This window comes from Plantactinospora sp. CA-294935, assembly GCF_050936445.1.
Lineage (GTDB): Bacteria > Actinomycetota > Actinomycetes > Mycobacteriales > Micromonosporaceae > Plantactinospora.
On record NZ_JBNJMU010000001.1, the window covers coordinates 3,125,068 to 3,182,738 of the forward strand.

42 protein-coding genes, 1 pseudogene and 1 riboswitch (2 of these 44 only partly in view) are annotated in these 57,671 nt (G+C 72.8%); of the genes and pseudogenes, 25 read left to right on the forward strand and 18 right to left on the reverse strand.

Features of this window, described 5'->3' with window-relative positions:
- Positions 1 to 616: the 5' portion of a hypothetical protein gene (locus ACQEVC_RS14045; protein WP_432877027.1), read on the reverse strand. The gene continues 155 nt to the left of window position 1, outside the view; 616 of the gene's 771 nt are visible here — the first part of the coding sequence; it begins with the start codon at positions 614 to 616; the stop codon falls past the left edge of the window.
- Between the two features lie 2,218 nt (positions 617 to 2,834).
- On the opposite strand from ACQEVC_RS14045, the gene ACQEVC_RS14050 reads away from it, so the two are divergent.
- The 5 genes from ACQEVC_RS14050 to ACQEVC_RS14070 all read left to right on the forward strand — a co-directional run bounded on the left by ACQEVC_RS14050 (position 2,835) and on the right by ACQEVC_RS14070 (position 8,719).
- The gene (locus ACQEVC_RS14050) at positions 2,835 to 3,440 is read left to right on the forward strand and encodes a class I SAM-dependent methyltransferase (RefSeq protein ID WP_432877029.1); all 606 of its coding nucleotides are present in this window, start codon (positions 2,835 to 2,837) and stop codon (positions 3,438 to 3,440) included.
- Positions 3,441 to 3,684: 244 nt separating this feature from the next.
- The gene (locus tag ACQEVC_RS14055; RefSeq protein ID WP_432877031.1) at positions 3,685 to 5,364 is read left to right on the forward strand and encodes an ABC-F family ATP-binding cassette domain-containing protein; all 1,680 of its coding nucleotides are present in this window, start codon (positions 3,685 to 3,687) and stop codon (positions 5,362 to 5,364) included.
- Positions 5,365 to 5,591: 227 nt separating this feature from the next.
- Positions 5,592 to 6,656, forward strand: coding sequence for a lysylphosphatidylglycerol synthase domain-containing protein (locus tag ACQEVC_RS14060; RefSeq protein ID WP_432891367.1), 1,065 nt, complete (start codon positions 5,592 to 5,594; stop codon positions 6,654 to 6,656).
- Positions 6,657 to 6,701: 45 nt separating this feature from the next.
- Positions 6,702 to 7,949, forward strand: coding sequence for a glycosyltransferase (locus tag ACQEVC_RS14065; RefSeq protein WP_432877034.1), 1,248 nt, complete (start codon positions 6,702 to 6,704; stop codon positions 7,947 to 7,949).
- The gene (locus ACQEVC_RS14070; protein WP_432877036.1) at positions 7,946 to 8,719 is read left to right on the forward strand and encodes a class I SAM-dependent methyltransferase; all 774 of its coding nucleotides are present in this window, start codon (positions 7,946 to 7,948) and stop codon (positions 8,717 to 8,719) included. The genes ACQEVC_RS14065 and ACQEVC_RS14070 overlap by 4 nt, the downstream gene beginning before the upstream one ends.
- Positions 8,720 to 8,938: 219 nt before the next feature.
- Here ACQEVC_RS14070 and ACQEVC_RS14075 read toward each other — a convergent pair whose 3' ends face one another.
- Complete coding sequence (locus tag ACQEVC_RS14075; protein WP_432877038.1) at positions 8,939 to 10,909, reverse strand: ArnT family glycosyltransferase; 1,971 nt, start codon at positions 10,907 to 10,909, stop codon at positions 8,939 to 8,941.
- The gene (locus tag ACQEVC_RS14080; RefSeq protein WP_432877040.1) at positions 10,906 to 11,853 is read right to left on the reverse strand and encodes a glycosyltransferase family 2 protein; all 948 of its coding nucleotides are present in this window, start codon (positions 11,851 to 11,853) and stop codon (positions 10,906 to 10,908) included. The genes ACQEVC_RS14075 and ACQEVC_RS14080 overlap by 4 nt, the downstream gene beginning before the upstream one ends.
- Positions 11,854 to 12,145: 292 nt before the next feature.
- Between ACQEVC_RS14080 and ACQEVC_RS14085 the strand changes: the two genes are divergently transcribed.
- Positions 12,146 to 13,093: an aldo/keto reductase gene (locus ACQEVC_RS14085; RefSeq protein ID WP_432891370.1), complete on the forward strand. Its 948-nt coding sequence runs from the start codon at positions 12,146 to 12,148 to the stop codon at positions 13,091 to 13,093.
- Positions 13,094 to 13,183: 90 nt separating this feature from the next.
- On the opposite strand, the gene ACQEVC_RS14090 is transcribed toward ACQEVC_RS14085, so the two are convergent.
- The 3 genes from ACQEVC_RS14090 to ACQEVC_RS14100 all read right to left on the reverse strand — a co-directional run bounded on the left by ACQEVC_RS14090 (position 13,184) and on the right by ACQEVC_RS14100 (position 21,237).
- Positions 13,184 to 14,191, reverse strand: a complete 1,008-nt coding sequence (locus ACQEVC_RS14090; protein WP_432877043.1) for a DUF559 domain-containing protein — start codon at positions 14,189 to 14,191, stop codon at positions 13,184 to 13,186.
- 308 nt (positions 14,192 to 14,499) lie between these two features.
- The gene (locus ACQEVC_RS14095) at positions 14,500 to 15,021 is read right to left on the reverse strand and encodes a hypothetical protein (protein ID WP_432877045.1); all 522 of its coding nucleotides are present in this window, start codon (positions 15,019 to 15,021) and stop codon (positions 14,500 to 14,502) included.
- A 339-nt stretch (positions 15,022 to 15,360) separates the two neighbouring features.
- On the reverse strand, positions 15,361 to 21,237 hold the full coding sequence (locus ACQEVC_RS14100; RefSeq protein ID WP_432877047.1) for a ThuA domain-containing protein: 5,877 nt from the start codon (positions 21,235 to 21,237) through the stop codon (positions 15,361 to 15,363).
- Positions 21,238 to 21,669: 432 nt separating this feature from the next.
- Positions 21,670 to 21,780, forward strand: a riboswitch (TPP riboswitch).
- A 3-nt stretch (positions 21,781 to 21,783) separates the two neighbouring features.
- On the opposite strand from ACQEVC_RS14100, the pseudogene thiE reads away from it, so the two are divergent.
- The 7 genes and pseudogenes from thiE to thiC all read left to right on the forward strand — a co-directional run.
- A pseudogene (gene thiE / locus ACQEVC_RS14105) lies at positions 21,784 to 22,392 on the forward strand (thiamine phosphate synthase); the annotation flags it as partial.
- 218 nt (positions 22,393 to 22,610) lie between these two features.
- Positions 22,611 to 23,732: a glycine oxidase ThiO gene (thiO, locus tag ACQEVC_RS14110; RefSeq protein WP_432891373.1), complete on the forward strand. Its 1,122-nt coding sequence runs from the start codon at positions 22,611 to 22,613 to the stop codon at positions 23,730 to 23,732.
- 10 nt (positions 23,733 to 23,742) lie between these two features.
- Entirely contained in the window at positions 23,743 to 23,943 is a 201-nt protein-coding gene (gene thiS, locus ACQEVC_RS14115; RefSeq protein ID WP_318395929.1) for a sulfur carrier protein ThiS, read from the forward strand.
- A gap of 5 nt (positions 23,944 to 23,948) precedes the next feature.
- Positions 23,949 to 24,746, forward strand: a complete 798-nt coding sequence (locus ACQEVC_RS14120) for a thiazole synthase (protein WP_432877051.1) — start codon at positions 23,949 to 23,951, stop codon at positions 24,744 to 24,746.
- Entirely contained in the window at positions 24,743 to 25,480 is a 738-nt protein-coding gene (locus ACQEVC_RS14125; RefSeq protein WP_432877054.1) for a thiamine phosphate synthase, read from the forward strand. The genes ACQEVC_RS14120 and ACQEVC_RS14125 overlap by 4 nt, the downstream gene beginning before the upstream one ends.
- Positions 25,477 to 26,358, forward strand: coding sequence for a bifunctional hydroxymethylpyrimidine kinase/phosphomethylpyrimidine kinase (thiD, locus tag ACQEVC_RS14130; protein ID WP_432877058.1), 882 nt, complete (start codon positions 25,477 to 25,479; stop codon positions 26,356 to 26,358). The genes ACQEVC_RS14125 and thiD overlap by 4 nt, the downstream gene beginning before the upstream one ends.
- Before the next feature lie 2 nt (positions 26,359 to 26,360).
- Complete coding sequence (thiC, locus tag ACQEVC_RS14135; protein ID WP_432877061.1) at positions 26,361 to 27,953, forward strand: phosphomethylpyrimidine synthase ThiC; 1,593 nt, start codon at positions 26,361 to 26,363, stop codon at positions 27,951 to 27,953.
- 300 nt (positions 27,954 to 28,253) lie between these two features.
- Here thiC and ACQEVC_RS14140 read toward each other — a convergent pair whose 3' ends face one another.
- The 3 genes from ACQEVC_RS14140 to ACQEVC_RS14150 form a co-directional block, all read right to left on the reverse strand.
- Complete coding sequence (locus ACQEVC_RS14140) at positions 28,254 to 30,917, reverse strand: hypothetical protein (protein ID WP_432877064.1); 2,664 nt, start codon at positions 30,915 to 30,917, stop codon at positions 28,254 to 28,256.
- Between the two features lie 101 nt (positions 30,918 to 31,018).
- The gene (locus tag ACQEVC_RS14145) at positions 31,019 to 31,828 is read right to left on the reverse strand and encodes an ABC transporter ATP-binding protein (RefSeq protein WP_318395923.1); all 810 of its coding nucleotides are present in this window, start codon (positions 31,826 to 31,828) and stop codon (positions 31,019 to 31,021) included.
- A gap of 107 nt (positions 31,829 to 31,935) precedes the next feature.
- Entirely contained in the window at positions 31,936 to 33,132 is a 1,197-nt protein-coding gene (locus ACQEVC_RS14150; RefSeq protein WP_432877068.1) for an ABC transporter substrate-binding protein, read from the reverse strand.
- 455 nt (positions 33,133 to 33,587) lie between these two features.
- Between ACQEVC_RS14150 and ACQEVC_RS14155 the strand changes: the two genes are divergently transcribed.
- The 5 genes from ACQEVC_RS14155 to ACQEVC_RS14175 all read left to right on the forward strand — a co-directional run bounded on the left by ACQEVC_RS14155 (position 33,588) and on the right by ACQEVC_RS14175 (position 38,970).
- Positions 33,588 to 36,710, forward strand: coding sequence for a nitrate- and nitrite sensing domain-containing protein (locus ACQEVC_RS14155; protein WP_432877071.1), 3,123 nt, complete (start codon positions 33,588 to 33,590; stop codon positions 36,708 to 36,710).
- Positions 36,707 to 37,117 (forward strand): roadblock/LC7 domain-containing protein, encoded by a 411-nt coding sequence (locus tag ACQEVC_RS14160; protein ID WP_101368105.1) that lies wholly within the window; start codon positions 36,707 to 36,709, stop codon positions 37,115 to 37,117. Before ACQEVC_RS14155 ends, ACQEVC_RS14160 begins: the two co-directional genes overlap by 4 nt.
- A 64-nt stretch (positions 37,118 to 37,181) precedes the next feature.
- Positions 37,182 to 37,550 carry a DUF742 domain-containing protein gene (locus ACQEVC_RS14165; protein ID WP_203868082.1) on the forward strand — a complete coding sequence of 123 codons (369 nt, stop codon included), beginning with the start codon at positions 37,182 to 37,184 and terminating at the stop codon, positions 37,548 to 37,550.
- Positions 37,531 to 38,175, forward strand: a complete 645-nt coding sequence (locus tag ACQEVC_RS14170) for a GTP-binding protein (RefSeq protein ID WP_432877075.1) — start codon at positions 37,531 to 37,533, stop codon at positions 38,173 to 38,175. Before ACQEVC_RS14165 ends, ACQEVC_RS14170 begins: the two co-directional genes overlap by 20 nt.
- Before the next feature lie 75 nt (positions 38,176 to 38,250).
- A complete protein-coding gene (locus ACQEVC_RS14175; protein ID WP_432877077.1) occupies positions 38,251 to 38,970 on the forward strand; it encodes an SDR family NAD(P)-dependent oxidoreductase in 720 nt (239 codons plus the stop codon).
- A 75-nt stretch (positions 38,971 to 39,045) separates the two neighbouring features.
- Here the strand turns inward: ACQEVC_RS14175 and ACQEVC_RS14180 are convergent, their stop codons facing one another.
- The 7 genes from ACQEVC_RS14180 to ACQEVC_RS14210 form a co-directional block, all read right to left on the reverse strand.
- Positions 39,046 to 39,822 carry an ABC transporter permease gene (locus tag ACQEVC_RS14180; RefSeq protein WP_432877080.1) on the reverse strand — a complete coding sequence of 259 codons (777 nt, stop codon included), beginning with the start codon at positions 39,820 to 39,822 and terminating at the stop codon, positions 39,046 to 39,048.
- A 178-nt stretch (positions 39,823 to 40,000) separates the two neighbouring features.
- The gene (locus ACQEVC_RS14185) at positions 40,001 to 41,020 is read right to left on the reverse strand and encodes an ABC transporter substrate-binding protein (protein ID WP_432877083.1); all 1,020 of its coding nucleotides are present in this window, start codon (positions 41,018 to 41,020) and stop codon (positions 40,001 to 40,003) included.
- A 521-nt stretch (positions 41,021 to 41,541) separates the two neighbouring features.
- Positions 41,542 to 42,630 (reverse strand): uroporphyrinogen-III synthase, encoded by a 1,089-nt coding sequence (locus ACQEVC_RS14190; protein ID WP_346258278.1) that lies wholly within the window; start codon positions 42,628 to 42,630, stop codon positions 41,542 to 41,544.
- Positions 42,630 to 42,974, reverse strand: coding sequence for a nitrite reductase small subunit NirD (gene nirD, locus ACQEVC_RS14195; protein ID WP_432891376.1), 345 nt, complete (start codon positions 42,972 to 42,974; stop codon positions 42,630 to 42,632). Before nirD ends, ACQEVC_RS14190 begins: the two co-directional genes overlap by 1 nt.
- 77 nt (positions 42,975 to 43,051) lie before the next feature.
- Positions 43,052 to 45,631, reverse strand: a complete 2,580-nt coding sequence (nirB, locus tag ACQEVC_RS14200; RefSeq protein WP_432877088.1) for a nitrite reductase large subunit NirB — start codon at positions 45,629 to 45,631, stop codon at positions 43,052 to 43,054.
- Positions 45,628 to 47,112: an FAD-dependent oxidoreductase gene (locus tag ACQEVC_RS14205; protein ID WP_432877091.1), complete on the reverse strand. Its 1,485-nt coding sequence runs from the start codon at positions 47,110 to 47,112 to the stop codon at positions 45,628 to 45,630. The genes nirB and ACQEVC_RS14205 overlap by 4 nt, the downstream gene beginning before the upstream one ends.
- On the reverse strand, positions 47,109 to 49,364 hold the full coding sequence (locus ACQEVC_RS14210) for a molybdopterin oxidoreductase family protein (protein WP_432877094.1): 2,256 nt from the start codon (positions 49,362 to 49,364) through the stop codon (positions 47,109 to 47,111). The genes ACQEVC_RS14205 and ACQEVC_RS14210 overlap by 4 nt, the downstream gene beginning before the upstream one ends.
- 271 nt (positions 49,365 to 49,635) lie before the next feature.
- Here ACQEVC_RS14210 and ACQEVC_RS14215 point away from each other — a divergent pair, with 271 nt between their 5' ends.
- The 7 genes from ACQEVC_RS14215 to glmM all read left to right on the forward strand — a co-directional run bounded on the left by ACQEVC_RS14215 (position 49,636) and on the right by glmM (position 55,361).
- A complete protein-coding gene (locus ACQEVC_RS14215; RefSeq protein WP_318395915.1) occupies positions 49,636 to 50,337 on the forward strand; it encodes a class I SAM-dependent methyltransferase in 702 nt (233 codons plus the stop codon).
- Between the two features lie 152 nt (positions 50,338 to 50,489).
- Complete coding sequence (locus ACQEVC_RS14220) at positions 50,490 to 50,795, forward strand: DUF6364 family protein (RefSeq protein ID WP_432877096.1); 306 nt, start codon at positions 50,490 to 50,492, stop codon at positions 50,793 to 50,795.
- A gap of 31 nt (positions 50,796 to 50,826) precedes the next feature.
- Positions 50,827 to 51,120, forward strand: coding sequence for a type II toxin-antitoxin system PemK/MazF family toxin (locus tag ACQEVC_RS14225; RefSeq protein WP_432877099.1), 294 nt, complete (start codon positions 50,827 to 50,829; stop codon positions 51,118 to 51,120).
- 135 nt (positions 51,121 to 51,255) lie between these two features.
- The gene (locus ACQEVC_RS14230; protein ID WP_432877102.1) at positions 51,256 to 52,713 is read left to right on the forward strand and encodes an MFS transporter; all 1,458 of its coding nucleotides are present in this window, start codon (positions 51,256 to 51,258) and stop codon (positions 52,711 to 52,713) included.
- Between the two features lie 258 nt (positions 52,714 to 52,971).
- Positions 52,972 to 53,415: a 50S ribosomal protein L13 gene (gene rplM / locus ACQEVC_RS14235; protein WP_318395911.1), complete on the forward strand. Its 444-nt coding sequence runs from the start codon at positions 52,972 to 52,974 to the stop codon at positions 53,413 to 53,415.
- A 20-nt stretch (positions 53,416 to 53,435) separates the two neighbouring features.
- A complete protein-coding gene (gene rpsI, locus ACQEVC_RS14240) occupies positions 53,436 to 53,888 on the forward strand; it encodes a 30S ribosomal protein S9 (RefSeq protein WP_318395910.1) in 453 nt (150 codons plus the stop codon).
- Positions 53,889 to 54,002: 114 nt separating this feature from the next.
- Positions 54,003 to 55,361, forward strand: coding sequence for a phosphoglucosamine mutase (gene glmM / locus ACQEVC_RS14245; RefSeq protein WP_432877106.1), 1,359 nt, complete (start codon positions 54,003 to 54,005; stop codon positions 55,359 to 55,361).
- 98 nt (positions 55,362 to 55,459) lie between these two features.
- Here the strand turns inward: glmM and ACQEVC_RS14250 are convergent, their stop codons facing one another.
- A complete protein-coding gene (locus tag ACQEVC_RS14250) occupies positions 55,460 to 56,089 on the reverse strand; it encodes an ABC transporter ATP-binding protein (RefSeq protein ID WP_432891379.1) in 630 nt (209 codons plus the stop codon).
- Between the two features lie 116 nt (positions 56,090 to 56,205).
- Positions 56,206 to 57,671, reverse strand: partial view of an FtsX-like permease family protein gene (locus ACQEVC_RS14255; RefSeq protein ID WP_432877109.1) — the 3' portion only. Its footprint extends 1,354 nt past the window's final position; only the last 1,466 of its 2,820 coding nucleotides appear in the window; its start codon lies off the right edge, out of view; its stop codon occupies positions 56,206 to 56,208.

A 57,671-nucleotide genomic window follows, 5' to 3' on the forward strand; every position in this document is an offset into this window, starting at 1 on the left:
CGCAATAGATCAGGAAGTGGCCCCGGACGTGCCAGCCGGCCTGGGCCGAGGCGGCCGTGACGGCCTCGGTGCCGCGTCCGGCGGCGAGGCCCAGGAAGCGCCCCTTCCGGCCGTCCACGATCGGCTTTATCTTCTCGCGCGCCGAGGTCGCCCCCGCCTCGTCCGCCAGGTTGACGATGCCGGCGGTCGCGACGTACAGGCCGGTGGGGGAGAGTACCGTGCCGCGAACGAACTGGCTGCATCCGGCCTCGGCCAGCACGGTGGCGATCTGGCCGTCGGCGGCAAGGTCGCAGTCCTCCGCCGCCTGGGTCTTCAGCAGCTCGTACGGCGACTGCTCGGGGTCGACCAGCACCTCCTTGCCGCCCGGGAAGACCTCCTTGACGGTCAGCGGGGCCGGATCGGCGGCGCGGGAGCTGATGTCCCGGGGCGCGGCGCCGGCACCGGTGCCGTCAGCCGCCCGGGAGTCCCGGCCGACGGGGTCGTCGACCATGAAGAAGTAGGAGCTGAGCCCGCAGATACCGAGCAGGAGCAGCACGCCGAGCGAGCCAATGATCAACTGCCAGGTCCGCTTGGAACTGCGCAGTGGTGCGCCCGCGTTGCCGGAGGTCGACGGCACGGTGGCGAGGGCCGAGCCGGCGGCGGGTTTGCCCGAGGTGGTTGCCGGGGCGGGCGCGGGCGGCGCGGTAACGGCCGACTTGGGCGCCCTCTCGGGGCCCGGCGCGCGGGCCGGGGAGGCAGTACCGGCCGGCCCGGTACGCGCACCCTGTGCCGGCGGCCCCGACCGCGGGCCGGCGGGTGGCCCGGACCGCGGGCCGGCGGGTGTGCCCGGGGCCCGATCGTGCGGCGGACCGGTGCGCGGCCCGGCGGGTGATCGTGGTACGCCGTCCGGTGCGGCGCCGGGGCGTGCGCCTGGGCCACGGTCCAGCGGTGCGGCGCCGGATGGCCGGCCGCGTGGTCCGGCGGGTGATCGCGGTACGCCGTCCGGTGCGGAGCGTGGCCCGGCGGGTGAGCCGGGGCCACGGTCCAGCGGCGCCGCCCCCGGTGACCCCGAGCGGGGACCCGCGGGTGAGCCCGGAGCCCGGTCGTACGGCGGGCCGGTGCGCGGCCCGGCGGGTGAGCCCGGGGTCCGGTCGTGCGGCGGGCCGGTGCGCGGCCCGGCGGGTGAGCTCGGCGGGTTTCCGGCGGGTGAGCCCGGCGGGTTTCCGGCGGTCCGGGACCGGCGCGGGGGCGGTGGACCGGCCGGCGCCGGCCTACCCGGTTCGGGGCCGGGCCGGATGACACCATCCGCCCCAGGATCTCCCGGTCGGGGTCGTGGTGCCCCCGTCGGCGCAGCACCGGACGCCGGACCGGAGCGGGCGGAGCCGCGGGTGCCGGCCCGGCCTGCGGGGGGAGGTTCGGCGGGAGCCGGCCCGCCCGGCCGTCGTACGCCCGGGTTCTCCGGGCCTGGCCGGGGCGGCATGGCGCGGTCCAGCGGAGGTCGGACCGGCCCGCCGCGGTGCTCGGCCGGGCCGTCGGCGGACCTGCGGCGACCGGCGGGCGGCCCGACAGGGTCCGAAAGGCCGGGCCGGAGCGGCTCCTGGTCGGCCGAGGGAGGGCGTCGCTGTCGTGGCACCGGAGCAGGCCGTGGCGCGGCGGCCGGACCCTCCCCGGGGCCCGGTCGGTACGGGTCGTCCACCCCGGAGGCACGCTCGGGCTGGGCCCGACGTCGACCGCCGGTGGCACGCTCCCGCGAATCGGCGCTCCCGGGCGCGGCCGGGCCGGAGGCGGTGCGGGGCGGCCCGAACGACTCGACGCCGGACGAAGCCGGCCCGACGGGAACGCCGCGGCCCGCCCGCGGCGATCGGCCGCCCGGACCCGGCCCGCCCTCGTCGGCGGGCAGCTCGTCGGCGGGCATCCGGGCGCCGGGAACCGGCCGGACGCCGGGGGCCATCCGGTCACGAGGGCCGGGGCGGTCACCGGTGACCGACCGACCGCCGGGGACCGGCCGGCCGCCACCGGGAGGTCCGTCCTCGGGGCCGGTCAGATGGCGTCCGCCACCCGCGCTGCGGATCGGGCTGCCGGGGGGCAGACGATCCTGGCCGGGACGATTCGAGGGCAACCGGTCGCGGGTCTGGCCGCCGGGGGGTCCGAGTGGGTCGGGGACCGGCTTGCCCGGCGGCGGATAGCCGGCACCCGGCCCTGGGCCGTCGGGCTCGGGAGCGCCGTGCCGGGCACGACGAGACCGACCGGGGGACTCCACGGAGCGCCCCGGGCCGTCCGGCGCACGGCCGGGCGACGCCTCCGGGTACCGGCCGGCCGGCCCGTCGGCGTATCGGCCGGTTGGTCCGTCCACGTGCCGGTTAATTGGTCCGTCCGCGTGCCGGCCCGGCCCCTCAGGGAATCGGCCGGAGGAATCGATGGAGCGGCCCGGAGCCGTCACCGGCCGACCTGGACGGTCTGCCGGTCGACCTGGCCCGTCTTCCGGCCAGCCGTGGGAGGAGCCCGGTGCAGGGGGCTCCGGAGTGGACGGACCGAAGCGGGCCGCCGCTGGTAACCCGTCGGACCGCTCGGCTCCGGACCGGCGCCGGGCGGCTCGGCCCGGCGGCGGACCGGCCGCCGGATCCGCATCGTCCGAAGGCTGATCGGCGGGATCTCGTCGAGACCGTGGCGGTCCACCACCCGGTCGAGGTCCACGCCCATAAACCATGTCGCACAGGGTAACGGAAATGCGGATCGGCGCGCCGCCGTGGATGAGTCTCAGTTGGTGAGAGAGTGGGCATTTGCCCGGAAGCCGGGCAGGGCCCGGAGTACGGCCACTGGCGAGAGCGCCCGCGCGGTAGGCGAGAATGCGTGGCGTGACCGGCGACCACTATTTCAGCACCGAGCCCGCGACCAGCGCCGACCGGCGTACGGTGGCGTTCTCCGTCGAGGGGTACGACTACTCGCTGACCTCCTCGGCCGGGGTCTTCTCCGCCGACCGGCTGGATCCCGGCACCGCCGTACTGCTGCGCAAGGCCGAGTTGCCCGGGCCGGAGACCGGCGGAGCACTGCTCGACCTGGGCTGCGGTTACGGGCCGATCACCTGCGTACTCGCCACCCGGGCGAGCGCGGCCACCGTCTGGGCGGTCGACGTCAACGGCCGGGCCCGCGAACTCACCGGCGAGAACGCCGAGCGGCTCGGCCTGGCCGACCGGGTACGCGTCGCCGCACCGGACGAGGTGCCGGAGGACCTCTCCTTCGCGCAACTGTGGTCGAACCCGCCGATCCGGATCGGCAAGGAGGAACTGCACGGCATGCTGCGGCGCTGGCTGCCCAGGTTGGCGCCGGACGGCGTGGCATGGCTGGTGGTGGCCCGGCATCTCGGCGGTGACTCCCTCCAGCGCTGGCTCGTCGAGGCCGGCTGGCGGGTCGAGCGTCACGCCAGCCAGAAGGGTTACCGGGTGCTCCGCGTCACCCGCTGACCGCCCCGCGCCGGTCGTCGCGGCCCGAGCCGAAACCGGTTCGCTGACGCTGGCCGGCGTCGCTGCTCTTGTTTTCGAGTGGCCGCCGGAACCGGCCTTCAATCCTCTTTCAGGTTGGTCCCGGAACCCGGTCTCCCGTCCTCTTCCAGACTCGCCCCCGGAACCCGGCATTCCGCCCGGGACCCGGCGTCACGCCGCTGAAACCCGGTGTCGTCGGGAGGGGCGATTGGGGCAGGATGCCGACGTGGGTTACGTGGACGTCGCCGGAGTCGGTCACATCCTGCCGGATGGCCGGCAGTTGTTCGCCGATGTCTCGTTCCGGGTCGGCGAGGGCGCCAAGGTCGCCCTGGTCGGGCCGAACGGCGCCGGCAAGACCACCCTGCTGAAGATGGTGGCCGGCGACCTGCCCACCCGGACCGGAGCCATCGCCCGCTCCGGCGGACTGGGCGTGATGCGCCAGTTCATCGGCATGATCGGCGATGAGTCGACGCTGCACGACCTCGTACTCTCGCTCTCGCCGGCAGGGCTGCGCGTGGCGGGGGAGCGGCTGGCGGCGGCCGAGGTGGCGCTGCACGACGCCGAGGTGCGCGGCAAGTTCAGCAGTGCCGCCGGCAAGGCCCAACTGGCGTACGCGGAAGCGCTGACCGCCTGGGGCGAGGCCGGGGGCTACGACGCCGAGGTGCTCTTCGACACCGTCTCCACCATCGTGCTGGAGCTGCCCTGGGAGAAGACGCGCAGCCGACCGGTACGCACCCTTTCCGGCGGGCAGCAGAAGCGGTTCGCCCTGGAGTTGCTGCTGCGCGGCATCGACGAGGTGCTGCTGCTCGACGAGCCGGACAACTTCCTCGACGTGCCGGGCAAGCGCTGGCTGGAGGGGCGGCTGCGGGAGTCGGCGAAGTCGGTGCTCTACGTGTCGCACGACCGGGAACTGCTGGCCCGCACCGCCGACCGGGTGGTCGCGGTGGAGGGCGGCAGCGCCTGGGTGCACCCGGGCGGCTTCGGTAGCTGGCACGAGGCCCGGCTCGCCCGGCACGACCGGCTGGAGGAGCAGCGTCGCCGCTGGGACGAGGAACACCAGAAGCTGCGCGAGCTGATGCTGATGTACAAGCAGAAGGCGGCGTACAACGACGGGATGGCCTCCCGCTACCAGGCGGCGCAGACCCGGCTGCGCAAGTTCGAGGAGGCGGGGCCACCACCCGTACCGCCGAAGGACCAGGACATCCGGATGCGGCTGACCGGCGGGCGTACCGGCAAGCGGGCGATCGTCTGCGAGCAGGTCGAGCTGGACGACCTCACCTTCCCGTTCGACCTGGAGATCTGGTACGGCGACCGGGTGGCGGTGCTCGGCGCCAACGGTACGGGGAAGTCGCACTTCCTCCGCTTGCTCGCCCGGGGCGGCACCGACCCGGAGCCGGCCAACGGCCCGGTCGACGGCGGCCTGGCGCTGGCCCCGGTCCGGCACGGCGGGGTGGCCAGGTTGGGTGCCCGGGTCCGGCCCGGCCACTTCTCCCAGACCCACGACCGGCCGGAGCTGCTCGACAAGACCCTGGTCGAGGTGCTGTGGCGGGGCGACGACCACCGGGCCGGGATGGACCGGCACACCGCGATGAAGGCGCTGAACAGGTACGAGCTGGCCGGTCAGGGCGACCAGCGGTTCGGCACGCTCTCCGGTGGACAGCAGGCCCGGTTCCTGGTGCTGCTGCTGGAACTCTCCGGCGCGACCCTGCTGCTGCTGGACGAGCCGACCGACAACCTGGATCTGGCCTCGGCCGAGGCCCTGGAGGCCGGTTTGCGGGCGTTCGAGGGGACGGTGCTGGCGGTCACCCACGACCGCTGGTTCACCCGGTCGTTCGACCGGTTCCTGCTCTTCCGGGGCGACGGTGAGGTGGTCGAGACCCCGGAACCGGTCTGGAACGTGGGCTGAGCCGAGCCGGCCACGCCCGCCGGCCATGCCCCGCCCGCGTCCATCGGTGGCGCGCGGCGGAGGTGGTGACGAGTCCGGGCCGGTGGCGGAGGTGGTGACGAGTCCGGGCCGGCGGCGGAGGCGGTGACGAATCCGGGCCGGCGGCGGAGGCGGTGGGCGGGCCAGGTTGCGGCAACCGCGTGGCTCTCCGGGTTGGCGGTGTAACGCGGAGTATCGTCCGTGTCGTGATGCCGCGCGCAACCGGCCGGTGGCGCCTGGTGCGGAGGATCGCCCAGGTCGCGGTGACCGCGGCATTCCTCGGCCTCGTCGGCTGGTCCGTCGCGAGCCGGTGGGACGAGGTGCCGGCCGTGCTAGACGAACTCTCCGTGCCGGGCCTGCTGCTGGCCGGACTGGCCGCCGTCGCCGGGGCGCTCTGCGGCTGCCTGGCCTGGCGAGCCATCCTGGCGGACTTCGGCGCCGAACTTCCGCTGGGCGGCGCGGCGCGGATCTTCTTCGTGGGGCAGTTGGCGAAGTACCTCCCCGGCAAGGTCTGGCCGATCCTGGTGCAGGCCCGGCTCGGACAGGCGTACGGGGTGCCGGGGCGGGCGTCGGCGGCAGCGGCGTTACTGGCGATGCTCGTCACGCTCGGCACCGGCCTACTGCTCACCGTCGTCGCCCTGCCGGTGCTGGACGATCGGGCCGTGACGGACTACTGGTGGGTCCTGCTGGCCGTCCCGCCCGCGTTGCTGGTGCTCTGGCCGCCGCTGGTCAACCGGATCCTCGCCGCGCTGCTCCGGCTGGCCCGCCGCGAGCCGATGCCCCGGCCGCTGTCCCTGCGCGGCATCCGCGGGGCCGTCGGGTGGTCGCTGGCGACCTGGCTCGGCTACGGTACGCACCTCTGGCTGCTCCTGGCCGACGTCGGTGCGGGCGGTCCGGACCTGCTGCTCCGCTCGATGGGCGCCTTTGCCGGTTCCTGGTCGGTCGGGTTTCTGCTGGCCGTGGCGCCGGCCGGGGTCGGCCCCCGGGAGGTGGCGCTGCCCCTGCTGCTCGGTCCGACCGTCGCCGGGCCGACCGCGCTGGTCGCCACCGTGCTGTCCCGGCTGCTGCTGACCCTGGTGGACCTGCTCCTGCCCGCCGTCGCGATCTCGGTCCAGTGGTCGGGGCGTCGACTCTCCGCCCGGGTACCCGGGCAGTCACCACCCTCCGAACCCTCCTCGCCCGATCCGCCGCCGCCCGGGGCGCCTCTGCCGGGGGCACGCTCGCCCGAACTGCCGTCGGCCAGGTCGACGGATTCCGCGACGCGCCAGTGGTGACGACGGAACGTGCCGGCGGGCGTACGGGGCGTTACGCTGATGCTCGTGCGCTGGCTGGTGTTCGGCAGCTACGACGTACGGCGACATCCCCGGGTCGGCGTACTCGTCGAAGGGCTCCGGGCAGCCGGTGACGAGGTGACCGAGCTGAACGAGCCGCTGACCCTGGACACGGCCGGCCGGATAGCCGTGCTCCGGCAGCCGTGGCGGCTGCCGCTGCTCGCCGGCAAGCTGGTCCGGTGCTGGGCCCTACTGGCACTGCGGACCCTGCGGCAGCGGCGTGCCAGCGCCACCGGCCCGGTCGACGCCGTACTGGTCGGCTATCTCGGGCACTTCGACGTGCACCTGGCCCGGCTGCTGTTCCGGGGTACGCCGATCGTGCTCGACCATCTCGTCTCCGCCGCCGGCACGGCCCGGGACCGGGGACTCGCCGCCGCCGGGGGTGTGCGGGGGCGGCTGATGCGGGCGATCGACGACGCCGCGCTGCGCCGGGCCGACGTCGTACTGGTGGACACCGCCGAGCACCTCGACGCGCTGCCGGCAGCGGCCCGGGACCGGGGGATCGTGGTACCCGTCGGAGCCGGCGCGGAATGGTTCGCGGCCGGCGCCCGTACCGCCCGGCGTCGCTGGCCCGGCGACCCGGCCGGCGGCGGTCGGTGGCGGCTGCGGGTGGTCTTCGTCGGGCTGTTCACCCCGTTGCACGGCACCCGGACCCTGGGCGCCGCGCTGGCCGCGCTGGCCGCCGACGACTCGATCGAGGTGAGCGTGGTCGGCACCGGGCAGGACCATCCGGCCTGCCGCCGGGCAGCCGCCGGCAACCCGCGAGTGACCTGGCACGACTGGATACCGACGGGTGAGCTGCCCGCGTTCGTCGCCGGGCACCACGTGTCGCTGGGCATCTTCGGCGAGACGGCGAAGGCCGGCCGGGTGGTGCCGACGAAGGTGTTCCAGGGCGCCGCCGCCGGCTGCGCCATCGTCACCTCCGACACCGTGCCGCAACGCCGTGCGCTCGGCGACGCGGCCGTCTTCGTGCCGACCGGCGATGCGTCCGCGCTGGCCACCGCGCTCCGCGGACTGGCCGGGGATCCGGGCCGGCTCGCCCGGCTGCGGCGGGCCGCAAGGCGACGGGCAGTCGAACACTTCTGGCCGGCGACCGTCGTGACAGCGGTCCGGCACCGGATCGACCCCACCGTCCACCGGGACGATTCCACGCCGCTGTCATCGGCGGGTACGTCCGGTGCGCCGACGGCGGCGGGCGGCAACCTGACCGCCGCTCCGGTCTGGTGGGTCGGATGACCGCGCTGGCGGCCGACCCGCCGCTGCCACCCCGGGCGGCCCTGCGCTGGAACGTCGTACGCCGGATCGTGGCGGAGTGCGGGCCGCGGAGCATCCTGGAACTCGGCTGCGGGCAGGGCTCCGTCGGTACCCGGCTGGCCCGGCTGGCCAGTTACACCGCGGCCGAACCCGATCCGCGCAGCTTCGCGACCGCGTACGCCCGGATCGCGCCGCTGGGCGGGACGGTACTGAACGGGGATCACCGGCAGGTACCGTCGGCCGGCGGCTACGACCTGGTCTGCGCGTTCGAGGTGCTGGAACACATCGCCGACGACCTGCCGGTGCTGACGGAGTGGCTGACCCTGGTCAGGCCCGGCGGCCACCTGCTGCTGTCGGTACCCGCCGATCCGGAGCGGTTCGGCGCCTGGGACACCCTGGTCGGACACTACCGGCGGTACTCCGCCGGGCAACTCCGGCAGCGGCTGCTCGACGCCGGTGCCACCGACGTACGGGTGGTGCACTACGGCTGGCCGCTCGGCTATCTGCTCGACTCCGTACGGGACCGCTGGGCGGGCCGCCACGCCGAGCGCGCCACCGGAGCCGGCGACCCCGATGTGGGGTTGGCGGGTGGGACGGCGGAGGAGCGCACCTCGACCTCGGGGCGGATCCTGCAACCGCACGGGGTGCTGGCCGGCGAGGCGATCCGGCTGGCCGTCTCGCCGTTCGTCGTCCTCCAGCGGATGCGCCCGGACCGCGGGCCCGGCCTCGTCGCGCTGGCGACCCGACCGTAGCCCTCTTGCCCGGACCACCTCTCAGTTCAGTCCGGGACTCGTTACGCTGCCAACCCAACTCTCCCGCCCGGGACCACCTTCCCGGACCAGGACCAGAAATCGGCCCGGGATCGGGAACTGGTGGCGTGGGATCGGGAACCGGGTGGCGTGGGGTTGGGAGCCGGGTGGCGTGCGATCGGGAACCGGGTGGCGTGGGGTTGGGAACCGGGTGGCGCGGGATCAGGAATCAGCGGCGCTGATGAGCACAGCGACCGGAAAGAGCGCGTACGGCCCGTCCCGCGCCACGGCCCGCGCCTCGACCGACTCGGGCAACCAGTCCGGGCGTTTGTGCAGGTTGACCAGGACCAGGTCCTCGGGGCGGGTCGGCTCGGTGTGCAGCGTCGTGGCGGTGAGCAGCCGGGGCTTCAGCCGCCAGTAGTAGGCGAGCCACCGTGCACTGGTCGCGCCCGTGCCGGCGACCCAGGCGTACCGCTGACCGGCCGGTGGCGGATGCCCAGCCACGAGCCGGCCGGCCTGGGCCGGTTCGTCCAGCAGCCGCTGCCGGTCCGGCCCGAGGACCAGCACCCCGAGGTACGCCCCGAGCGCCGTCCCGACCAGCGCTGCCGCGGTTACCCGGACCCGCCGACCCGCCAGCCACCTCCTGGTCCGGACGAACCGACGCACCGCGGCCGGCATCCCGGCGATCCGCTCACCCATCGGCCGGAGGTCGCCACCGTCCTCCGGGTGACCTCCGAACTCGCCCTTCCGGGTGTACACGTCGAGTCCGTCCCCCCGGCCGGAGACGTCAAGTCCACCCGCCCGGGAGACGTCAAGTCCACCCGCTCGGGAGACGTCAAGTCCACCCGCTCGGGAGACGTCAAGTCCACCCGCTCGGGAGACGTCAAGTGCGTCCCCTCGGGAGACGTCGCGCCCGTCCCCTCGGGAGACGTCGCGTGCGTCCCCTCGGGCGTACGCGCCGAACCCGTTCCCCCGGCCGGAGACGTCGAGCCCGTCGAGCCTGTCGCCGGTCCGGCCGGTGAGCCGGGCCGCGAGCCGGTCCAGCAGCACGCCCATCCCGACGAGCCCGACCACCAGCATCGGATAGGACCAGTACGAGTGCACGAAGGCACCGTTGCTCAGCCCGAGGATCCAGGCACCGGTGAACGCGACCGCCATCGCCAGGTAGACCCGGGTACGCCGGTCCAGCAGCCCGACGACCGCACCGATCGGCAGCGCGCCGATGTACCAGAGCGGCAGCAGGTCGTACGCGTACTGCCACTGCCGGCGGAGGAACTGCCGCACGGTGTAGCCGCCACCGGTACTGCGCAGCTCGGCCTGCCCGCCGAGCACGTTCATCCCGGTCACCCCGACCACGAAGGCGAGGCTGATCGCCACCCCGGCCAGCATGCTCGCGCCGACCAGGACCGTCACCCGGTCGACCCGGCGGGCCGCCAGCAGCCACAGCCCGAGTACGGCGGCGAACCCGACACCGGGCCAGGAGACCAGGGTGGTGAGCAGTGCGGCGACGCAGGCCCCGGCGACGAGCCGGCGGGACGGATCGGGTCGGGCGCGCAGCCGTACCACCAGGGCGGAGAGGGCGAGGATCGGCCCCAGATCGAACATCAGCGGGCTGTAGACCCAGTAGAAGGGGGTGGCGACCATCAGGCCGAGCGCCAGCAGGGTTGCCGACCAGCGCAGGCCGAGCCCGCGCAGCAGCGCGGCGCCGGCCGGGATGATCAGCAGGGCCAGCAGGTACGCCGGAAGCCACACCTGGTGCTCGCCGTCGCTCGGCAGCAGGCCGGTCAGCGCGGTGAGCAGGTTGAACAGCGGCGGGTGGTGCGCGTACGGCGTCGAGGCGTACGGGAGCCAGTCGGCACCGAAGTGCGAGCCGAGGATGCCCTGTTCCTGGAGGTTCCGTAGCTGCAGCGCGTACCGGCCGATGATCCGGCCCAGGTGGTTGTCGCCGAACGGCATGCCGAGCAGCGGGATCCAGGTCAGCGCGACGATGCCGGTGATCGCGGCGACGCCGGCCCAGCCCCGGCGCTCGACCCGGCGCAGGTCCGCCCCGGACGGGTCGTCGGCCGGCACCTCCGGCTCCCCGACCGGCGCCGCCGGCCTGCTCTCGCGTACCCGGGCGACCGTGTCCCGGACCCGGAGGCCGATGCCCCGGACCCGGAGCAGCCCTTCGGCGGCCCCCACCGCCTCGTTCACGAGCGGTTTCCGGGCGGCCAGTCGATTCTGGACCGCACGATGAGGTCGGCGAGCAGCGCCACCGCGCCGACGATCAGGCCGGCACAGAGCAGCAGTACGGTGTTGGTCGCGATCCGCACCGGATGCGCGACCAGGTCGTAGACGACCTTCCCGGAGCCGACGGCGAGCAGCAGCAGCGACGGCGGCATCAGCACCTTGAGCGGGTTGAAGTACATCACCATCCGGAGCACCTGGAGGAAGTAGCGGTAGGCGTCCCGGACGAAGTGGAACTTCGACGAGCCCGACCGGCGGGCGTAGGAGATCGGCACGTAGTGCACGTCGTGCTGGTTGTGCAGGAAGGCCATCGTGATGGTGGTGACGCAGGAGAAGCCGGGCGGGAGCAGCCGGAGGTAGGGCAGCGACACGTCCCGACGGAACGCCCGCAGCCCGGAGTTGAGGTCGGGGATGCGGGTGCCGGCCAGTCGTTCGGCGATCTTGCGGATGAGCCACTTCGCCGGTACCCGGAGGAACTTGTGGCTGCCCTGCTCACTCGTGCGGGCGCCGACGACCTGGTCGACATGCGGATCCCGGAGCAGCAGCCGGACGAACTCCGGGATCCGTTCGTTGGGATAGGTCATGTCCGCGTCGGTCCACACCACGATGGCGCCGCGGGCCTGTTCCGTGCCGATCCGGCGCGCGGTGCCGGAACCGCCGTTGCGGTGGAACGCCAGCAGCCGGAGCCGGGGGAATCGGCCGGTCGCCTCGCGCAGGATCTCCAACGTGTTGTCGGTGGAGGCGTCGTCGATCGCCAGCAATTCGTAATGTAGACCGCTGGCGTCCATTGCCGCGCAGATGCGCTCGATCTCCGCCAGTACGTGCGCCTGCTCGTTGTAGCAGGGCAGCACGACAGTCACCTCGATCGGCGCGTTGCTCTCCCTGCTGACCTGGGAGGGAACGACGGACATCTCCGTGCCGGGCCGGTCGAATCGGCCGTTCACCGCCATGTGAACCCGCCTTTCGACGCCTCGCGCGGCGACCGTGAACGGCATGGGGTTATCGCAGAGGTCGCCGTATCCGTGCCCACGATATAGCAGTTTCCGGCGTACGCGCGCGACGCGCCAGTAAGCCAGTCGATTTCACAGATGTGAATCGACGTCGAATCATTTTCTGAAATGGTCGTCCGCTGCCCGGGTGAGCGGAGTCCGGTGCGGATTCTCGGGCCGGCGCCGGCGGCATAGGGTTGATCTCGTGACTGAGATGACCTACCGCCGGTTGGGCGACTCCGGGCTCGTGGTGTCCGTCGTCGGGATCGGGTGCAACAACTTCGGCCGCAAGCTCGACGCCGCCGGCACCCGTTCCGTGGTCGACGCGGCCCTCGACGCCGGCATCAACTTCTTCGACACCGCCGACATCTACGGCGAGCCGCACGGCGGGTCGGAGGAGCAACTCGGTGCCGCGCTGCGCGGCCGGCGGGACGACATCGTACTGGCGTCCAAGTTCGGCATGAGCATGTCGGGGATGAACGGTCCTGACCACGGCGCCCGGGGCGCCCGGCGCTACGTCGCACGGGCGGTCGAGGCGTCCCTGCGCCGGCTGGGCACCGACTACATAGACCTCTACCAGATGCACGAGCCGGACCCGGGTACGCCGATCGACGAAACGTTGAACGCGCTCGACGACCTGGTCCGAGCCGGCAAGGTGCGCTACCTCGGCAACTCCAACTTCGCCGGCTGGCAGATCGCCGACGCGGCCTGGACGGCGCGTACCGGGGGCCGCACGCCCTTCATCAGCGCGCAGAACGAGTACAGCCTGCTGAACCGGGCCGTGGAGACCGAGGTCGTGCCGGCCGCCCAGCGCTTCGGGCTCGGCCTGCTGCCGTTCTTCCCGCTCGCCGACGGGCTGCTCACCGGCAAGTACAAGCGGGGGGCGCAGCCGCCGTCGGACAGCAGGCTCGCCGGCCCGAACCCGAGGTACGCCGCCCGGCTCGCCTCCGCACCGTGGGACACCATCGAGGCGCTGGAGAAGTACGCGGCCGAGCGCGGCCGTTCCCTCCTGGACGTGGCGATCGGCGGCCTGGCCGCCCAGCCGGCGGTGACCTCGGTGATCGCCGGTGCCACCACCCCCGAGCAGGTACGCGCCAACGCCAACGCCGGCCGCTGGCAGCCCACCCCCGACGACCTCACCGCCCTCCGCGCCCTGCTCTGACCCGGCCCCGGCCCCCGCCCCCGGCCCCCGGCCCCGGTCTGCCGGAGTTCACGCTGCCGACCTGGACATCAGAGGCGTTACCCGAAGCGGTTAACGCCTCTGACGTCCAGGTGAGTGGATGTCAGGACCGGCGGAGCGTTCTGGACCGGCGGAGCGTTCTGGACCGGCGGAGCGTTCTGGACCGGCGGAGCGTTCTGGACCGGCGGAGCGTTCCCGGACGGCTTGGGCCACCTGGGCGACGAGTCGGGCCGGGTGGCGCAGGACATCGTCGGCGGTGAAGCGGAGCACGGCCCAGCCGGCGGCGCGGAGGTCGTTCAACCGGGCGACGTCCTGGCGGAAGTGCGCCCGCTCGCGGTGGTGGTCGCCCTCGTACTCCAGGGCGATCCGCAGCCGTGGATACGCCAGGTCCACCCGGCCGACGAACCGGCCCCGGGCGTCGTACACGTCGTGCTGCGCCGCCGGCACCGGCAGGCCGGCGTCGATGAGCAGGAGCCGGAGCCGGGTCTCCATCGGCGACTCGCTGAGTGGTTCCGCCAGGCCGAGTACCTCACGCAGCAGCGGTACGCCGGGCCAGCCCGGACGTGCGGCGAGATAGTCGGTGAGCGCGGCGGTCTTCACCAGCCGGCGGTTCAGCAGTGCGTCCACCGCCACCACCGCCTCGGTACGCGGCGGCTTCCGCCCCAGGTCGAACGTGGTACGCAGCGGCGTGGTGACCGGCAGTCCACCGAACCGGGTCACGTCGTCGGGCGAGAGTTTCGCGAGCGTGTAGCGAACCTGTGGCTGTCGGCGGGGCCGGACGACGCCCGGCACCAGCACGGTGACCGGGGCGCCTCGGGGGAGCAGGTGGACGCCCCACAGGTGTGCGGCGCTCAGCCCGCCGATGGCGCCGCCCGGCGGCAGGGTGAGCGCGACCGCGTCGCACCACATCCGGTGGTCGTCCTCCCGATAACCGTCGCGGTGCACGTAGACGTCGGGGAGTAGCCGGTGCCATGCCGGTCCACGCAGCATGCTGCGGGTGACCAGCCCCTCCGCCACGGCCGCCCGGGCGGAGAACGGCAGGAAAGCCAACCGCGCCGGTACCCGGGGACGACGAGGCATCGCACCAGCCTGCCGCAACCCCCGCCGCTCCGCTGCCCCGTCCACCACCAACGCCACCCTCACGCCGCTCCGCTGCCGAACGCCGCTGCGGAACCCCGTTGCCGAGCGGCGTTGCCGAACCCCGTTGCCGAGCGGCGGTGCCGAGCGGCGGTGCCGAGTGGCGGTGCCGAGCGGCGGTGCCGAGCGGCGGTGCCGAGTGGCGGTGCTGTGCCGTCCACCTGGACATCAGAGGCGTTACCCGAAGCGGTTAGCGCCTCTGATGTCCAGGTCAGTGATGCGGCGATTAGGTGCGGTCGACGCGCGAGGGGTTAGGCGCGGCGGCGGGTGCGTACCAGGAGGGCGCCGACGGTGGCGGTGGCGCCGAGCGCCACTGCGGCCCCGGCCACCCACCACAGCCAGGTGGTGGTACCGGCCGGATCCGGTGCGCCGGCCGCACCCGGCGTGGGCGCGGGTGGGGCGCCCTGGGCGGCACGGGCCTGCACGACCACGCGTACCTCGGCCGGGTTCGGCTTCGGCGCGGTGACCGTCACCTGCCAGGGGCCGGGGGTGAGGACCGGCCCGGTGCTGTAGAAGCCCTCGCCCTCGCCGGCCGGGTTGAGCTGGAGCGGGCCGACCGTCCGGCCGCCCTCGGCAGTGGCGGTCAACACCAGCCGTACCCCGTTGTCCACCGGATGGCCGTCCTGGTAGCTGGCCTGCACGGTCACCCCGGTCGCGCCGTCGCCGGCGACGGCAAGCTTGATCTTGCCGCCGTGCGCGGCGGCCGGTGCCGCCGGGACCAGCCCGACGGCGAGGAAGAGGGCGCAGAGCAGTGGTACGAGTTGCCGGGCCACCGGTTGTCGCGTCGATGAGCGCCGCGCCGCTGGTTGCCGCGCCGCTGGTTGTCGCGTCGCTGGTTGTCGCGCCGCTGGTTGTCGCGTCGCTGGTTGTCGCGTCGATGGGCGCCGGGCCGCTGGTTGTCGGGCGGCTGGGCGCCGGGCGGCTGGTTGTCGGGCCGCTGGGCGCCGGGCGAACCGTGCCGGCGTCGGCGCGGCCGGCCACCGGGGCGTTGTCGGGGGTCGACGTCGCATTCGGGGTACTCCTTCCCGGCGGATCGTCCGCCGGACGGGTACGGGGGCGGCCGCCGAATGGTGACCGCCCCCGCGCTTACCTGACGTGCCGAACTTCCCGGGTCAGAGCTTTCCGCCCCGCTTCACCCGGGTCGGGTCCTCGACCAGCCGGCCGGTGCCCTGCACCGACTTGCCGTCGTTGGCCCTGACTCCGGAGGCGCTCGGGCTGCCGCCCAACCGGACGATCATCGCGTCGGCGTCCCGGATCAGCACGTCCCGGATCTCCGCCTCGGTGACCAGCCCGGTGTCCGCGGCGAGCGCCTTGAACTGACCGAGCTGCTTGATCGCCCTGTCGTCGTTGCCGTTCGCCTCGGCCTGGCGGACCGTGTCGAGCTTGCCCGACAACTGCTTGTGCGCCTTGGTCGACAGCCGACTCGTCGCCTTGAACCGGTCCAGCAGCATCTGCATGTCCCGGAACGAGGTGGTGACGAAGAACCGTACGGTCGAGGTCGTCACGTTCCCGGCCTTGTCCGTCGCGGTCACGGTCAGCTCGTGCAGGCCGAGCGGCAGCTCGTACATCGCCTGCAGGGTGTTCGGCTGGTACGGGCGGCCGTCCAGTGTGCCGACCGTCGCCTTGATGCCGGAGGTCGGGTCGACCGCCGACCAGTTCACCCGGACGTCCTGGCTGTCGCCGTAGAGCTGTCCGTCGGCCAGCCCGGAGACCAGCACGGTCGGCTTCGCACCGTCGATCTTCAGGATCGCCGACTTGAGCGTCTCGGCGTTCCCGGCACCGTCGGTGGCCCGGTAGAGCAGCTCGTGCTGCCCGTCCCCGGTCACGTTCACCGGCTCGGTGTACGCCGTCCAGGCGCCGCCGTCGAGCGACCACTCCAGCTTGGCCACTCCAGCACCGGCGTCGGTCGAGGCCAGCGTCACCGGGATGGTGCCGTTGTGCCAGCCGTCGTCGGTCGGCGGGGCGAACGCGGCGGTGCTGACCGGCGCGGTGGCGTCGATCTTCACCTCGACCGACTTCGCCTCCTCGACGTTGCCCGCCTCGTCCACCGAACGGAACCGCACGGTGTGCTGCCCGTCCCCGGCGACCAGCACCGGCTCCGAGTACGCGCTCCAGGTCGTCGCGGTGTCGAGCTGGTATTCGGTGCGGGCCACCCCGCTGCCCCCGGCGTTGTCGGTGGCGGCGAGGGTCACCGTGACCGGGCCGGTGTACCAGCCACCGGTCGGGGTCCCCGACACGGTGGCGGTGGTCACCGGGGCCGCCTCGTCGACGGCTTCCGTGCTGAGCCGGAAGTAGTCGAACGAGACTGTCTTCGACGCGGTTTGCGCCGCACCGAGGCTGAACAGACCGATCCGCGGCGTGGCACCCACCGCGGCGTTGGTCAGCGGTGCCAGCTCCGTCCAGGTCGTCCCGTCCGCCGAGTACGCCGCCGTGTAGGCGTTACCCGACTTCGCCAGTCGCAGGTGCCACACCGACTCGGTGAGGTCGGTGACCTGCGGCTGCGGGTCCTGCACGGCTGCGCCGATCTCGCTGCGGAACTCGATCCGCCGCGCCACCGGCTGGCCCACCTGGTTGTCGGCGATGAAGTCGAACTTCAGGTAGTTGTCGTCGTCGCCGTAGACGATCAGGCCGGCCTGCTGGTACTGCTCGTTCAGCCTGCCGCCGTCGACCTTCGTCTGGATCGTCCAGTCACCCTCGGGGGCGGTCTGGAGCACGAAGTTCGTCGGCCCGGTGTTGTTGCCGGTGTAGATGTCGCCGTTCGGCACGTCGATGTGCAGCGCGCCGTCGGCGACCCGGTACGCCGCCGGGTCCTCCCGGACGATCCCGTCCCACCGGCACTTGTCCAGCGCGGTCCCGGTGAACTCGTCGTTCGGGGTCATCTCGCCGGCCGGCTCGTCCGGGGTGATCTGGAACCAGTCGAAGCTGGCGTCCACCACCGGTGCGGTGCTGCCACCGTTCAGCGCGAACAGCCCGACCTTCGGGTTGTCGATGCCGGCCAGCGCCGCCGACCGGCCGACCGGGGTGAAGGTCTGTCCGTCGGCCGAGTACGCCGCGGTCAGGTTCACGCCGTCGCCGGTCAGCCGCAGGTAGATCGAGTCACCGGCCGGTGCGGCCGCCGAGTCGCCGCTCTCGTTGCGCGGGGTGCCGGCGGTCTCCCGGATGAACTCGACCCGCCGGCTGCCGCCGTACAGCAGGTCCAGCTTGGCGTAGTTGTCGTCGTCGCCGTAGACGATCAGGCCGGCCTGCTGGTAGTCGGCGACCGCCGCCAGGCTCAGCTTGGTGGTGGCCTGCCAGCTACCGCTCGGCGCCGGTTGCAGCACGACGTTGGTGGCGTCGTTGCGAGCGCCGTAGAGGTCGCCGACCGAGGTGGGCAGGACGAGGGAGCCGCCCCGTACACCGTAGAGCTGGTTTTCCCGGACCACCGTCGACCAGCGGGCCTTGTCCAGCTCGCCGCCGGTGAAGTCGTCCGAGCGGGCCCCGAAGCACGAGGTGTTCGGCGCCTCCACCTTGACGGTGACCGTGGCGTACGCGGCTGCGCCGCGCGCGTCGGTAACGGTCAGGGTCGCGGTGAACGTCCCCGGGGCGGTGTACGTGTGCGTGGCGTCCAGGGTGGTCGCCGTGCCCCCGTCCCCGAAGTCCCAGGCGTACGTCAGCGGGTCGTCGCCCTCGGCGTCGCTGGCGGTGCCGTCGAAGCTCACCGCGACCGGCGCGGTGCCGGTGGTCGGGGTGGCGGTGGCGGTCACCGTCGGCGGCGCGTTGTCGGTGACGCCGCGACCGAGGAAGTCGACCCAGTTGACGTTGAGGATCGCACCCGTGCCGGTGGCCCCGACCGGGTTGCGCGCCACGAAGAACAGGGGACCACTTGACGTGCTCGGGGTCGCCAGCTCGGCCGTGGCGTTGGTGAACGTCTGCCAGCCGCCGGTGTCCGGCACGGTGGCGGTGGCCAGCACCGGTCCGTCGGCCGCACCGGACCGTACCTCGATCCGGGCGCCGCCGCCGGCCGAGGAGGCCCGGAACCGGAACCCGGTGATACCGGTCAGGTTTGTCGGGTCGAAGGTCCAGTAGTCGCCGTCCTCGATCCAGCCGATGTTCTCGAAGCCGCCCTCGACGTCGGTGGTGGCCTGGGTCTGCACGCCCGGGTCGCCGCCGCCGACCGCGCCCGGCGCCCGGCCGGTCGCCGAGTAGTACTCGGCCTGCTTCCGTTTCGGCTGCAACTGCTCGATCGCCCGGCCGGTCAGCGGGTTGGAGTCGCCGGCCCCGCCGCCGTCGGTGTAGGTGGCCTCGAAGACCGCGAACACGTTGGCGTCGGCGCCGTGGCTGGCGGCGAGCGCGGTCTGCACCGACCCCTCGCAGCCGAACTGCTCGCCCATCGGGTGGGCGTGCTCGTCGTGGCCGAGGAACGACTGGAGCTTCACCTTGGTGCAGTCGATCTTCCCGTCCTCCGGGTCGGTCACCTTGACCGTGTACTTCACCTGGTCGCCCCAGTCGAAGAACCCGCCGTCCGGCGGGAACTCGATGGTCACCGTCGGGGCGGTGTTGCCGACCGTCACCGGTACGTTCGCCACCGCCGTCCGGCCGGTGTCGTTGGTGACGGTGAGCTGGGCGGTGTAGTTGCCGGCCGCCGGGTAGGTGTGCGTCGGGTTCGGCTCGGTCGAGGTGCCGCCGTCGCCGAACGTCCAGGCGTAGCTGATCGGACCGCCGTCCGGGTCCCGGGAGCCCTCGCTGGAGAAGTCCACGGTCAGCGGGGCGGGCCCGGAGGTGGGATTGGCGGTCGCGACCGCGATCGGCGCCCGGTCACCCGCGATGTACTCGATCCGGTACACCCCGGAGTTGTCGTTGTTGCCGCCGAAGCCGCTGCCCCACTCGATCAGGTACAGCGCGCCGTCCGGGCCGAACTCGAAGTCCATCGGCCGGATGAAGGTCATTCCGGTGAGCAACTGGTTGATGTCCACCAGGGACTTTCCGTCCTCGGCGACCTGGAAGGCGTACATCTTGTTCTGGTTCCACTCGCCGAACATCGCCTTGCCGTCGTAGTACGCCGGCCACTTGCGCTCGGACGGATTCTCCGGGTCGTACCGGTAGACCGGGCCGCCCATCGGGGCACCGCCGCCGCCGATCTCCGGGAAGAGCGGGTTGCCGCTGTAGTCGTAGTCGACGGTGGCCGGGATCGCCGGGGGCAGGTTGGTCAGCCCGGTGTTGTTCGGCGAGTTGTTCACCGGCGCGGCGCAGTCGAACTTCGCCCCGCTCGGCCCGGACGGGAACTGGTAGTCGTTGTACGCGTAGTTCGCGCCGTGGCAGTACGGCCAGCCGTAGTTGCCGGCCTGCCCGACCGCGTTCCACTCGACCGTCCCCTCCGGACCCCGGTCCGGGTTCGCCGCTCCGGCGTCCGGGCCGTAGTCGGCCACGTAGAGGGTGTTCGTCAACGGGTCGATGCCGATCCGGAACGGGTTCCGGAAGCCCATCGCGTAGATCTCCGGCCGGGTCTTCTCGGTGCCCGGCGCGAAGAGGTTGCCCTGCGGGACGGTGTACGTCCCGTCGTCCTCCGGGTGGATCCGCAGCACCTTGCCGCGCAGGTCGTTGGTGTTGCCGGAGCTGCGCTGCGCGTCGAAGTCCTGCCGGCCCGGCCGCTCGTCGATCGGGGTGAACGAGTTCGACTCGAACGGGTTGGTGTTGTCGCCGGTGGCCAGATAGAGGTTGCCGGCGCTGTCGAACGTCATGCTGCCGCCCGCGTGGCAGCAGGTGTTCCGCTGCGTCGTCACCTGGAGCACGATCTTCTCGCTGGCCAGGTCGAGGGTGTCACCGACGACGGTGAACCGGGACAGGTAGTTGCGGGCCGCGCCGCCGTTCGGGGCGTAGTAGAGGTACACCCACTTGTTGGTGGCGAAGTCCGGGTCCAGCCGGATGCCGATCAGCCCGTCCTCGTTGCCGGTGAAGACGTCGAGGTCGGCGGCGGTGACCGTGGTGCCGGTGTCCGGCTTGATGATCTGGACCCGGCCGTCCCGTTCGATGTAGAAGACCCGCCCGTCGGCGGCGACGTCCAGCTCCATCGGGTTGTTGGTGTTGCTGTCCAGGGTGATCTTCTCGAAGCTGCTGGTCAGCGAGGCGGAGCAGTCGGCCTCGACGGCACCGGCCGCGGTCCGGATGCCACCGAGCAGGTGGTCCAGGAACTCCGGTTCGGCGTACGACTGCTGGGTGTGGCCGCCGGCCGTGTACCAGGCCTGGCCGCCGTCGTAGTCCTGGCACCAGGCGAACGGGTGGTCGGCACCCATCGCCCCGGCGCCGGGGGCGTAGCTGGTCTCGTCCAGCGAGGCGAGTACGTGCACGTCGCCGCGCGGGTTGTCGCGGAAGTTGTACCACTCGTCGTACCGGGACCACTGCGCCGGCAGGTCGTTCGTGGACTCGTGCGCGTGGTCCTCGACCTTGATGGTGGCCTGCTGGTTGGCCGGGTGCGAGGCGAAGTACGCCCCGACCAGCTCGCCGTACCAGGGCCAGTCGTACTCGGTGTCCGAGGCGGCGTGCACCCCGACGTACCCGCCACCGGCCTGGACGTAGCGCTCGAAGGCGGCCTGCTGCTCCGCGTTCAGCACGTCGCCGGTGGTGGAGAGCCAGATCACCGCCTGGTACTTGCCGAGGTTGGCGTCGGTGAACGCCGCCCCGTCCTCGGTCGCGTCGACGGTGAACCCGTGCTCCGCACCGAGCTGCTGGATGGCGGCGATGCCGGCCGGGATGGAGTCGTGCCGGAAGCCGGCCGTCTTGGAGAAGACCAGCACACTGAAGGTTTCGGCCTCGGGAGCCGGTTCAACCGCCGGTGCCTTCTTGACCGGTGCCAGGGCCTGGGGCAGGACCGCCGGGGCGGCCGAGGCCGGGGTGGCGGTCAGCGCGGTCGTGCCGAGGAGCACGGCCGTGACGGCGCCGACCAGGCCGCGAAGGAGTCTGCGATGGGGTTGCGGGGGGTGCGATGCGCCGCCGGAGCGGCCGGGACTGGACACGGAGGATCTCCTTGGTCCGGTGAGGACAGGGGGATCCCGGGTCGGTACGCCGAAGACCGCCACGGGGGGTGGAGGTACGCCCGAAGCTCGCCGAAGCGCCGGTCGTCGAATTTTGCCTTGTGGTTGAACAAATTAGGGCCGGCTGCTGGCCGCTCGGAATAAGGCGGTGAGGTTAATTCGGGTAACGGTTGTGTAACGAGCGCGAATGATCCGGATGGGACAGACATTTCCGCCAGCCGCCAGCCGCCAGCCGCCAGCCGCCAGCCGCCAGCCGCCAGCCGCCAGCCGCCAGCCGCCAGCCGCCAGCCGTCGGCCGCCAGCCACCAGCCGCCGGTCACCGGGTCCGGAACGGCGGTACGTGGTCGAGTGTTGACACTGTGCGATTTGTCACGGCCCTTTACGGACCCGTGACCAGGCGCGTACGCTCGCCGACAAGTAACCCACGGGAGCCCGGTAGACCGGGCTGAGAGGGGGGCTGTCGAGCCCCCGACCGTCGAACCTGATCCGGGTAATGCCGGCGCAGGGAGGAGCGTTGCCGTGCTACACATCGGACGACTTCACCTCATCACCGACACCCGGCCGGGGCGGGACCCGCTCGCGGTGGTCGACGCGGCTCTCTCGGTCGCCGGCCCCGAACTGGTCGTGCAGGTCCGGGTCGAGGACGACATCGACGACCGGACGGCGTACGAGTTGGCCGCCGAGGTCGCCCGCCGGTGTGCCGCCGCCGGGGCGGGCTGCCTGGTCAACGACCGGCTGCACCTCGCGCTGGCCATCGGTGCGGCGGGCGGGCACGTCGGCGCCCGGGACCTGCCGGTCGACGCCGCCCGCCGGGTGCTCGGCCCGACCGCCGTGCTCGGCGCGACCGCCCGGGACCCGGAAACCGGTGCGGCGGCGGTCGCGGCCGGCGCCAGCTACCTCGGCGTCGGCCCCTGCCACGCCACCTCCACCAAGGACGGGCTGCCCGTGCCGATCGGCCCGGAGGGGATCCGCCGGGTCGCCTCCGCGGTGCCGGTACCGGTGATCGCGATCGGCGGGATCACCGCCGAGCGGGTACCCGCGCTGCTGGCCGCCGGGGCGTACGGGGTGGCCGTGGTGGGTGCCGTCTCCGGCGCCGCCGACCCGGCCCAAGCCACCGCCGCCCTCCTCACCGCCCTGCACACCGATCCGCCCCCACCCGATCCGGAACGGGGAACATCGCCGGGGTGGGACCCCCGGCGCGGTTCCCCGCTCTCGGGTCGGGGTGCGGGGGCCCAGGGATGAACCTTTTTCGACCTGGACCGCGCGGCGCCTACGCACCGCGTCCGACCTTGCGGTCCGCCGGACCGCAAGGGGAGGTGGAAAAAGGTTCAACGGTAGGGGGCGGCCGGGCGGACGTGGCGGTGGTGGGCGGTGGGCCCATCGGGCTCGCCGTCGCCTGGCGCTGCGCCGCCCGGGGCATGCGGGTCAGCGTGTACGACGCCACGCCCGGCTCGGGCGCCTCCGACGTGGCGGCCGGAATGCTCGCCCCGGTCGCCGAGACCTACTTCGGCGAGCGGGTGCTGACCGGACTGCTTGTCGAGTCCGCCGCCCGCTGGCCGGGCTTCGCCGCCGAACTCGCCGAGTACACCGGGCTGGACCTGGGCTACCGGACCGAGGGAACGCTGACCGTCGCGCTCACCTCCGACGACCTGGCCGAGGCGGAACGGCTCTGGACGTACCAGCGGGAGTTGGGGCTGCCGGTGACCCCGCTGCGGCCGGCGGAGCTGCGGGACCGCGAACCGTTGCTGGCCACCCGGCTGCGCGGTGGCGCGCTCGCCCCCGGCGACCACCAGGTCGACCCGCGCCGGCTGGTCGCCGCGCTGCGGGTCGCCGTCGAACGCGCCGGGGTGACCCTGCTGCCCCGGCCGGTCCGGGACCTCACGGAACTGGAGGCGGCGGCGACGGTGGTCGCGGCCGGCTGCGGCACGGCGGCGCTGACCGGCCTGCCGGTCCGGCCGGTGAAGGGGCAGATCCTGCGGCTGCGGGCGCCCGGCGGCGCGACACCCGGCTTCCGGCACGTGATCCGGGGCCACGCCGACGGCCGGCACGTCTATCTGGTGCCCCGGACCGACGGCGAGGTGGTGGTCGGGGCCACCGTCGAGGAGCGCGCCGACCTCGACGTCACCGCCGGAGCAGTACTCGACCTGCTCCGGGCCGCCACCGACGTGATCCCGGAACTGACCGAGTACGAGCTGGTCGAGGCGCGCTCCGGGCTGCGTCCCGGTACGCCGGACAACGCACCACTGCTCGGCCCGCTGCCGGACCGGCCCGAGGTGCTGGTCGCGGCCGGGCACTTCCGGCACGGCATCGTGCTCACCCCGCTCACCGCCGACCTGATCGCCGATCTGCTCGCCACCGGAGTGCCGGATCCGGCGCTCGCGCCGCTGTCGCCGGCCCGGTTCGGCACTCCGGCGACCGGTGCCGGCGGACCGGGGCTCGGCGGGACGCCGGGACCGGACGACGGAACGACCAGGTAGGGAGGACGCGGTGGAGCTGACCGTGAACGGGGTCGAACAGCGGCTGCCCGGCGAGTTGACCGTGGCGGACCTGGTGGAGCAGATCACCAGCGCACACCGGGGCGTGGCGGTCGCGGTGAACGGCGAGGTGGTGCCGCGCGGTGGCTGGCCGGCCCGGCTGCTCCGGGACGGCGACCGGGTCGAGGTGCTGACCGCGGCCCAGGGCGGGTGACCGGCATGTCGTCCGTACTTCCCGATCCCGAACCCGGGTTCGTGCTCGCGGGTGAGAAGTTCGACTCCCGGCTGATCCTCGGCACCGGCGGGGCGACCAGCCCGTACGTCCTGGAGCAGACGATCCGGGCCAGCGGCAGCGAACTGGTCACCGTCTCGCTGCGCCGGATCGACAGCAGCGCCACCATGGGCGGCGGGGTGCTGGAGGTGCTCAACCGGTGCGGCGTACGGCTGCTGCCGAACACCGCCGGATGCCGTACCGCCGCCGAGGCGGTCACCGTGGCGCAGCTCGCCCGGGAGGCGTTCGAGACGTCGTGGGTCAAGCTGGAGGTGATCGGCGACGAGCGGACCCTGCTGCCCGACGCGGTCGAGCTGGCCGCCGCCGCCGAGCGGCTGGTCGCCGACGGGTTCACGGTGCTGCCGTACGTCACCGACGACCCGGTGCTGGCCCGCCGGATGCAGGACCTCGGCTGTGCCGCGGTGATGCCGGCGGGTGCGCCGATCGGCTCCGGGCTGGGCATCACCAACCCGCACAACCTGCGGCTGCTGCGGCAGAACGTGGACGTACCGGTGATCCTGGACGCGGGCGTCGGCACCGCCTCGGACGCGGCCCTGGCGATGGAGCTCGGCTGCGACGCGGTGATGCTGGCCAGCGCGGTGACCCGGGCGGCCGACCCGGTACGGATGGCCACCGCCATGCGGTTCGCCGTCGAGGCCGGCCGGCTGGCCGCCGGTGCGGGACGGATTCCCCGGCGCTTCCACGCCCTGGCCTCCACCCCGGACGAGGGACGGCCCGAGCTGTGATCGGGCCGCGCGGCATCCTGCTGGTCACCGACCGCTGGCAGGCGCACCGACCGCTCGACGAGGTGGTCCGGGCCGCGGTCGACGGCGGGGCCCGGTGGGTGTTGCTGCGGGAGCGGGACCTGCCCCGGCCGGAGCGGCTCGAACTGGCCCGGCGGCTGCGGGCGATTCTCGCCCCGGTGCAGGGCACCCTGCTGGTCGCCGGGCCAGACCCGCTCGACGGTGACGCGGTACACCTGCCGGCCGCCGGCCCGTACCCGCCGCCGGCGCTGCCGCTGGTCGGCCGCTCCTGCCACGACCTGTCCGAGCTGGGCCGGGTCTCCACCGAGGACTATGTGACGCTCTCGCCGGTCTATCCGAGCCCGTCCAAGCCCGGATACGGCCCTCCGCTCGGTCCGGACCGCCTGGCCGGGATGGTTGTGCGCAGCCCGGTGCCGGTGGTCGCGCTCGGCGGTGTCAGTACCCCCGAGCAGGTCGCCGCCTGCCTGGCGGCGGGTGCGGTCGGGGTGGCGGTGATGGGTGCGGTGATGCGCTCGGGCGACCCGGCCGGGCTGGTCCGCGACCTCTGCGCGGCCGCCGACGCGCGCACCGACGCCGTCGAGGTACGGGCCGGTGTCGTCGACGTGCGGGCCGGCGCCGTCGAGGTACGGGCCGGTGTCGTCGACATGCGGGCCGACGCTGTCGACGTGCGGGACGACGGCCGCGCACTGCCGGCCAGCTCGGGGTGGGCGCGGTGACGCCCCCGGTGGTGCTGACCGTGGCCGGCTCGGACTCCGGGGCGGGCGCCGGCATCCAGGCCGACCTGAAGGTCTTCGCCGCGCTCGGCGCCTACGGCACCTCGGTGCTGACCGCGGTCACCGCGCAGAACACCCGTGAGGTACGGGCGGTCTTCCCGGTCTCCGCCGAGATGGTGACCGCACAGTTGCACGCGGTGGTCGAGGATCTGCCTCCGCTGGCGGTGAAGACGGGGATGCTCGGTGACGCGGAGGTCGCGGCTGCGGTGGCCGGGGCGGCCCGGGACGGCCTGCTGCCCAACCTCGTGGTCGACCCGGTGCTCGTCTCGACCAGCGGAGCCCGGCTCGGCGTGGTCGGAGCGATCGAGCGGCTGCTGCCGTACGCCCTGGTGGCGACCCCGAACCGGGCGGAGGCCGCGGCGATCCTCGGCCGTGCGGTCTCCGGCCCGGACGAGATGGCGGAGGCGGCCCGGCAGCTCGCCGCGGGCGGCCCCCGGTACGTGGTGGTGACCGGCGGTGACGTCGACGACTCGGGGCTGGCGGCCGGCGGTGCCGAGGCGTTCGGCGGCGCGGTCGACGCGCTCTGCACCGGTACCGAGGTGCGGCTGTTGCGCCGGCCGTGGGTGCCGACCCGGAACACCCACGGCACCGGCTGTTCGTTCTCCGCCGCGATCGCCGCCCGGCTGGCGCTCGGTGACCAGGTGCCGGACGCGGTGGCCTTCGCCAAGGAGTACGTCACCCACGCGCTGCTCGGCGCCCGCACCTGGTCGTTGGGGAGCGGGCACGGGCCGCTGGACCACTTCGGCTGGTCCGGTGCGGCGGCGGCCGGCGGCAGGTCCGGTCCATCCAGCGGGTCCGGTTCATCCAGCACGAGGAGGTAGTCATGAAGGCTCGTCGCAAGGTGTACGTGACAGGGGCGCGTCCGGACGTCCGGGTGCCGTTCGCGGAGGTCGAGCTGACCGGCGACGAACCGCCGGTACGGCTCTACGACACGTCCGGTCCCGGGTCGGACCCGTCCGAAGGGCTGCCTCCGCTGCGCGGGGCGTGGATCGCGGAACGGGGCGACGTGGCCCCGGTACGCGGTGCCGGGACTCCACTCGCCGGTCGGGACGGCGCCCGGCCCACCCAACTGGGCTACGCCCGGGCCGGGATCGTCACCCCGGAGATGGAGTTCGTGGCGGTCCGCGAGGGCATGCCGGCCGAGGCGGTCCGGGAGGAGATCGCCACCGGCCGGGCGGTGTTGCCGCTCAACGTGAACCACCCGGAGTGCGAGCCGGCGATCATCGGCAAGCGCTTCCTGGTGAAGGTCAACGCCAACATCGGTACCTCGGCGGTGACCTCCTCGATCGCCGAGGAGGTGGAGAAGCTCACCTGGGCGACCCGGTGGGGTGCGGACACCGTGATGGACCTCTCCACCGGCAAGCGGATCCACGAGACCCGGGAAGCGATCATCCGCAACTCCCCGGTGCCGATCGGCACCGTTCCGATCTACCAGGCGCTGGAGAAGGTCGGCGGCGACCCGGTGAAGCTCTCCTGGGAGGTCTTCCGAGAAACGGTGATCGAGCAGGCCGAGCAGGGCGTCGACTACATGACGGTGCACGCCGGGGTACGCCTCGGCTACGTACCGCTGGCGGTCAACCGGGTCACCGGGATCGTCTCCCGGGGCGGCTCGATCATGGCCGCCTGGTGCCTGGCGCACCACGAGGAGAACTTCCTCTACACCAACTTCGCCGAACTCTGCGAGATCCTCGCCCGGTACGACGTCACGTTCTCGCTCGGCGACGGCCTGCGGCCCGGCTCCATCGCGGACGCAAACGACGAGGCGCAGTTCGCCGAGCTGCGTACTCTCGGGGAACTGACCTCGGTGGCCTGGGAGCACGGCGTACAGGTGATGATCGAGGGACCGGGGCACGTGCCGATGCACAAGATCAAGGAGAACGTGGACCTCCAGCAGGAGCTGTGCCACGAGGCGCCGTTCTACACCCTCGGTCCACTGACCACGGACATCGCCCCGGCGTACGACCACATCACCTCGGCGATCGGTGCCGCGATGATCGGCATGTTCGGCACCGCCATGCTCTGCTACGTCACCCCCAAGGAACACCTGGGACTGCCGGACCGGGACGACGTCAAGGCGGGGGTCATCGCGTACAAGATCGCAGCGCACGCCGCAGACCTGGCCAAGGGCCACCCCGGGGCGCAGGCCTGGGACGACGCGCTGTCGAAGGCGCGGTTCGAGTTCCGCTGGGAGGACCAGTTCAACCTGTCGCTGGACCCGGAGACGGCACGGGCGTACCACGACGCCACCCTGCCGGCAACGCCCGCCAAGACCGCGCACTTCTGCTCCATGTGCGGCCCGAAGTTCTGCTCCATGAAGATCACCCAGGAACTGAAGGAGTACGCGGCGCAGGGCATGCAGGAGAAGTCGACCGAGTTCCTGGCCTCGGGCGGCAAGGTGTACCTACCCCTGGCCTGACGGCCCTACCCCGCCCGCATGCCCGCGTGGCCCTCCTCCGTCCGGATGGCCGGCGGCCCGGCCGCCAGAAACGCTTGACCTGACACCACAAACGCGCAACCCGCGCACCGGAGCCCGTCGCGACCTGGACGCCGGAGACGTTCGCCCTGGGCGCCGGAGCCTGTCGCGCCCTGGACGCCGGTGGCGCTCCCCTGGACGCCGGAGCCACTCGACCTGGACACCAGAGGCGTAATCCCCACCCGGTAACGCCTCTGGTGTCCAGGTCGAGCCGGCGGCGCGCCCGGTCAGAGGTGACCGCAGTCAGTCGGCGTGGTGACGGCCGGTGGAGCGCAGTGATCGCCGTACGCTGCGGTCCAGCCCGAGGTCGTCGGCGGTCGGGTCGGGCTCGCTGAGCCCGCTCACCCAGTCGACGTACTCCTCGTCGCGGGCCGGCACCGGGTCCTCGGTACGGTTGCGCCCCTTCGTCTCCCGCTGCTTCGCCTCGTCCTTGTCCTGCTTCGACCCGCCCTTGCCGGTCTCGACGGTGTCGGATCGCTCGGGGTCGGCACCGCCCCGGTTGCGCCGGAACAGCCCGCGACGGACCCGCCCGGTCGGCCGCTCGGGATCCGCGGCCTCGCTCCCGGTCCCGGTCCCGGCCTCGCTCCCGGTCCCGGTCCCGGCCTCGCTCCCGGTCCCGGTCCCGGCCTCGCTCCCGGTCCCGGTCCCGGCCTCGGTCCCGGTCGCGGTCCCGGGCTGGGGCTGGGGCTGGGACGTGACCTCGGCGGTGGCCCTCGGTCCGGGGTCGGCCGGGCGCGTGCCGCGATCCGGCGTCGGCCGAACCGGGGTGTCACCGGAAACCACCGGAACGGGCGGGATCCGCTCGGTCCGGGTCGGGTCCGCTCCGCTCGGCTCCGTCCGGCTCCGGCCCGTTTCGGTCAATCCGGTCGCCGTTCCGGCCGGTCCGACGGCGTCCCGTTCCGGTGTCGCCCTGGAGCTGCTGGGGCCGGAGCCGCTGAGGCTGGTGGTGCCGGCTGCGCCGCTGTCGGCCGGCCGGTGGGCGGGATCGGCGGAGGGTTCACGGCGGTCGAGGCGGGCACGGCTGACCGGCGCGAAGGCGTTCCAGGCGTCGTCGCTACGGTTCGACGTACCCGGCGGTGGCGTTGACGTTGCCGCGGGTGGCGCGGGAACCGCTGATGGTGTCGAACCCGTTGGTGGCGGTGAAACCGTTGGCGGGGGTGAAACCGTTGGTCGCGGTGTAACCGTTGGCGGGGGTGAAACCGTTGGTCGCGGTGTAACCGTTGGCGGCGGCGCTGCCAGCGGCTCCGGCGCTGCCGGCGTGGTCGTCGCTGGCGCCGCCGGTGCCGCTGGTGTTGTCGAAGGTGTCGTGGTCGGCCAGAAGTCTTCGGTACGCAGTCGACGAGCACCCGCCCAACCGGCCGGGAATCCGGCGTTCCCCGAATCGGTGGCCGGCCCGCCGCCGCCCGGGCTGACCGGTTCCGTGGCGCTTTGCTGACCGCTGTCGGGCACGGTCGGGGCCAACGCACCGAGCCGCTCGGTGGGCGCGGAATCCTCCGTCGGGACGCGCGGAGTCGGGATGCCTCTGCCGATGTCGAACGACCAGTTCCCCGAACTCGGTGCCGGCTCCCTGGACGGCTCGGTCGATTCACTGACCGTCCGCCCGCCGATCGCCGACGAAGGCGGCCAGGTGCCGGCCGGTGTCGTCCCGGTAACCCGGTCACCGCCGGTGCCGGTGCCGCCCGTCCGGGGGTCGCCGCTCGGGACCTCCAGTCGCCAGGTCCGGTCGGCCGAGGTACCACCAGCAGTGGTGCCGCCGTCAGTGGTGCCGGCGGATGCCGCCGTGCCGGTTGTGGTGCCGCCGTCAGTGGTGCCGCCGGATGCCGCCGTGCCGGTCGTGACGCCGCCAGCCGTGGTGCCGCCGGCCGCCGGGTTCGTCGCCGGGATGATTACCGTCGGCGCGTCGCTGGCACCGCTGCTGGCCGGCGTCGTGCCGGTGTCCCCTGACGTCGCGCCGTCGGCGCCGCCGGGCGTCATAGCGGCGGCGGACGGGTCGGCTGCGGCGGTCGAGCCGGCTGCGGCGGTCGAGCCGGCTGCGGCGGTTTCCTCGGGGGCGGTCGTGGTCAGCGGCCAGCGGGCCCAGGCCGCCAGTACCGAACCCAGCGCACCCGCACCGACGGAGATCAGCGCTCCCCAGTACGGGGCCGCCTGGTAGGCATCGGCCGAGTCACCCCTGCCGGCGACGACGTACGCCAGGGCGAGCATCAACGGGCCAGCCACCCCACAACTGGCGACAACGGACACCGGCTGCTCGCGCCACCGGGCCAGGGCACCGGTGAGCGCGCCCGCGACCAGGGCCAGCGCCGGCATGGTGACGACTGCCAGCCGTTGGCTGGTGCCGGCGCTCAGCCAGCTCGGGTCGACACCGCCGAGGCGTACGGCGGGCAGCGGATCGGTGGGGCCGAGCGAGGGGAGCACGGACAGTACCGCGAGGAGCCAGACCGCGCCGGTCACCGCCGCGATGTTCCAGACCACCGGACGCTGGCTGAGCGCGGCCAGGGCGGCGAGAAACCCGACCCCGGCACCGATCGCCGCGGCCACGCCGGCCAGGGTCACCGGGTCACCCGAGGCGACCTGGGCCGCCCGGGCGGGCTGCATGGAGAGTGGTGCGACCGCGAGCGCGCCGAGGGCGGCCAGCGCCGAGATGGCCGCTCGGTTGCCGAGCGCGGTGGGCAGGGTGTACCTGCGGGCGAGTCGGTCCGCCAGCGTCGCGCCGAGTACGGCCGCCACCATGGCGAACCAGCCGACCCAGACGAGCTGGGCGGGCCACTGGTTCACCGTGGCCGCGTCGAAGCCGCGGTCGAAGCGGACGAGGCCGAGCCCGTACGCGATCCCTAACTGGCCGGCGCCGCTGACGATCCCGACGAGGAGTGCGGCGAGCAGCACTCTGCCCCAGGTCCGGTAGGCCATGCCGGGCACGTTACGCACCCCCACCCGTACCCGCCACCCTGGGCCGGGTGCGGGCGGGGAAGGAGTAGGCGACCGGCTACCGAGCGTGGTTGAGTGTCGGATCAGTGCTGTTGGTCGGCCTGGCCGCTGCGGCTCAGCGCCAGCCCAGGCCCGCCCTCGGGGTGGTCGAGCAGGAGTTCGTGCAGCTCCGCGCTGGCCCGGGCGACGTCCTCGAAGTGCGCGTTGCGGCCCAGCGAGCGGGGGCGCGGGATGTCGATGCCGAGTACCTTGCGGATCCGCCCGGGCCGCGGGCTGAGTACGACGACCCGGTCGGCGAGCAGCACCGCCTCGTCGATCGAGTGGGTGACGAAGAGGATCGTCGCCGAGTGCTCCATGTGGATCCGCTGGAGTTCGACCGACAACTCCTCCCGGGTCAGCGCGTCCAGGGCGGAGAACGGCTCGTCCATCAGCAGCACCTTCGGCTGCTGGATCAGGGCGCGGCACAGCGATACCCGCTGTTGCATGCCGCCGGACAGTTCGTGCGGAAGCCGCTTCTCGAACTCGCTGAGCCCGACCATCGAGAGCAGGCCGCGGGCCCGCTCGCGGTGTGCGGCCTTGCTCCAGCCGAAGATCTCGGTGGGCAGCAGCACGTTGTCGAGCACCGACCGCCAGGGCAGCAGCGCCGGCCGCTGGAAGACCATGGCGATGTCCCGCCGTGGCCGGGTGACGACCTCGTCCGCCACCCGGATCTCGCCCTCGGTCACCGGCAGCAGGCCGGCCACCAGGCGCAGCAGGGTGGACTTGCCGCAGCCGGAGCGGCCCACCACCGCGAGGAACTCGCCCTCGGCGACGTCGAGGTCGATGCCCCGCAGCGCCTCAACGGAACCGGACCGGCCGCCGAAGGTCCGGGATACTCCGGAGAGTCGGATCATGGCTGGGCCACCCCATTCGACAGGTCGACAGTGTCGACAGGCTATCCCGGACGCCTTCCGGCGGCGAGACCCGTTCCCGCCGCCGGACCGCGTTGTCGATCGCCGGCTCAGCCGGCCAGTCGCCACCGGCCACCACGGGCCACCAGCAGGCTCAACGCCTGGGGCATCAGCCCCGAGTGGTTCTCCGGCGTCATCCGGATCGGGCCGGAGAGGCCGTCGGTCTCCGCGGTCTCCAGCAGGCTGCGGATGCGTGGGCGGTTCGGTTCCGCGCTGTCGCCACCGGCCCGCACCGCCGCGTCAACGATCAGTTGCAGCGCGTCGGCGGCGAACGAGGAGTATCCGTAGTAGCCGCCGAACCGGGCGGTGTAGTCCCGGAACCACTGCTTGCTCGCCGCCTTGGCCGGGGTGGTCGCGATCACGTCGTCGATCACCATGGTCTGGGTGAAGACCATCGTGGTGTTCTCCGCCGCGCTGCCGCTGTTGCCGATGAAGAGGTCGCCGGCGGCCACCGCGTCGAAGAAGACGTGGCCCTTGTAGCCCTGGCCCTTCAGGCTCGCGATCGCCAGGTTGGCCTGGTCGGCCGGGGTCCACACGATGATCGCCTCGGGCTCTTCCGCCACGAGCGCGCCCACCGCCTGGCTGACGTCGGTGTCGGTCGCCTTCACCGACCGCTTCACCAGGATCGGGATGTCGGTCGCGTCCTCCTCGACGCCGACGAGTTCGCTGGCCAGCGTCGCCGCGCCCTCCGCGCCGTACTTGTCGGCGGTGTGCAGCAGCGCCACCGTCTTGACCTTACGGGCACGGAGTTCGGCGGCGATGGCGGCGACGTTGTCGCGGGCGTTCGGGCCGAGTTTGAACATGTATTCCCGGTCCGGCCCCGGGGCGGCCACGTCACTGGCCGGAGCGAGCGCGATCGTCGGAACCTGCTTGCTCTTCACCGTCTTCGCCGCACCGATGGCGCAGTCGTTGCAACTGCCCATGATGATGCCGCTGATTGCCGGGTTGGCGGTGAAATCGCCGATATTGGTCGCCGAGATGCTGCCGTCGAACTTGTTGTCCCGGACCTCCAGGCGGACCCGGCGACCACCCAGCGCACCGGATTCGTTCAGTTGCTCGACCTTGAGTTCCAGGGCTCGCTGGTAGGCCTTGCCCACCTGTGGGGCCGCGCCGGACAGCTCCAGGTCGGCGCCGATGACGATCTCCCCGGACTCCTCCTCCGGCGCGCCGAACTGGCAGCCGGTCAGCGAAGTTGCCAGGATGGCCGACGCGAGCAGCGCGGGTATCGCGGAGCGGATGGGCCTCAACTCAGTCCTCCAGGTATCCGGCGCGGGCGGGGGGCTTGCCCGGCCGCTGATCCAGTCGTCCACAATGGATGGGCAACGATCTGCCGTACGGTTCACGCGAAGCCTTCAAACCCGCAAAACCTTGCCAATGCCGGCCGCCTGGGTCAAGCGCTCGATACCGGGCCGGTTTCGGGATGACGGGTCTCACATAGTGATAAGAGGGGGTACGGGTGCGGGATAACTTTCCAGATACAAGCGACCACTCTAAAGATATATGTGCTGATCAGAGAGCCGACGGTCCGTCGATCTCTCGGCTTCGAGGGTAGTCGACGTCCCATGATGGACCTTTGCTGCCCTCCCGTCGCTTCCCAAAGCGGCCTTCTTCTGATGAAATCGCGGCCGTGCCGCGTGCGGCTCGATCCGCTGCAGCAGGCATCGGTCGACGGGTCACGTAATGAAACGACGGAGGCGATGTCGTGAGCACCGGACCTACGACCCTGCCCGCAAAAGGTTTGCGGGGGGGCGCTGCACCGCGCCGCTGGCTTCCCCGGCTACGGGACACCCGGATCCGGTCCAAGCTGGCGCTGCTGCTCGTCGTCCCCGTCGCCGCGGTCCTCGCGCTCGCCACGATCCGGCTGGTCGACATCGGTCAGGGCGCCTACCAGGCCGGTGTGCTCCGGTCGCTGACCGAGCTCTCCGCCGACGTCTCGGCACTCACCCAGGACGTGCACAAGGAGCGGATCGCCGCCGCCAGGCTGCTCGCCAAGTCGCGGGAGACGACGACCGAGACGTACGACGCGTACGTGCAGCGCACCGATGCCCGGATCGCCGCGTACAACGACCGGCGAACGCAGGTGACCGGCGTCCCGGCCTCCGTGGAGGACCGGCTGCGGGTCATCGACGACCGCCTGGCCACGCTCAACGGCACCCGGCAGGAGGTGCTGGAGCGTCCGCAGATGCCGCCCGGCGAGGCCACCCTGCGGTACGGGATGATCATCGGCGAACTCGTGGCGTACGGCGAGGCGCTCGGCCAGATCTCCGGTGAAAGCGCGGTCGGCGACAGCCTGCGTACCCTGTCCGCGCTCGCCCAGGCCAAGGAGGCGGTGGCCGAGGAGGAGGCGGTGGTCTACAGCTCCCTGGCGAGTAGCAACGGGGTGCTGGACCAGGAGCAGTTCTCGGCCTTCATCGCCACCCTGACCAGCCAGCAGGAGGCGCTGCTGGCCTTCGGCGCCTCCGCCAACTCCCGGCAGGAGGCGGTGGTCACGGGTGCCGTCACCGGCGACGCGGTGATCCTCGCCGACAAGGTGGCCCGCGACCTGACCCGGTCGGTCGGAGAGCGGGCACCGGTCAGCGCGAGTTCGGCGGCGATCGCGATCGGCTCGATCAACGACCTGATGCGCTGGGCGGAGACCCTGCTCGAACGCGACCTGCTGGACCAGGCCGAGGCGGCCCGCTCCGAGGTCGTCCAGCAGGCGATCGTCGAGTCGGTGATCGTGTTGATCACACTGATCGTCGCGCTCGCCTTCGCCGTGGTGCTGGCCCGGTCGCTCAACCAGTCGCTGCGCCGGCTCCGTGAGGGCGCGCTCTCGGTGGCCAACCACGACCTGCCGGAGGCGGTCCGTCGGCTGCGGGACGTCGGCACCATCGGCGACGGCGGCGTCGACGAGATCGTCCGACAGGTCCGGGACCCGATCAGACTCAACAACAAGGACGAGGTGGGCCAGGTCGCCCTGGCGTTCAACGTCGTACACAAGGAGGCGGTCCGGGTCGCGGCCGAGCAGGCCGCCCTGCGGACCAGCGTCTCCGCGATGTTCCTCAGCCTGGCCCGGCGAAGCCAGACCCTGGTCGACCGGATGATCGGCGAACTCGACGCGATCGAGCGGGGTGAGGAGGACCCGAAGCGGCTGGCCCAGCTCTTCGAGCTAGACCACCTGGCCACCCGCATGCGTCGCAACGACGAGAACCTGCTCGTGCTGGCCGGCGCCGACTCGACGGCGCCCCGCCGGGAGGACGCGCTCCTGATCGACGCGCTGCGCGCCGCGCAGTCCGAGGTGGAGCTCTACAACCGGATCGAGTTCGGCACCGTCGACCCGGACATCTCGGTCGCCGCCCACGCGGTCAACGACGTGGTCCGGCTGGTCGCCGAACTGCTCGACAACGCGACCCGCTTCTCGCCGCCGCACACCACCGTGGTCGCCGACGCCCGCCGGATCCGCGACTACGTGTTGATCCAGGTCGAGGACCGGGGTCTCGGGCTCAGCGAAGAGCAGATGGACGCCCTGAACCGCCGGCTGGCCGCGCCGCCGGCCGTCGACGTGGCGGCCTTCCGGCTGATGGGTCTCGCGGTCGTCGGTCGGCTGGCGCACCGGCACGACATCCGGGTCGACCTGCGTCGCAACGTGGAGGGCGGCACGGTCGCCCAGGTCACCCTGCCGGCCAGCACGGTGGTGCTGCCCAGCCCGCGTGGCCGCGACCAGGTGCTCGGCCGGCAGCGGCAGCCGCTCGCGGTCGAGCAGGCACCGGCCGCGATCCGGCCGTCGACCGGTGCGGCCTGGCAGGAGACGCTCTCTCCGGTCGGTGCGTCGCGTACCGGCGGCACCCTGACCGAGCAGTGGCGCAGCGCGGGCAACCAGTGGCAGACCGCCGGCGATTCGGCCGGGTCGATGCCGGCCAGCACCGGTGCCCCGGTCAACAGCCAGCTGACGGCGAGCCAGTTGCCGGCCACGCCCACGCCGACGTACCAGCAGGCGATGACGCCGGCGTACCAGACTCCGGCGTCGACGGCACCGCCCGCCCACACGGGCCTGGCCGGTTCGACCGGGGTCACCTCGCCGACCGTGCAGTACCCGACGGTCGCGTCGGCGCTACCGCAGCGCGGCGCGGCGGGTTCCGGCCCGGCCGCGACGCACGCCATGACGCCCGCGGTGGCGGCACCCTCCGGCCTGCCCTCCGGCCCGGTCGCGGGTACCCCGGTCAGCGCCGCGTCCGCGGTCGCGCCGCGGGTGGAGGACACCGGCGAAGCGCCGATCTTCCGTGAGATGGAGGCGGTCTGGTTCCGTTCCCACGGATCGGACTCGACCGCGATCTTCACCGTGCCGCCGGGCGGCTACCAGTCGCCGCCGGCACCGAGCGCTCCACCGTCGCCGGGCGGGGCGACCCCGGGCCGCGCCCCGCTGGCCGCGCGTACTCCCGGGCGTTCCGCGCCGCCGCCGGCCCCCTACACACCGCCGACGCCGCCACCCGCCGCCGCAGCACCGCCACCCGCCGCGCCCGCGCCGCCCGCTGCCGCTCCGGCGCCCGCCGCGCCGAACGGGACCGAGGGGTCCTGGCGGACGGCGGCCGACGAGGGTTGGGCCCGGGCCAGCCGGGCGGCGGAGCCGGCCGACGGGGGTACGACCCGGTCCGGCCTGCCCAAGCGGGTGCCCCAGGCACAACTGGTGCCCGGTGGCGTCGAGCCGAAGAGCGCGCGTGAGCGGACCAGGCGTACCCCGGATGAGGTACGCGGCCTCTTGTCGGCCTACCACCGTGGCGTACAGCGCGGTCGGACGGCCGGTTCCGAGCAGAACGGCATGATCTCAACCAAGGAGACGAGCGGATGAACAGGCCAGCAGCGATGCAGGACATGGGTTGGCTGCTCAGTAACTTCGCCGACAGCGTCGCCGGCATCGCGCACGTCGTCGCGGTCTCGGCGGACGGCCTGCTTCTCGCCTCCTCCCGGGACCTGCCGCCGGACCGGGCCGACCAGCTCGCGGCGATCACCTCCGGCGTGGTCAGCTTGACCGACGGCGCCTCCCGGATGTTCAGCGCCGGGGGCGTGCTTCAGACTGTGATCGAAATGGACAGTGGCTACCTGTTCCTGATGTCCATCAGCGACGGTTCCTCGATGGCCGTACTCGCCGCCCGGAGCTGTGACGTGGGTCAGGTCGGCTACGAAATGGCGCTGCTGGTGGAACGGGTCGGTGCGGCGCTTGTGCCATTGCCGCGCGAGGCCGTCTCGCGTCCCTAACCGGGCACAGACCAAGGATGGCAACGGTGCGGCCGCGACTCGACTCTGAGGAGGTGACCACGGTATGGAGGGACGACGCGATGATCCGCGTGGCGCGCTCGTCCGACCGTACGCGGTCACCCGCGGCCGTACCGAGGCTCGTCTGGAGATCGCGCTCGAGGCGGTACTCGTGGCGAGCCCGGCCGCGGTCGTGGAGTCCCGGTTCGCCGGCCATGACAAGCACCGCATCGCCACGATCTGCGAGGGCCGGGCGCAGTCACTGGCGGAGATCGCCGCATACACCCGGCTGCCGTTGGGTGTCGCCCGGGTGCTGGTCGCCGACATGGTGGCGGACAGCCTGCTGACGCTGCACAGTGCCGCTCCACCGTCTGAGGCGTACGAGGAGCGGATGGAACTGCTTGAGAGGGTGCTAAGTGGACTTCGCAGGCTATGACTCGGCCAGGCCGCGTCGCGGCGGCGGTGGCGGTGGCGGTGGTGCTGGGATCACCTCCGCGAAGATCGTTATTGCCGGCGGGTTCGGGGTCGGCAAGACGACGCTCGTGGGTGCGGTCTCGGAGATCACCCCGCTGACCACCGAGGCGGTGATGACCGCGGCCGGCGTCGGCATCGACGATCCGTCCAAGGTGCCGGGCAAGGAGACCACCACGGTCGCCATGGACTTCGGCCGGATCACGATGGCCCAGGACCTGATCCTCTATCTGTTCGGCACGCCCGGACAGACCCGGTTCTGGTTCATGTGGGACGAGATCATTCGTGGTGCGGTCGGCGCGGCGGTGCTGGTCGACACCCGGCGGATCGCCGACGCGTTCGCGCCGCTGGACTACTTCGAGAACCGCCACCTGCCGTACGTCGTGGCGTTGAACTGCTTCGACGGCGCACCGCAGTACGAGGCGGAGGAGGTACGCGAGGCTCTCGCGATCGCCCCGCACGTGCCGCTGGTGATGTGCGACGCCCGACACCGCGAGTCGGTCAAGCACGTGCTGGTGAACGTGGTGCAGCACGCGATGGCGACGTTGCGCGCGGAGCACGGCAGGGGCCAACCCACCCCGGTCGGCTGACCCTCGAAGGTTGAGCAGGCTTGCCGGGCCCGGGGAGGCTCCGCGGTTCAATCCTGCACAACGAGAGGGACAGACATGCCACAGCACGATGGCCCCGATGGCGGCTGCGTAGTCGTGATCGGGGGTACCTCCGGCCTCGGCCGGGACGTGGCCGAGCACTACGCGAAGCGGGGGCTGGAGGTCGTCGTCACCGGGCGCGACGCGGCCCGGACCGCAACGGTCGCCGCCGAGATCGGTGGCCGGACGACGGGTGTCGCCGTCGACCTCGCCGATCCCGGGTCCATCGCCGCCGCGCTCGCCGGGATCGGCGAGGTCAGGCATCTGGTCCTCTCCGCCTTCGTCCGGGACGTCAACAAGGTCGCCGACTACCAGATCGACCGCGCGGTCAGCCTGGTCACGGTCAAGCTGGTCGGTTACACCGAGGTGGCGCACACCCTGGCGTCCAGGCTCTCGCCGAGCGGTTCCGTGCTGCTCTTCGGCGGCGGCTCCAAGGACCGGCCGTTCCCCGGATCGGCGACGGTTTCCACGGTGAACGCCGGGGTGGTCGGCCTGGTGAACGTGCTCGCCGCCGAGCTGCGCCCGGTCCGGGTCAACGCCCTGCACCCGGGCATCGTCGGCGACAGCCCGTTCTGGGCCAAGCAGCCGGCCGAGGTGCACGAGACCTACCAGGCGCGTACCCCGACGGGCCGGCTGACCACCATGGCGGACGTCACCGACGCCGCCGTGTTCCTCCTGGAGAACCCGGCCGTCAACGCGGTCAACCTGGACCTCAACGGCGGTGCCGGGCTGGCCTGACCCGGCGGGCGGATCACCGTCGGCCACGGCCGGGGTGGTGATCCGCCCGGTCGGTCGGGCGGGGAGCGGGGTGGCTCAGGCGGAGATCTTCCGGGCCCAGGGCACCGCGAGTCGTTCCGCCACCACCACGGCGTAGAAGAGACCGATGCCGAGTACCCCGGTCAGGGTGATCGCGGCGAACGCCAGCGGGGTGTCGAACGACTGCTGGGTGCTGTAGATGATCGCCCCCAGACCCCCGTTCAGGGTCTGCAACTCGGCCACCACGGCGCCGATCAGGGAGAGCGTGATGCCGAGCTTCAGCCCCACGAAGACCTGGGGCAGCGCCCACGGCAGCCGTACCTTGAGATAGGTCTTCAGCCGGGACGCCGACAGCGACCTGGTCAGCTCGTAGAGGTCGGCCGGGGTCGAGGTCAGGCCGGCCATGGTGGCCACCATGATCGGGAAGAACGCGATCAGGACGACCAGGGAGACCTTGGTCCGCGAGTCGTACCCGATCCAGAGGATCAGCAGCGGGACGAGCGAGACCTTCGGCACCGCGTTGAACGCGACGATCATCGGCAGGGTGGCCTGCTCGACCAGGCGTGAGCTGGTCAGCAGCAGCGCCGCGACCATCCCGCCGGCCGCCGCGATGCCGAAGCCGGCGAGCGTGCCCCACAGCGTGGCCCAGGCCGCCTCGAACAGGTAGGCGGGCTCCCGGTCGAAGGCGTCGACGACCTCCGGCGGTGACGGCAGGAAGAGGGTCTCGACGTGGAAGACGATGGTCACCAGCCACCAGAGGCCGATCGCGACGATGGTGCCGACGATCGGCAGCGCCGCCCGGGTGCCGGGGGACAGGTCGCGGCTAACGGTCATCGGATCCGCCGGGACGGTATCCGCGGCCGGCGGCCGGGCGCCGGAGCGGCAGGTCGTACGGATCGCGGGCAGCACTGCCCGGAGGGGTCCAGACGGGCAACGTGTTCTCTCCTCTGCGTCGAGAAGGGGACGGCGAGTGGCTGCCCACTCACCGTCCCCGAGGTGTTACGCCGTTCGGTTAGGCCTTGGGCGCGATGGAGAAGTCGATGACCTTGTCCGGGGTGAGGCCGGCCGGGATCAGCTCGGCACCCTGGAGGATGGCGATGGCCCGGGCGGCCCGCTGCTCATCGAGCGCGCCGATGGTGTTGCCCGGCGCCGAGGTGACGTACGGCGTCATCAGCTTGATCTCCGCCGCGGCGCCCTGCTCGTTCACGTTCGGGTTGTTGGCCTTCATGATCTTGGCGGCCTCTTCGGGGTTCTCCACCGTGTACTTGAGGCCCTTCATCGCCGCGTCCTTGAACCGCTTGACGATGTCCGGGTTCTCCTGGGCGTACTTGGCGGTGGTGGTGAGGCCGGTGCCGAGCAGGTCCCGCAGGTAGTCGGTGAGCGGCATGACGGTCATCGTCTGCTTGGTCACCGTCTCCACCGTGTTGCGGGTGATGACGAAGGTGCTGAGTACGTCGACCTTCTTGCCCACCAGCAGGCCGACCAGGGTCTGCGGGGTGGTCTCGACGAACTGGAGCTTGCTGGCGTCGAAGCCGGCCAGCTTGCCGTACGCCGGAAGCAGGGTCTTGGTGATCGAGCCCTGGGCGACGCCGACCCGCTTGCCCTCCAGGTCCTTCGGCTTGGTCACGCCGGAGCCGGGCGGCGCGAAGATCGCGACCAGGGTGCTCTGGTGCACCGCGGCGATCACCCGCATCTCGGTGACCTGTGCCTTGCCGGTCTGGATCATCAGCTGGGTCACGTCACTGTAGGTGAACTGCGCCTTGCCGGAGAGCAGGCCCTGGTTGTTGGTGGCCGGGGCGCCCTGCTGGATGGTGACGTCGAGCCCGGCCTCGGAGAAGAAGCCCTTGTCCTTCGCCACCCATGCGAATGCGTCGTGACCGCCGGTGCCGAACCCGGTGAGGTATGTCACCTTGTCCGAAGCCTTGCCACCGACGTCGCCTCCGTCGGAGTCGTCCGAGCCCGAGCAGCCGGCGGTGACCAGCATGGCCGTGGCCAGTGCCGCGGCGGCCAGCACGCGTATACGCCTCGTCATTCCTACCTGTCCTTTGAGGAGAATCCATTGAGGATGTGAATTGGTCGCCCGGTTCAGGATCGGCCGCGTTCCGCTGATGGCGCCGCGGGTGCAGGTGATTCCGGCGGTTTCTGTGGCCGGTGCCCGCCATGAACGTGATGCCTTGCCCGATGTATCCGGCAGTCCTCCTGACGCGTTCGCGAGCAGGGTGTGACGCGACCTGAAATATTCTCTACCAGGGCGACGAGGCGCCTCCACCTGTCCCCTGTGCACAGTCCCGGAGGGCAGCTTACGGGCACTTCCGGGACGTTGCGGCCTTACCCTGCCAACCGGCTGTCCGCCCGTCAAGGGATCAAGCCGAGCCGATACCCAAGCGTGAGGCGGCGACCGTCCGGTCGATGAACTGCTGAACCGTCCTTTGCGCTCCGTCGTGGCCCCGTCTGCGCAGCGGTGCCCCCGCCGCCCGGTCCAGCCCGGAGCAGGCCGGATCGAAGAAGATCAGGTCGAGAGGTGAGGTCGGGAAGGATCAGGTCGGGGCGCGGTCAGTCGACCGGCAGTCGGTAGCCGCGCTTGACCACCGTCTGCACCACCCCCGGAGTGCGCAGTCCAGCCCGCAACCGGGCCACCGCCATCTCCACCGCGTGCTCGTCGGCGCCCCTCGGCAGGGTACGCAGCAGGGCGGCCCGGGACATCACCCGGCCGGGCGTACTCGCCAGGGCCCGGAGTACCGCCATCGGTGCCGGGGCCAGCGGCCGCAGCTCGCCGTCCAGGATCGCCGCGTGCCCGCGCAGGGTCAGCAGGTGACCGGCGACCTTGACGCTGATCGCCCGCTGCGGCAGCTCGTCGACGATGGTCCGGACCAGCGCGCCGAGCCGGGCCCGGCTCGGCGCCACCACCGGTACGCCGTGCCGGCGCAGCGGTGCGGCGGTGACCGGCCCGACGCAGGCGGCCAGTACGTCGGAGCGCATCGCGTCCAGCACCGCCTCGGTGCTGGGCCCGGCGGCCCGGAGCAGCGCACCGACCGCCGGTGCGGAGGTGAAGGTGACCGCGTCCACCAGTCGACCGGCGATCAGGTCGACCAGCCGGTGCAGCGGGGCCGGGTCGGTCGGCGCCGCCCAGCGGTAGACCGGCACCTCGATCACGCTCGCCCCGGCCGCCTCCAGCGCGGCCGTGCACTCCGGCTGCCGTTCGCCGTGTAGCTGCATCGCGATCAACTGGCCGCGTACGCCACGCTGCCGGAGGTGGTCGATCACCTCGTCGCAGCTCTCCGAGGCGGGCGACCACTCGTCGTGCAGCCCGGCGGCCCGGATCGCGCCCCGGGCCTTCGGCCCCCGGCTGACGATGTAGGCCCGGGAGAGCACCGCACGCAGCGGCTCGGCCAGCCCCCACCCCTCGGCCGCCTCCAGCCAGCCGCGCATCCCGATCCCGGTGTTCGCCATCAGCACGTCGGGCGGGTTGTCCAGGCAGGCCCGGGTCGCCGCGCGCAACTCGGTGTCGTCGGCCAGCGGCACGATCCGCAGCGCCGGGGCGAGCACCACCCGGGCGCCGCGCCGCTCCAGCATGGCGGTGAGTTCGTCGCGCCGCCGGTCGGCGGTGACCCCGACCGTGAAGCCGGACAGCTCGCCGGACATCAGGCGTCCCCGGCCGGCCGGTGCCGGGGAGCCACCTCGACCAGCCCGTCCCGGCACCGCACCCGGTAGGTCGGCACCGCCACGCCGGGCACGTCCAGGCAGTCGCCGGTACGCAGGTCGTAGACCTGCTTGTGCAGCGGGGAGGCGACGGTCGGGATCTCGCCGCGACTGCCGACGATGCCCCGGGCCATCACGTACGCGTCGGCGATCGGGTCCCGTTGGCCGATCGCGAAGAGCCGACCGTCGAAGGTGCGGAAGATCGCCACCTGCTCGCCGTCGACCAGCGCGGCCACCCCGCGCTCCGGCTCCAGTCGGGGGTACGCGCAGACGGCCGTCCAGCGCACGTCGTCGTCGCCCGGCCCGGCGCCCTCGGTCAACCCGTCGTCGATCGCCGATCCGTCGTTGATCGTGGTCTCCAGAGTCAACTCGGTACCCCCATGGTCGTCGGGAGGCCGAGCGACACCGGTCGGCGGTCTCCCAGGGCCGGAACGGGCTGTCCCCGTTCCACCTCGAACGTGATCGACGGGTCCGGTACGTCGGGCGCGTTGACGAAGGAGGTGAACCGGCGCAGCCGGTCCGGGTCCGCCAGCGTGTCGCGCCACTCGTCGGAGTACGAGCCGACGTGCCGGGTCATCGCGGAGTCCAGTTCGGCGCAGAGCCCGAGCGAGTCGTCGACGATGACCGCCCGCAGGTGCTCCAGGCCGCCCTCCATCGCCTCGATCCAGGCGGCCGTCCGCTGTAGCCGGTCGGCGGTGCGGATGTAGAACATCAGGAACCGGTCGACGTACCGGACCAGCTCCTCGGTGGAGAGGTCCTGGCCGAAGAGTTCGGCGTGCCGGGGGCGGAAGCCGCCGTTGCCGCCGAGATAGAGGTTCCAGCCGGTTTCGGTGGCGATGATGCCGAAGTCCTTGCTGCGGGCCTCGGCGCATTCCCGGGCGCAGCCGGAGACGGCTGACTTGATCTTGTGTGGTGCGCGCAGTCCCCGGTAGCGCAGCTCCAGGGCGATCGCCAGCCCGACCGAGTCCTGCACCCCGTACCGGCACCAGGTGGAGCCGACGCAGGACTTGACCGTGCGCAGCGCCTTGCCGTACGCGTGCCCGGACTCGAACCCGGCGTCCACCAGCCGGCGCCAGATCTGCGGCAACTGCTCGACCCGGGCACCGAAGAGGTCGATCCGCTGCCCACCGGTGATCTTGGTGTAGAGCTGGAAGTCCCGAGCCACCTCGCCGATCACGATCAGCTTCTCCGGGGTGATCTCGCCACCCGGGATCCGCGGCACCACGGAGTACGTCCCGTCCCGCTGGATGTTCGCCAGGAAGTGGTCGTTGGTGTCCTGCAACGACGCCTGCTCGCCGTCGAGCACGTAGCCGCTGCCGAGTGAGGCGAGGATCGAGGCGACCGCCGGCTTGCAGATGTCGCAACCCCGCCCCCGGCCGTGCTCGGCGACCAGCCGGGAGAAGGTGCGGATCTGGCGTACCCGGATGATCTCGAACAGCTCCTGCCGGCTGTGCGCGAAGTGCTCGCAGAGCGCCTTGCTCAGGCTCACCCCGGAGACCGCCAGCAACTGCTTCAGCATCGGTACGCAGGACCCGCAGCTCGTCCCGGCCCGGGTGCACGCCTTCAGCCCCGGCACGTCCGTGCAACCCTCCGCGATGGCGCCGACGAGCTGGTCCTTGGTCACCGCGTTGCAGGAGCAGACCTGGGCCGAGCCGGGCAGCGCGGCGATCCCGGCCCCGGTCCCGGTGCCGTCGCCGGCCGGGGCGAGCAGGGCCAGCGGCGGGCCGGGCAGCGCACCGCCGACGCTGGCCCGCAACGTCGGGTACGCGGTCACGTCACCGACCAGCACCCCGCCGAGCAGGGTCTTCGCGTCGTCGGAGAGGACCAGCTTGGCGTAGACCCGGGTGGCCGGGTCGGTGAAGGTCACGTCCAGGCAGCCGGGTGTCTTGCCGTGCGCGTCGCCGAAGGCGGCCACGTCCACCCCGAGCAGCTTCAGCTTGGTGGAGAGGTCCGCGCCCGGGAAGGTCGCCGTACCGCCGACCAGCCGGTCGGCCACCACCTCCGCCATCGCGTAGCCGGGAGCGACCAGGCCGTAGCAGGTGCCGTCGACCGCGGCGCACTCGCCGATCGCCCAGATCCGCTCGTCGGTACTGCGGCAGGTCTCGTCGACCCGGACCCCGCCGCGCTCGCCCAGTTCCAGGCCGGCGGCCCGGGCCAGCTCGTCCCGGGGCCGGATCCCGGCGGCCACCACCACCAGGTCGGTGGGGAGCCAACTGCCGTCCGAGAGGGTCAGCCCGGCCAGCTCGCCGTCCGGGCGGGACCGGATCGCGGTGGTGGCCACCCCGAGGTGCGGCACGACGCCCAACTCCTCGACGTACCGGCGCAGCATCGCGCCACCGGCCTCGTCGACCTGCACCGGCATCAGCCGGGGAGCGAACTCCACTACCGAGGTGGTCAGGCCGAGCAGCCGTAGCGCGTTCGCCGCCTCCAGGCCGAGCAGCCCGCCGCCGATCACCGCACCGGTACGCCGGCCCTTGGCGAAGTCACGGATCGCGGTCAGGTCGTCCAGGGTGCGGTAGACGAAGACCCCGGAGCGCAGTGCCGGGGTGGGGCCGACCGCGTCCGGGCCCTTTGCCACGTACGCGCCGTCGATCGGCGGCACGAACGGATACGAGCCGGTCGCCAGCACCAGCGCGTCGTACCGGTATTCGCCGCCACCGGTGACCACCCGTCGACCGGTCCGGTCGATCTCCACCACCGGCTCGCCCAGCCGCAGGTCGACCCCGTCGTCGGGGCGGTGCAGGCTCAGCTCGTCCGCGTCCACCCCGTCGAAGAACGCCGAGAGCCGCACCCGGTCGTACGCCGGCCGGCCCTCCTCGGCCAGCACCGTGACCTGCCAACGGCCCCCGGGGTCCCGGGCGCGCAGCGCCTCGACGAAGCGCTGCCCCACCATGCCGTTGCCGACCACGACGAGTCGCCGCCGCTCCGGCTTGTCGTTCGTCATGCCGCCACCTCTGCTTCCACCGGGTCGGGAGTGTCGATCGAGGAGAGCCAGCCGAGGATTCCCTCGACGGCGTCCCGGCAACTGCCGCAGCCGGTGGTGGCGCGGGTCGCGGCGACGACGTCCTCCAACGACCTCGCCCCGGCCCGCCAGCAGCGCACCAGCGTGCCCTTGCGCACGGTGTTGCACTGGCAGACCGTGGCCGCGTCCGGCATCAGCGCCGGGGACTCGACCGGCGCCGCGCTCGCGACGTCGCGGCTGCGGCCGAGCAGCAGGGTGCGGCGGTCGATCGGCACCGGCGTACCCCGGTCGAAGAGCTGGATCACCGTGCCGACCGCCGGGTTGTCACCGAGCATGATCGCCCCGGTGAGCCGTTCGCCGACGATCCGCAGCCGGGCGTAGGTGCCGCGGACCGGGTCGGAGAAGCTCAGCTCCTCGACGTCCGGTGCGGGCCCGGCGGCCGCGTCGCCCATCGCGGCGAGGTCGATTCCGGCGGCTTTCAGCCGGGTGACCGGCGGCTGCGGCCGGTAGCACGCCCGGGGATCCTGCCCGGCGAGCACCTGGGCCAGCACCCGGGCCTGCTCCCAGGCCGGGGCGACCAGGCCGGTGACCACGCCCGCGTGCTGGGCGCAGTCGCCGATCGCCGAGATGTGCGGGTCGCTGGTGCGCAGCCGGTCGTCGACCACCACCCCCCGGTCCACGGTGAGCCCGGCCGCCCGGGCCAGTTCCACGTCGGGGCGTACCCCGCAGGAGAGCACCAGCAGGTCGGCGTCGAGAACCCGTCCGTCGGAGAGGGTCAGGGTGAGGCCGTCGGGGCGAACGGCGACGGCGCTGGCCGCCACGTCCAGGTGGGTGGTGACGCCGAGCCCGGCCAGGGTACGGGCCAGTACGGCGCCGGCCGCCGGATCGAGCTGCCGCTCCATCAGGTGCCCGACCGGGTGCACCACGTGCACGTCGAGCCCCCGGGCGGCCAGGCCCCGGGCCGCCTCCAGGCCGAGCAGCCCACCGCCGAGCACCAGGGCCCGGCGGGCTCCGGCGGCGGCGGACAGGATGCGTCGGCAGTCGTCGAGGGTGCGGAACACGGCCACCCGGTCCGGCAGCTTCTCCCGGTCCAGCCCGGCCAGCGGCGGCACCAGGGCGCGCCCGCCGGTGGCGAGCACCAGGTGGTCGTACCCGATCAGGTCGCCCTGGCCGGTCGTCACCGTGCGGCTCGCCGGGTCGACGGTGGTGGCCTCGACCCCGGGCCGTACGTCGATGCCGTGCCCGGCCGCCTCGGCAAGCTCCACCCCGGACTCGTCGACCTTGCCGGCCAGCAGGCTGGACAGCATGATCCGGTTGTACGCCCGGTGCAGCTCGGCGCCGAGTACCGTGATCTTGGCGTCGCCGAGCCGGGCCGACAGTTCGGCCGCCAACCGGGCACCGGCCATGCCGTGCCCGACGATGACGATCCGGTTCCGTGATCCGTCCACTGTCTCCTCTGTCATGGGGTCACCTCGGGACGCTCGCTGACTGGACCTTCGCCGACCTCGCCCCGCGGCCCGTCGTGGCCGTGGGGGGAGGTCGGGGCGGACACGCCGGGCGGCCCAGGCGGGGGAAGTTCCCCCGGTACCTTCTCCACCCGGACCGCGCAGACCTTGAACTCGGGCATCCGGGAGATCGGATCGAGGGCGTCGCTGGTCACCGAGTTGATCCGGGCCGCGCCCGCCCAGTGGAACGGCGCGAAGACGGTGTCCGGCCGGATGGTCGGAGTCAGCCGGGCCGGCGCGCGCATCTCGCCCCGGCGGCTGGTCACCCGCACCTCGTCGCCGTCGTCCACCCCGAGCCGGGCCGCCAGGTCGGGATGCAGCTCCAGGAAGGCGTTCGGGGCGGCCCGGCGCAGCGCCTCGACCCGCCGGGTCTGCGCACCGGACTGGTACTGCGTCAGCACCCGACCGGTGGTGAGGTAGACCGGATAGTCCGGGCAGAGCTCCTCGGCGGGCGGGCGGTGCTCCACCGGCAGGAACCGGGCCCGCCCGTCCGGGGTCGGGAACCGGTCGACGAACATCCGCGACGTGCCCGGCCCGTCCTCGTCCGGACAGGGCCAGAAGACGCCGTCCTCGGCGTCGATCCGCTCCCAGGTGATCCCCGCGTAGTCGGCGGTCCCGCCGGCCGAGGCGCGGCGCAGCTCCGCGAAGACCTGCTCGGGTGCCGCCGGAAAGCGCTGCCGGCCCCGACCGGTCGCCCCGTCGACGTGGTCGAGCCGGTCGGCGAGATCGGAGAGCAGCGCCAGATCGGTGCGTACGCCCGGCGGTGGCGGCCGGAGCGCGCGGCGGCGCAGTACCCGACCCTCCAGATTCGTCATGGTGCCGTCCTCCTCGGCCCACTGCGCGGTCGGCAGCACCACGTCGGCGATCTCGGCCGTCTCGGAGCGGACGAAGTCGGCCACCACCAGCAGGTCGAGGTCGCGCAGCCGGCCGGTGACCCGGGCCGCCCGGGGCGCGGAGACGACCGGGTTGGAGCCGAACACCAGCAGCCCCTTCGGGCCGCCGTCGGTGCCGAGCGCGTTGAGCAGCTCGTACGCCGACACGCCCGGCCCGGGCAGCACGTCCGGCCGCACCCCCCAGACCCCGGCGACGTGTGCCCGGGCGGCGGGGTCGTCGATGCGGCGGTAGCCGGGGAGCTGGTCGGCCTTCTGCCCGTGCTCGCGGCCACCCTGGCCGTTGCCCTGCCCGGTGAGGCAGCCGTACCCGGAGCCGGGCCGGCCCGGCAGGCCGAGCGCGAGGGCCAGGTTGATGAAGGCGGTCACCGTGTCCACCCCCTTGGTGTGCTGCTCGGCGCCGCGCGCGGTGAGGATGATCGCCCGCTCGGCGGTGCCGAGCGCCCGGGCCGCGGCCTCCAGGTCGGCCACCGGCACCCCGGAGAGCCGCTCGGCCCGGGCCGGCCAGTAGCCGGCGGTGACCCGGCGCACCTGGTCGAACCCGGTGGTCCGGGCCGCCACGTAGTCCTTGTCGACCAGTCCCTCGGCCAGGGCGATGTGCAGCATCGCGTTCGCGACCGCGAGGTCGGTGCCCGGGGTCGGCTGCAGGTGCAGGGTGGCCTGCCGGGCGGTCGCGGTGGCCCGGGGGTCGACCACGATCAGGGTGCCGCCGCGCTGTCGCTGCTCGATCAGGTAGCGGACCAGCGGCGGCATCGTCTCGGCGACGTTCGCGCCGACCAGCAGCAGGGTATCGGCGGTGCCGAGGTCGGCCAGCGGGAACGGCAGCCCCCGGTCGACCCCGAAGGCACGCATCCCGGCGGCGGCGGCCGAGGACATGCAGAACCGTCCGTTGTAGTCGATGTTCCGGGTACCGAGCGCGACCCGGGCGAACTTGCCGAGGGCGTACGCCTTCTCGTTGGTCAGTCCGCCGCCGCCGAAGACCGCCACCGCGTCCCGGCCGTGGCGGGACTGGATCCGGCGGATTCCGTCCACCACCCGGTCCAGCGCCTCCGGCCAGCTCGCCGGGCGCAGTTGCCCGCCGGGGCGGTCCCGTAGCAGCGGGGTGGTCAGCCGGTCGGGGTGGTCGAGCAGCTCGGCGGCGGTCCAGCCCTTCTGGCAGAGCCCGCCGCGGTTGGTGGGGAACTGCCGGGGCAGCACCTCCACCCGCTCGCCGGTGCGGCGCAGGGTCATCCCGCACTGCAGGGCGCAGTATGGGCAGTGCGTGACCACGTCCTGGGACACATCCTCCGAATGCGTCGCAGTGCGTGCACCGTCTGTCATGTCCGAAGCGTGCCGGCGCCCGGTTTCACGGCCGGGTCCCTCTTGTTTCGGGCCTGTCAAGAGCCGCTCACACGGACCCCGCTCAGCGGGTCGGCTCGGCTGGCCGGGGCCGGAGGTTACCGACAATCCTCCGACCGGGGCTCTCCTCCGACCAGGGCCCGGAACCTTCCGGCGGCCCGGACGGGACCGGGCCGGGGAGTTCGTGGCGGTGCTGCTCCGCGCAGTGGATCTATGATGTGGAAGGTCGTTCCACATCTTAGGAGGCACTCCGATGGCCGTGGTGTCGCTCTTCGACGCGGTGGCCGGGTCGTACGACGAGTCCCGACGCCGGCTCGTGCCGTGCTTCGACGACTTCTACGGCACCGCGGTCGAGGTGGCCGCTCCGCCGCTGCGCCGGGCGCTGGCGTCCGGGCGGGTACCGGCGGTACTCGACCTCGGCGCCGGGACCGGGCTGCTCTCGATCCTGCTCAGTGCCGCCGTACCGGGGGTGCGGACCACCCTGCTCGACGGCGCCCCGGCGATGCTTGCGGTGGCCGGTGGACACCTGACCCGGCGGGGGGTACCGCACGAGACGGTGGTCGCCGACCTGACCACGCCGCTGCCCGGCGGCCCGTACGACGCGGTGGTCTCCGCGCTGGCCATCCACCACCTGCCGGACGCCGACAAGCGGGACCTCTACCGCCGGATCCGGCAGGTACTGGTCCCCGGCGGGGTGTTCGTGAACGCCGAACAGGTGGCCGGCGGCACCCCCGACCTGGACTCCCGGTACGACGAGGTGTGGCTGGCCCAGGTCACCGCGCTCGGCGCCACCGAGGCGGAGATCGCCGCGGCCCGGGAGCGGATGATGCACGACCGCCCGGCGCCGCTGCCGGACCAGTGCCGCTGGCTGGCCGAGGCCGGTTTCGTCGGTGTCGACTGTTTCTACAAGTCGTGGCGGTTCGCCGTCTTCGGCGGCCGGCGGGAGCTCGACTGACGCCTGGCGGGGAGCTGGACTGACGCCTGGCGGGGAGCTGGGCTGAGGCCTGGCGGGGATCTGGACTGACGCTGTGCGGGAGTCGGTCGGAACGGCGGCCGGTGGGAGCGGTCGGAATGACGGCTGGTCATACCGTCGGTAGGCTGGGCGGCATGACCGCCAAGGTGACTCTCTCGTTTTCGGACGAGACGATCGAAGAGGCGCGGCGCTTCGCGAAACGGGACGGCATGTCGCTTTCCGCCTGGATCGATCAGGCCGCTCGGGAGAAGGCGCTCCGCGAGGTCTTCGCCGCGCACGCCGCGGCGGTCGGCCGGGCCCGCCTGGACATCGAGGCCGCCGCCATTGCCGACGCCCAGGAGGCCGCACTGGTCGACGCGGCCCTCGGCAGGCGCCCGGGTGAACCTTCTGCAACCTCCCCTCGCGGTCCGGCGGACCGCGAGGTCGGACGCGGTGCCTGAGCGCCGCGCGATTCAGGTTGAAGAAGGTTCAGTGCTGCGTAGGGGCGAGATCTGGCGGATCGACGGGGCGCGGTCCCGGCTCGGCCTGGTGATCAGCTCCGACGTGTACAACTCCACCGACGTGCCCATCGTGATCGTCGCCGAGGTGGTGGACTCCGAACTGCTCCGGGATTCCCCGCTCGCCGTCACCATGGGCGAATTCGTGGTGATGCCCGACCGGCTCTCGTCGCCGATGAAGAAGTGGTTCACCGAGTGCGTCGCGGTCGCCGACGCGGACACCATGTTCCGGGTCAGCCGGGCGCTGCGTATCCTCCAGAGCATCTGAGCGGCATCCGAGCGCTCCGGCGCGCGGAGCGCGGCAGATCTCACCATCCGCCCGGTCCGGCCGTGCGCCGACCGTTGCCGGTCCGACTTCGAGTGCGAACCGTCGGGAAACTCCGCGCTCCTACTTTCGGGCGGCATGACTAGTACTGCCGCCGCTACCGGCCCGACGGCCGATCCCGGGACCGACAGCACGGCCTCCGCCCCGGCGGCGGCCGGCCTCGGCACCCTTCCGCCGCCGGAGACCGCCGCCGCACCGGTGACCGCCCGTCGGCACCAGCTCGACGACTGGCGCCCCGAGGACCCCGAATTCTGGCGTACGACCGGAGCGCCGATCGCCCGGCGCAACCTGATCGTCTCGATCGCCTCCGAGCACATCGGCTTCTCGGTGTGGAGCCTCTGGTCCGTCCTGGTGCTCTTCCTCGGCCCGGAGTACGGGATCGACCCGGCCGGGAAGTTCCTGCTGACCGCCGTACCGGCCGCGCTGGGCGCGACGCTGCGACTGCCGTACACCCTGGCGGTGGCCCGGTTCGGCGGGCGGAACTGGACGATCGTCAGCGCGCTGCTGCTGCTGGTGCCGGCGGTGCCGATGACGATCCTGATCGAGCCCGGGGTGTCGTACGGCACGCTGATGCTGCTGGCCTGCCTGGCCGGGGTCGGCGGCGGGAACTTCGCCTCCTCGATGGCGAACATCAACCTCTTCTATCCGCAGCGGCTCAAGGGCTGGGCGCTGGGCCTGAACGCCGGCGGCGGCAACATCGGGGTGGCCGCCGTCCAACTCGTCGGGCTGGCGGTGCTGGCCACGGCCGGCGCCGCGTACCCACGCCTGGTGCCGGCGGTCTACCTCCCGCTGATCGTGCTCGCCGCGCTGGCCTCGGCCCGCTACATGGACAACATCACCGGGGTCCGCAACGAGCGGGGGGCGATCCGGGAGGCGGCCCGGGACCCGCACGCCTGGGTGATGTCCGTGCTCTACATCGGCACCTTCGGATCGTTCATCGGCTTCGGCTTCGCCTTCGGGCAGGTGCTGCTGGTGCAGTTCGGCGACCGGTTCGGCACCCCGCTCGACGCGGCGTACCTGACCTTCCTCGGGCCGCTGGTCGGCTCGCTGATCCGGCCGGTCGGCGGCCACCTGGCGGACCGGTACGGCGGGGCCAGGGTGACCCTCGCGACCTTCGCCGCCATGGCGGGCGGCGCCGGACTGGTCTACCACGCCTCCCGGGAGCGCTCGCTGACCCTCTACCTGATCGGGTTCATCGGGCTCTTCGTGCTCTCCGGGGTGGGCAACGGATCGACGTACAAGATGATCCCGGCGATCTTCCGGGCCAAGGCGGCCCGGGCGGTGGCGGCCGGGGAGCTGGATCCGGACGCCGCGCAGCGCCGGGCGTGGCGGCTCTCCGGTGCCCTGATCGGGATCGCCGGGGCGGTCGGCGCGTTCGGGGGCGTACTGGTCAACATCGCCTTCCGGCAGTCGTTCCTGGCGTACCAGTCGGCCGACGCCGCCTACCTGGCCTTCATCGCCTGGTACGCCCTCTGCCTCGTGGTGACCTGGGCGGTCTACCTCCGCCCGTCGCCGGGCCGCCTCGCCGGGGTGTGAGACCCCCCGGCCGGGCTACGGCGGGACCTCCGGGCTATCGTTCCGGTGGAGGCGGAGGTCCTGCCGTCGCCCAGCCCGCCGGGGGGTGTCCCGTTTTGACCCGGGCACCGACGACCAGGTATCGTTGCCTGCTGTTGTGTGACACCCAAGTTTTCACGTGACATCCGCGGGCGTGCCTTTCCCGGGTACGCTTGGTCGTTTGTGCGTGCCTGGCGACCGGTGCGCGACCCCAGACCGACGACGAGACAAGGTAGACCTGTGCGTACGTACAGCCCGAAGCCGGGTGAAATCGAGCGTCAGTGGCACGTCATCGACGCGTCAGACGTCGTGCTGGGCCGTCTGGCCACCCACGTTGCCACGCTGCTGCGCGGCAAGCACAAGCCGACTTTCGCGCCGCACGTCGACACCGGTGACTTCGTTGTCGTGGTGAACGCGGGCAAGGTGGCGCTGACCGGTAACAAGCGCCAGCAGAAGGTCGCCTACCGTCACTCCGGCTACCCCGGCGGTCTGAAGCAGGTCGGCTACGACGAGCTGCTGACCAAGCGTCCCGACCGGGCCATCGAGCTGGCCGTCAAGGGCATGCTCCCGCACAACAAGCTCGGCCGGAAGCTGATCAAGAAGCTGAAGGTCTACGCCGGTGCCGAGCACCCGCACGCCGCGCAGCAGCCGGTGCCGTTCGAGATCAAGCAGATCGCGCAGTGAGCGCGGGCGAAGGAAACAGCATGACCGACACCATCGCGACCGCCGAAGCCCCGGTGCCCGCCCCGGTGGCCCGGGCTCCTCGTGGCGACCGGCCGATCCAGACCGTGGGCCGCCGCAAGGAGGCGATCGTCCGGGTCCGGATCGTTCCCGGCAGCGGCAAGATCACCTGCAACGGCCGTGACCTGGAGGCGTACTTCCCGAGCAAGGTGCACCAGCAGCTCATCAAGGAGCCGCTGGTCACCGCCGAGAAGGCCGAGGCGTTCGACATCATCGCCAACCTGCGGGGCGGCGGCACCACCGGCCAGGCCGGCGGGCTGCGGCTGGCCATCGCCCGGGCGCTGATCACCAACGACCCCGACGACCGCCCGGCGCTGAAGAAGGCCGGCTTCCTCACCCGGGATGCCCGGGAGAAGGAAAGCAAGAAGTACGGCCTCAAGAAGGCCCGCAAGGCGCCCCAGTACTCCAAGCGCTGATCAGCGGCAACACCTTGTCCGTCTGACGTACGGCCGGAAACCGCCCCCTTCCGCGGTGGCGGTGTCCGGCCGTTTCGTTGTTCTCTACTGGTGCGCTTCCCGGAGGTTTCGCGCATGGGGCGGCTGTTCGGCACTGACGGCGTACGCGGACGCGCGAACGCCGACCTCACCCCCGAGTTGTCACTCGCGGTCGCGGTGGCGGCCGCGCACACCCTCGCCGAGCAGGACCGGAGCCATCCGCCGCTCGCCGTGGTGGGTCGGGACACCAGGGCCAGCGGCGAGATGCTGGAGGCGGCGGTGGTGGCCGGGCTGACCAGCGCCGGAGCCAACGTGGTCCGGGTCGGTGTGCTGCCGACCCCGGGGGTGGCGTTCCTGGTCGGCGAGGCGAAGGCCGACTTCGGGGTGATGCTCTCGGCCTCACACAACCCGATGCCGGATAACGGGATCAAGCTCTTCGCGGCCGGCGGGCACAAGCTCCCCGACGACGTCGAGCTGAAGATCGAGGCCGCCGTCGAGGCGAACGGCTCAGCCGGCTGGCAGCGGCCGACCGGTGCCGGCGTGGGCCGGGTGCACGACCTGCTCGACGGTGCCGAACACTACGTCCAGCACCTGGTCGGCACGATCCCGCACCGGCTCGACGGGCTGAAGGTCGTCGTCGACTGCGCCAACGGCGCCGCCTCGGAGGTCGCCCCGGTGGCGTACCAGGAGGCCGGTGCCGAGGTGATCGCCATCCACGCCGAGCCGGACGGGCTCAACATCAACGACGACTGCGGTTCGCAGCACCTCGACAACCTGCGGGCCGCCGTGTTGGAGCACGGCGCCGACCTCGGCATCGCGCACGACGGCGACGCCGACCGGTGCGTGGCGATCGCCGCCGACGGCAGCGAGGTGGACGGCGACCAGATCATGGCGATCCTGGCACTGGCCATGCGGGATGCCGGCACGCTGACCCAGGACACCCTGGTCGCGACCGTGATGAGCAACCTCGGGCTGCGGCTCGCGATGTCTGCCGCCGGCATCCGGCTGGTCGAGACCAAGGTCGGCGACCGGTACGTGCTGGAGGAGCTGCGCGCCTCCGGGTTGGCGCTGGGCGGCGAGCAGAGCGGGCACCTGGTGCTGCCGGCGTACGCGACCACCGGCGACGGGGTACTCACCGGGTTGCACCTGATGTCCCGGGTGGCGGCCACCGGCCGTAGCCTCGCCGAGCTGGCCTCGGTGGTGACCAAGCTGCCGCAGGTGCTGATCAACGTGCCGGTCGCGGACCGGACCGTCGGAGCCGGCGCGCCGGCCGTACTCGGCGCGGTGCAGCGGGCCGAGGCCGAGCTGGGCGAGACCGGTCGAGTGCTGCTCCGCCCCTCCGGCACCGAGCCGCTGGTCCGGGTGATGGTCGAGGCGGCCACGCTGGAGCTGGCCCAGGAGGTCGCGGAGCGGATCGCCGCCGAGGTGCGTACCGCCAGCCCCGTACCGGCGTAACACCGCCGCGCCCGCTCGGCCGCCCCGACCCAGGGGGCGGCACGAGCCTGGGCCGCCGGCCCGTGCGCCAGGCGACGCTGCGGCGGGCGGCGGAGGTCCTAGAGCCGGAGCTGGCTGGCCCGGGCCAGGGTGTGGTCCGGGCCGTCGCCGCCGGTGAGGTCGAGATCCTCGGTGACCCGGCCGTCCCGGAGCCGGACCAACCGGTCGCACCGGGCGGCGATGTGCTGCTCATGGGTGGCCAGCAGGATCGTGACGGCCCGCTCGTCGCGCAACCGCAGCAGCAGGTCGAGGATCTCCCCGCCGCTGGTCGAGTCCAGGTTGCCGGTCGGCTCGTCCGCCAGCAGCAGCGCCGGCCCGCCCATCAGCGCCCGGGCCACCGCGACCCGCTGTTGCTGGCCGCCGGAGAGCTGCGCCGGCAGCGCCCGCTCCCGGCCGCCGAGCCCGACCGCGTCGAGCAGTTCCCGGGCCCGGGCCGTCCGGTCGTAGCCGACCCGGTACGGCAGCACCGGCGCCAGCACGTTGTCCAGCGCGGTCAGCGCGGGCAGCAGGTGGTAGCGCTGGAAGACGAAGCCGACGCTCCGGCGGTACGCGGCCAGGGCCCGGCGACCGAGCCGGGTGATCTCCTGCCCGCCGACGACGACCGAGCCGGAGTCGGCCGGTTCGATCGCCCCGACCAGGTGCAGCAGGGTCGACTTGCCCGAGCCGCTCGGCCCGGTCAGCGCCAGCACCGAACCGGCCGCGACGTCGAGCGACAGGTCGTCCACCGCGACGATCGGCAGTTCCCCGCCGGAGAACCGCTTGGTCAGCCCGGTGATGGTGATCCCGACCCCGGTGTCCGGCATGGCTACTCCTCGGCTAGCAGATGACCGGTGGAAACCCGGCGCAGCAGAGCCGCCGGGACGAGCGCCGCCAGACAGGCCACCAGTGCTCCGGCGGCGGCGGTGCCGACCCCGGTGAGGACGACTCCGGTGGAGAGCCCGCCGATCAGCACGGCGGCGCCGGCCAGCCCGACCGCCGTACCGGCCAGCGCGCCGAGCAGGCCGATCCCGGCTCCCTCGTAGGCGGCCAGCCGGGTCAGCGCGGACTCCGTCCAGCCGGTCGCGCGCAGTGTGGCCAGCTCGGCGGCCCGGTCCCGGATGTTCAGGTAGAGCACGTCGGCCACGGCCGCCGCGCCGAGCAGCACGGTGGCGGTCGCGGCGACGGTGTCGGCGGTCCGCACGGTCGCCGAGACGGTCTCGCCGAGCAGGCTGCCCAGTACCGTGTCCCGGAAGGCGTAGTTGATCGCGGCGAGCACCGTCGAGGCGGCCACCCCGATGCCGAGGGCCGCCGCGCCGAGCAGGGCCCGGCCCGGCGCCCGGGCCAGGTTGAGCAGGGCGAGGCCGAGCACTCCGCGTACCCGTCGGATCCGCCGGACCGGTGCGGCGGCCGGCCGGAGCGCGGCGGCGGGATGGGAGCGCGCGGCCCGCACCGCCGGCCCGGCACCGGCGACGACCGCGACCAGCAGCGCCACCGGTACGGCGAGCGCGGCCCGCCACCAGCCCACCTGGACGCCGAGCAGGGCGCCGAGCGGGGCGGCGAGGAGCAGCGACAGCACCCCGGCGGCGAGGCCGATCAGCGCCACCTCGCCGAGGATCGCCGCGCCGATCCGCCGGGCCGGCCAGCCGAGGCAGGCGAGCACCGCCAGCTCGTTCCGGCGGTCCCGGACGGCGGCGGTGACGGCGTTGGCGAGGAAGAGCGCGCAGACGGTCAGCACGAGCAGGAACAGCACGACACTCTTCCGGTCGACCGCCCGGACGATCACCGACGCCACGCCGATCGAGGACCATCCCTCGGTCAGCCGCAGCTCGGGCCGGCCGAACGAGCCGGCCGGCAGCTCGACCGTCTGCGGAGCCGGTGACGAGCCGAAGGTGACGTCCACGTCGAGCCCGGTACGGGCGGCGATCTGCTTCGCGACCTGCCGGACCTGCTGTTCCGCCTCCCCGGTGTAACCGGTGACTCCGGCGACCCGGACCCGGATCGCGCTGATCGGGGCGGCAAGTTGCGGGTCGCTGCCGCCCTCCAGCAACTTCGGCACGGCGGCCAGGCTGGTCAGCAGCAGGGGCGGGCTGGACAGGTAGCCGGCCGGGTTTCCGCTCGGCAGCAGCGGACGGTCGCCGAGCGCCTCCCAGCTCGGCCGGTCGGCGCCGACGGCCTCCGGTGGCGCGTACGTCTCCAGCGGCACCTCGGAGAGCGCGCTGAAGCTGGTCAGCCGTTCCGGGTCGAACATGCCGACCGGTTGCCAACCCAGCCCGCCCCGGGTCTGCGAACTCG

Excerpts from the sequence above, each read along its gene's own strand:
- ACQEVC_RS14060 (WP_432891367.1), top strand. The coding sequence starts at position 5,592 with ATGCCGCGCGCAACCGGCCGGTGGCGCCTGGTGCGGAGGATCGCCCAG.
- ACQEVC_RS14070 (WP_432877036.1), top strand. The coding sequence starts at position 7,946 with ATGACCGCGCTGGCGGCCGACCCGCCGCTGCCACCCCGGGCGGCCCTG.
- ACQEVC_RS14080 (WP_432877040.1), bottom strand. The coding sequence starts at position 11,853 with ATGTCCGTCGTTCCCTCCCAGGTCAGCAGGGAGAGCAACGCGCCGATC.
- ACQEVC_RS14085 (WP_432891370.1), top strand. The coding sequence starts at position 12,146 with ATGACCTACCGCCGGTTGGGCGACTCCGGGCTCGTGGTGTCCGTCGTC.
- ACQEVC_RS14090 (WP_432877043.1), bottom strand. The coding sequence starts at position 14,191 with ATGCCTCGTCGTCCCCGGGTACCGGCGCGGTTGGCTTTCCTGCCGTTC.
- ACQEVC_RS14120 (WP_432877051.1), top strand. The coding sequence starts at position 23,949 with ATGTCGTCCGTACTTCCCGATCCCGAACCCGGGTTCGTGCTCGCGGGT.
- thiC (WP_432877061.1), top strand. The coding sequence starts at position 26,361 with ATGAAGGCTCGTCGCAAGGTGTACGTGACAGGGGCGCGTCCGGACGTC.
- ACQEVC_RS14140 (WP_432877064.1), bottom strand. The coding sequence starts at position 30,917 with ATGGCCTACCGGACCTGGGGCAGAGTGCTGCTCGCCGCACTCCTCGTC.
- ACQEVC_RS14145 (WP_318395923.1), bottom strand. The coding sequence starts at position 31,828 with ATGATCCGACTCTCCGGAGTATCCCGGACCTTCGGCGGCCGGTCCGGT.
- ACQEVC_RS14160 (WP_101368105.1), top strand. The coding sequence starts at position 36,707 with ATGAACAGGCCAGCAGCGATGCAGGACATGGGTTGGCTGCTCAGTAAC.
- ACQEVC_RS14165 (WP_203868082.1), top strand. The coding sequence starts at position 37,182 with ATGGAGGGACGACGCGATGATCCGCGTGGCGCGCTCGTCCGACCGTAC.
- ACQEVC_RS14175 (WP_432877077.1), top strand. The coding sequence starts at position 38,251 with ATGCCACAGCACGATGGCCCCGATGGCGGCTGCGTAGTCGTGATCGGG.
- ACQEVC_RS14180 (WP_432877080.1), bottom strand. The coding sequence starts at position 39,822 with ATGACCGTTAGCCGCGACCTGTCCCCCGGCACCCGGGCGGCGCTGCCG.
- ACQEVC_RS14185 (WP_432877083.1), bottom strand. The coding sequence starts at position 41,020 with ATGACGAGGCGTATACGCGTGCTGGCCGCCGCGGCACTGGCCACGGCC.
- ACQEVC_RS14190 (WP_346258278.1), bottom strand. The coding sequence starts at position 42,630 with ATGTCCGGCGAGCTGTCCGGCTTCACGGTCGGGGTCACCGCCGACCGG.
- nirB (WP_432877088.1), bottom strand. The coding sequence starts at position 45,631 with ATGACGAACGACAAGCCGGAGCGGCGGCGACTCGTCGTGGTCGGCAAC.
- ACQEVC_RS14205 (WP_432877091.1), bottom strand. The coding sequence starts at position 47,112 with ATGACAGAGGAGACAGTGGACGGATCACGGAACCGGATCGTCATCGTC.
- ACQEVC_RS14210 (WP_432877094.1), bottom strand. The coding sequence starts at position 49,364 with ATGACAGACGGTGCACGCACTGCGACGCATTCGGAGGATGTGTCCCAG.
- ACQEVC_RS14215 (WP_318395915.1), top strand. The coding sequence starts at position 49,636 with ATGGCCGTGGTGTCGCTCTTCGACGCGGTGGCCGGGTCGTACGACGAG.
- ACQEVC_RS14220 (WP_432877096.1), top strand. The coding sequence starts at position 50,490 with ATGACCGCCAAGGTGACTCTCTCGTTTTCGGACGAGACGATCGAAGAG.
- ACQEVC_RS14230 (WP_432877102.1), top strand. The coding sequence starts at position 51,256 with ATGACTAGTACTGCCGCCGCTACCGGCCCGACGGCCGATCCCGGGACC.
- rpsI (WP_318395910.1), top strand. The coding sequence starts at position 53,436 with ATGACCGACACCATCGCGACCGCCGAAGCCCCGGTGCCCGCCCCGGTG.
- glmM (WP_432877106.1), top strand. The coding sequence starts at position 54,003 with ATGGGGCGGCTGTTCGGCACTGACGGCGTACGCGGACGCGCGAACGCC.